Origin of the sequence: Enterobacter sp. BNK-22 (genome assembly GCF_048684805.1) — a bacterium.
In the GTDB taxonomy this organism is placed as follows: Bacteria; Pseudomonadota; Gammaproteobacteria; order Enterobacterales; family Enterobacteriaceae; genus Enterobacter; species Enterobacter quasiroggenkampii.
In genome coordinates this window covers 4,575,459-4,631,620 of sequence record NZ_JBLQTT010000001.1, presented here as the reverse complement: position 1 = coordinate 4,631,620, position 56,162 = coordinate 4,575,459, and the positions used below count along the sequence as shown (strand labels likewise).

The 56,162-nt window shown below is 57.7% G+C and carries 54 protein-coding genes, 5 tRNA genes and 2 pseudogenes (2 of these 61 cut by a window edge); 29 read left to right on the top strand and 32 right to left on the bottom strand.

Annotated elements, in window-relative coordinates:
* The 5 genes from ACMGGE_RS21915 to ACMGGE_RS21895 form a co-directional block, all read right to left on the bottom strand.
* A protein-coding gene (locus tag ACMGGE_RS21915) for a carbamate kinase family protein (protein ID WP_420294147.1) crosses the window boundary here: on the bottom strand, window positions 1-140 show its 5' portion. The gene continues 817 nt to the left of window position 1, outside the view; 140 of the gene's 957 nt are visible here — the first part of the coding sequence; its start codon is at window positions 138-140; its stop codon lies off the left edge, out of view.
* Complete coding sequence (locus tag ACMGGE_RS21910) at window positions 137-1,690, bottom strand: xanthine permease (protein WP_420294146.1); 1,554 nt, start codon at window positions 1,688-1,690, stop codon at window positions 137-139. The genes ACMGGE_RS21915 and ACMGGE_RS21910 overlap by 4 nt, the downstream gene beginning before the upstream one ends.
* Before the next feature lie 11 nt (window positions 1,691-1,701).
* Window positions 1,702-3,117, bottom strand: a complete 1,416-nt coding sequence (locus ACMGGE_RS21905; protein ID WP_048226633.1) for a DUF1116 domain-containing protein — start codon at window positions 3,115-3,117, stop codon at window positions 1,702-1,704.
* Window positions 3,117-4,658, bottom strand: coding sequence for an acyl-CoA synthetase FdrA (gene fdrA / locus ACMGGE_RS21900; protein WP_262822420.1), 1,542 nt, complete (start codon window positions 4,656-4,658; stop codon window positions 3,117-3,119). Before fdrA ends, ACMGGE_RS21905 begins: the two co-directional genes overlap by 1 nt.
* A gap of 109 nt (window positions 4,659-4,767) precedes the next feature.
* Window positions 4,768-5,373 carry an ankyrin repeat domain-containing protein gene (locus ACMGGE_RS21895; RefSeq protein WP_111967733.1) on the bottom strand — a complete coding sequence of 202 codons (606 nt, stop codon included), beginning with the start codon at window positions 5,371-5,373 and terminating at the stop codon, window positions 4,768-4,770.
* A 320-nt stretch (window positions 5,374-5,693) separates the two neighbouring features.
* Here ACMGGE_RS21895 and ACMGGE_RS21890 point away from each other — a divergent pair, with 320 nt between their 5' ends.
* The gene (locus ACMGGE_RS21890) at window positions 5,694-6,623 is read left to right on the top strand and encodes a LysR substrate-binding domain-containing protein (protein WP_045909292.1); all 930 of its coding nucleotides are present in this window, start codon (window positions 5,694-5,696) and stop codon (window positions 6,621-6,623) included.
* Here ACMGGE_RS21890 and ACMGGE_RS21885 read toward each other — a convergent pair.
* Window positions 6,620-6,778, bottom strand: a complete 159-nt coding sequence (locus ACMGGE_RS21885; RefSeq protein WP_045909293.1) for a YqaE/Pmp3 family membrane protein — start codon at window positions 6,776-6,778, stop codon at window positions 6,620-6,622. The genes ACMGGE_RS21890 and ACMGGE_RS21885 overlap by 4 nt on opposite strands.
* Before the next feature lie 181 nt (window positions 6,779-6,959).
* Here ACMGGE_RS21885 and ACMGGE_RS21880 point away from each other — a divergent pair.
* The 3 genes and pseudogenes from ACMGGE_RS21880 (at window position 6,960) to ACMGGE_RS21870 (ending at window position 8,048) form a co-directional block, all read left to right on the top strand.
* Window positions 6,960-7,258: pseudogene (locus tag ACMGGE_RS21880) on the top strand (ArsR/SmtB family transcription factor).
* 9 nt (window positions 7,259-7,267) lie between these two features.
* Window positions 7,268-7,789: a rhodanese family protein gene (locus ACMGGE_RS21875; RefSeq protein ID WP_234084990.1), complete on the top strand. Its 522-nt coding sequence runs from the start codon at window positions 7,268-7,270 to the stop codon at window positions 7,787-7,789.
* Window positions 7,790-7,868: 79 nt separating this feature from the next.
* Window positions 7,869-8,048 carry a hypothetical protein gene (locus tag ACMGGE_RS21870; protein ID WP_045909296.1) on the top strand — a complete coding sequence of 60 codons (180 nt, stop codon included), beginning with the start codon at window positions 7,869-7,871 and terminating at the stop codon, window positions 8,046-8,048.
* 38 nt (window positions 8,049-8,086) lie between these two features.
* Here ACMGGE_RS21870 and stpA read toward each other — a convergent pair whose 3' ends face one another.
* Window positions 8,087-8,491: a DNA-binding protein StpA gene (stpA, locus tag ACMGGE_RS21865; RefSeq protein ID WP_048029252.1), complete on the bottom strand. Its 405-nt coding sequence runs from the start codon at window positions 8,489-8,491 to the stop codon at window positions 8,087-8,089.
* A gap of 493 nt (window positions 8,492-8,984) precedes the next feature.
* Between stpA and alaE the strand changes: the two genes are divergently transcribed.
* Entirely contained in the window at window positions 8,985-9,434 is a 450-nt protein-coding gene (alaE, locus tag ACMGGE_RS21860; protein WP_023617655.1) for an L-alanine exporter AlaE, read from the top strand.
* Between the two features lie 32 nt (window positions 9,435-9,466).
* On the opposite strand, the gene ACMGGE_RS21855 is transcribed toward alaE, so the two are convergent.
* Window positions 9,467-9,811, bottom strand: coding sequence for a DUF2002 family protein (locus ACMGGE_RS21855; RefSeq protein ID WP_008502568.1), 345 nt, complete (start codon window positions 9,809-9,811; stop codon window positions 9,467-9,469).
* A 160-nt stretch (window positions 9,812-9,971) separates the two neighbouring features.
* Between ACMGGE_RS21855 and ACMGGE_RS21850 the strand changes: the two genes are divergently transcribed.
* From ACMGGE_RS21850 to leuA, 13 genes and pseudogenes are all read left to right on the top strand, one after another.
* Window positions 9,972-10,298 (top strand): DUF883 domain-containing protein, encoded by a 327-nt coding sequence (locus ACMGGE_RS21850; protein WP_008502569.1) that lies wholly within the window; start codon window positions 9,972-9,974, stop codon window positions 10,296-10,298.
* Between the two features lie 252 nt (window positions 10,299-10,550).
* Entirely contained in the window at window positions 10,551-10,790 is a 240-nt protein-coding gene (gene nrdH, locus ACMGGE_RS21845) for a glutaredoxin-like protein NrdH (protein WP_196346650.1), read from the top strand.
* Window positions 10,787-11,197: a class Ib ribonucleoside-diphosphate reductase assembly flavoprotein NrdI gene (gene nrdI, locus ACMGGE_RS21840; protein WP_024907682.1), complete on the top strand. Its 411-nt coding sequence runs from the start codon at window positions 10,787-10,789 to the stop codon at window positions 11,195-11,197. The genes nrdH and nrdI overlap by 4 nt, the downstream gene beginning before the upstream one ends.
* Window positions 11,170-13,314, top strand: coding sequence for a class 1b ribonucleoside-diphosphate reductase subunit alpha (gene nrdE / locus ACMGGE_RS21835; RefSeq protein ID WP_196365363.1), 2,145 nt, complete (start codon window positions 11,170-11,172; stop codon window positions 13,312-13,314). The genes nrdI and nrdE overlap by 28 nt, the downstream gene beginning before the upstream one ends.
* A 9-nt stretch (window positions 13,315-13,323) precedes the next feature.
* Window positions 13,324-14,282: pseudogene (gene nrdF, locus ACMGGE_RS21830) on the top strand (class 1b ribonucleoside-diphosphate reductase subunit beta).
* A gap of 330 nt (window positions 14,283-14,612) precedes the next feature.
* Entirely contained in the window at window positions 14,613-15,815 is a 1,203-nt protein-coding gene (proV, locus tag ACMGGE_RS21825) for a glycine betaine/L-proline ABC transporter ATP-binding protein ProV (RefSeq protein ID WP_008502574.1), read from the top strand.
* Window positions 15,808-16,872, top strand: a complete 1,065-nt coding sequence (gene proW / locus ACMGGE_RS21820) for a glycine betaine/L-proline ABC transporter permease ProW (RefSeq protein ID WP_008502575.1) — start codon at window positions 15,808-15,810, stop codon at window positions 16,870-16,872. Before proV ends, proW begins: the two co-directional genes overlap by 8 nt.
* 9 nt (window positions 16,873-16,881) lie before the next feature.
* Window positions 16,882-17,877: a glycine betaine/L-proline ABC transporter substrate-binding protein ProX gene (gene proX, locus ACMGGE_RS21815; protein ID WP_420294145.1), complete on the top strand. Its 996-nt coding sequence runs from the start codon at window positions 16,882-16,884 to the stop codon at window positions 17,875-17,877.
* Window positions 17,878-18,031: 154 nt separating this feature from the next.
* A complete protein-coding gene (locus ACMGGE_RS21810; RefSeq protein ID WP_111967739.1) occupies window positions 18,032-19,216 on the top strand; it encodes an MFS transporter in 1,185 nt (394 codons plus the stop codon).
* 313 nt (window positions 19,217-19,529) lie between these two features.
* On the top strand, window positions 19,530-20,060 hold the full coding sequence (mprA, locus tag ACMGGE_RS21805) for a transcriptional repressor MprA (RefSeq protein WP_023308933.1): 531 nt from the start codon (window positions 19,530-19,532) through the stop codon (window positions 20,058-20,060).
* 126 nt (window positions 20,061-20,186) lie between these two features.
* Entirely contained in the window at window positions 20,187-21,359 is a 1,173-nt protein-coding gene (gene emrA / locus ACMGGE_RS21800; RefSeq protein ID WP_045909303.1) for a multidrug efflux MFS transporter periplasmic adaptor subunit EmrA, read from the top strand.
* Window positions 21,360-21,375: 16 nt separating this feature from the next.
* The gene (gene emrB, locus ACMGGE_RS21795; protein WP_420294144.1) at window positions 21,376-22,923 is read left to right on the top strand and encodes a multidrug efflux MFS transporter permease subunit EmrB; all 1,548 of its coding nucleotides are present in this window, start codon (window positions 21,376-21,378) and stop codon (window positions 22,921-22,923) included.
* Between the two features lie 184 nt (window positions 22,924-23,107).
* Window positions 23,108-24,763 carry a 2-isopropylmalate synthase gene (leuA, locus tag ACMGGE_RS21790; RefSeq protein ID WP_420294143.1) on the top strand — a complete coding sequence of 552 codons (1,656 nt, stop codon included), beginning with the start codon at window positions 23,108-23,110 and terminating at the stop codon, window positions 24,761-24,763.
* Here leuA and ACMGGE_RS21785 read toward each other — a convergent pair.
* The 19 genes from ACMGGE_RS21785 to mltB all read right to left on the bottom strand — a co-directional run bounded on the left by ACMGGE_RS21785 (window position 24,750) and on the right by mltB (window position 39,232).
* A complete protein-coding gene (locus ACMGGE_RS21785; RefSeq protein ID WP_420294142.1) occupies window positions 24,750-25,514 on the bottom strand; it encodes an AraC family transcriptional regulator in 765 nt (254 codons plus the stop codon). The genes leuA and ACMGGE_RS21785 overlap by 14 nt on opposite strands.
* 64 nt (window positions 25,515-25,578) lie before the next feature.
* Entirely contained in the window at window positions 25,579-26,094 is a 516-nt protein-coding gene (luxS, locus tag ACMGGE_RS21780; RefSeq protein WP_014833019.1) for an S-ribosylhomocysteine lyase, read from the bottom strand.
* A 153-nt stretch (window positions 26,095-26,247) separates the two neighbouring features.
* Window positions 26,248-27,792 carry a glutamate--cysteine ligase gene (gene gshA / locus ACMGGE_RS21775; protein ID WP_045909305.1) on the bottom strand — a complete coding sequence of 515 codons (1,545 nt, stop codon included), beginning with the start codon at window positions 27,790-27,792 and terminating at the stop codon, window positions 26,248-26,250.
* An 83-nt stretch (window positions 27,793-27,875) separates the two neighbouring features.
* Window positions 27,876-28,304: a YqaA family protein gene (locus ACMGGE_RS21770; RefSeq protein WP_021241956.1), complete on the bottom strand. Its 429-nt coding sequence runs from the start codon at window positions 28,302-28,304 to the stop codon at window positions 27,876-27,878.
* Window positions 28,301-28,867 carry a fructose-1-phosphate/6-phosphogluconate phosphatase gene (gene yqaB, locus ACMGGE_RS21765; RefSeq protein ID WP_032648006.1) on the bottom strand — a complete coding sequence of 189 codons (567 nt, stop codon included), beginning with the start codon at window positions 28,865-28,867 and terminating at the stop codon, window positions 28,301-28,303. Before yqaB ends, ACMGGE_RS21770 begins: the two co-directional genes overlap by 4 nt.
* Window positions 28,868-28,992: 125 nt before the next feature.
* Window positions 28,993-29,069: transfer RNA gene (locus ACMGGE_RS21760), tRNA-Arg, on the bottom strand.
* A 64-nt stretch (window positions 29,070-29,133) separates the two neighbouring features.
* Window positions 29,134-29,210, bottom strand: a tRNA-Arg gene (locus ACMGGE_RS21755).
* Between the two features lie 29 nt (window positions 29,211-29,239).
* Window positions 29,240-29,316 (bottom strand) — tRNA-Arg (locus tag ACMGGE_RS21750).
* Window positions 29,317-29,380: 64 nt separating this feature from the next.
* Window positions 29,381-29,457 (bottom strand) — tRNA-Arg (locus ACMGGE_RS21745).
* A 4-nt stretch (window positions 29,458-29,461) separates the two neighbouring features.
* Window positions 29,462-29,554, bottom strand: a tRNA-Ser gene (locus ACMGGE_RS21740).
* Window positions 29,555-29,896: 342 nt separating this feature from the next.
* Window positions 29,897-30,082 (bottom strand): carbon storage regulator CsrA, encoded by a 186-nt coding sequence (gene csrA / locus ACMGGE_RS21735; RefSeq protein WP_000906486.1) that lies wholly within the window; start codon window positions 30,080-30,082, stop codon window positions 29,897-29,899.
* A 241-nt stretch (window positions 30,083-30,323) separates the two neighbouring features.
* The gene (gene alaS / locus ACMGGE_RS21730; RefSeq protein WP_008499543.1) at window positions 30,324-32,951 is read right to left on the bottom strand and encodes an alanine--tRNA ligase; all 2,628 of its coding nucleotides are present in this window, start codon (window positions 32,949-32,951) and stop codon (window positions 30,324-30,326) included.
* A 131-nt stretch (window positions 32,952-33,082) separates the two neighbouring features.
* Entirely contained in the window at window positions 33,083-33,583 is a 501-nt protein-coding gene (recX, locus tag ACMGGE_RS21725; RefSeq protein WP_196346646.1) for a recombination regulator RecX, read from the bottom strand.
* A gap of 69 nt (window positions 33,584-33,652) precedes the next feature.
* Complete coding sequence (recA, locus tag ACMGGE_RS21720; RefSeq protein WP_024907698.1) at window positions 33,653-34,711, bottom strand: recombinase RecA; 1,059 nt, start codon at window positions 34,709-34,711, stop codon at window positions 33,653-33,655.
* Window positions 34,712-34,800: 89 nt separating this feature from the next.
* Window positions 34,801-35,298, bottom strand: a complete 498-nt coding sequence (pncC, locus tag ACMGGE_RS21715; protein ID WP_045908520.1) for a nicotinamide-nucleotide amidase — start codon at window positions 35,296-35,298, stop codon at window positions 34,801-34,803.
* Window positions 35,299-35,427: 129 nt separating this feature from the next.
* Window positions 35,428-36,306 (bottom strand): metal ABC transporter substrate-binding protein, encoded by an 879-nt coding sequence (locus ACMGGE_RS21710; protein WP_420294141.1) that lies wholly within the window; start codon window positions 36,304-36,306, stop codon window positions 35,428-35,430.
* A gap of 14 nt (window positions 36,307-36,320) precedes the next feature.
* Window positions 36,321-37,181, bottom strand: coding sequence for a metal ABC transporter permease (locus tag ACMGGE_RS21705; protein ID WP_024907701.1), 861 nt, complete (start codon window positions 37,179-37,181; stop codon window positions 36,321-36,323).
* Window positions 37,178-37,831 (bottom strand): metal ABC transporter ATP-binding protein, encoded by a 654-nt coding sequence (locus tag ACMGGE_RS21700; RefSeq protein ID WP_420294140.1) that lies wholly within the window; start codon window positions 37,829-37,831, stop codon window positions 37,178-37,180. Before ACMGGE_RS21700 ends, ACMGGE_RS21705 begins: the two co-directional genes overlap by 4 nt.
* A gap of 300 nt (window positions 37,832-38,131) precedes the next feature.
* The gene (gene mltB, locus ACMGGE_RS21695) at window positions 38,132-39,232 is read right to left on the bottom strand and encodes a lytic murein transglycosylase B (protein ID WP_045908517.1); all 1,101 of its coding nucleotides are present in this window, start codon (window positions 39,230-39,232) and stop codon (window positions 38,132-38,134) included.
* Window positions 39,233-39,483: 251 nt separating this feature from the next.
* Between mltB and srlA the strand changes: the two genes are divergently transcribed.
* The 7 genes from srlA (at window position 39,484) to gutQ (ending at window position 44,419) form a co-directional block, all read left to right on the top strand.
* Window positions 39,484-40,047 carry a PTS glucitol/sorbitol transporter subunit IIC gene (gene srlA, locus ACMGGE_RS21690; protein ID WP_003862164.1) on the top strand — a complete coding sequence of 188 codons (564 nt, stop codon included), beginning with the start codon at window positions 39,484-39,486 and terminating at the stop codon, window positions 40,045-40,047.
* Window positions 40,044-41,003, top strand: coding sequence for a PTS glucitol/sorbitol transporter subunit IIB (gene srlE / locus ACMGGE_RS21685; protein ID WP_039025237.1), 960 nt, complete (start codon window positions 40,044-40,046; stop codon window positions 41,001-41,003). The genes srlA and srlE overlap by 4 nt, the downstream gene beginning before the upstream one ends.
* A gap of 12 nt (window positions 41,004-41,015) precedes the next feature.
* Window positions 41,016-41,378, top strand: a complete 363-nt coding sequence (srlB, locus tag ACMGGE_RS21680; protein ID WP_022649147.1) for a PTS glucitol/sorbitol transporter subunit IIA — start codon at window positions 41,016-41,018, stop codon at window positions 41,376-41,378.
* 14 nt (window positions 41,379-41,392) lie between these two features.
* Window positions 41,393-42,172 carry a sorbitol-6-phosphate dehydrogenase gene (gene srlD, locus ACMGGE_RS21675; RefSeq protein WP_023294411.1) on the top strand — a complete coding sequence of 260 codons (780 nt, stop codon included), beginning with the start codon at window positions 41,393-41,395 and terminating at the stop codon, window positions 42,170-42,172.
* 92 nt (window positions 42,173-42,264) lie between these two features.
* Window positions 42,265-42,624, top strand: coding sequence for a transcriptional regulator GutM (gutM, locus tag ACMGGE_RS21670; protein ID WP_045908515.1), 360 nt, complete (start codon window positions 42,265-42,267; stop codon window positions 42,622-42,624).
* A gap of 63 nt (window positions 42,625-42,687) precedes the next feature.
* Window positions 42,688-43,461, top strand: a complete 774-nt coding sequence (gene srlR / locus ACMGGE_RS21665) for a glucitol operon DNA-binding transcriptional repressor SrlR (protein WP_032640855.1) — start codon at window positions 42,688-42,690, stop codon at window positions 43,459-43,461.
* A complete protein-coding gene (gene gutQ / locus ACMGGE_RS21660; protein ID WP_008499559.1) occupies window positions 43,454-44,419 on the top strand; it encodes an arabinose-5-phosphate isomerase GutQ in 966 nt (321 codons plus the stop codon). The genes srlR and gutQ overlap by 8 nt, the downstream gene beginning before the upstream one ends.
* Here gutQ and norR read toward each other — a convergent pair.
* The gene (gene norR, locus ACMGGE_RS21655; RefSeq protein ID WP_325818981.1) at window positions 44,416-45,930 is read right to left on the bottom strand and encodes a nitric oxide reductase transcriptional regulator NorR; all 1,515 of its coding nucleotides are present in this window, start codon (window positions 45,928-45,930) and stop codon (window positions 44,416-44,418) included. The two genes, gutQ and norR, sit on opposite strands and share 4 nt — an antisense overlap.
* 189 nt (window positions 45,931-46,119) lie before the next feature.
* Between norR and norV the strand changes: the two genes are divergently transcribed.
* Window positions 46,120-47,562: an anaerobic nitric oxide reductase flavorubredoxin gene (gene norV, locus ACMGGE_RS21650; protein WP_420294139.1), complete on the top strand. Its 1,443-nt coding sequence runs from the start codon at window positions 46,120-46,122 to the stop codon at window positions 47,560-47,562.
* Complete coding sequence (gene norW / locus ACMGGE_RS21645; RefSeq protein ID WP_420294138.1) at window positions 47,559-48,692, top strand: NADH:flavorubredoxin reductase NorW; 1,134 nt, start codon at window positions 47,559-47,561, stop codon at window positions 48,690-48,692. Before norV ends, norW begins: the two co-directional genes overlap by 4 nt.
* An 81-nt stretch (window positions 48,693-48,773) precedes the next feature.
* On the opposite strand, the gene ACMGGE_RS21640 is transcribed toward norW, so the two are convergent.
* The 4 genes from ACMGGE_RS21640 to ACMGGE_RS21625 form a co-directional block, all read right to left on the bottom strand.
* Window positions 48,774-49,796 (bottom strand): HoxN/HupN/NixA family nickel/cobalt transporter, encoded by a 1,023-nt coding sequence (locus ACMGGE_RS21640; protein ID WP_111967747.1) that lies wholly within the window; start codon window positions 49,794-49,796, stop codon window positions 48,774-48,776.
* The gene (gene hypF, locus ACMGGE_RS21635; protein ID WP_420294137.1) at window positions 49,774-52,014 is read right to left on the bottom strand and encodes a carbamoyltransferase HypF; all 2,241 of its coding nucleotides are present in this window, start codon (window positions 52,012-52,014) and stop codon (window positions 49,774-49,776) included. The genes ACMGGE_RS21640 and hypF overlap by 23 nt, the downstream gene beginning before the upstream one ends.
* 5 nt (window positions 52,015-52,019) lie before the next feature.
* Window positions 52,020-52,565 carry an electron transport protein HydN gene (gene hydN, locus ACMGGE_RS21630; protein ID WP_032643033.1) on the bottom strand — a complete coding sequence of 182 codons (546 nt, stop codon included), beginning with the start codon at window positions 52,563-52,565 and terminating at the stop codon, window positions 52,020-52,022.
* 134 nt (window positions 52,566-52,699) lie between these two features.
* The gene (locus ACMGGE_RS21625; RefSeq protein ID WP_262790554.1) at window positions 52,700-53,713 is read right to left on the bottom strand and encodes a LacI family DNA-binding transcriptional regulator; all 1,014 of its coding nucleotides are present in this window, start codon (window positions 53,711-53,713) and stop codon (window positions 52,700-52,702) included.
* 214 nt (window positions 53,714-53,927) lie between these two features.
* Between ACMGGE_RS21625 and ascF the strand changes: the two genes are divergently transcribed.
* Both ascF and ACMGGE_RS21615 read left to right on the top strand, forming a co-directional pair.
* The gene (ascF, locus tag ACMGGE_RS21620) at window positions 53,928-55,379 is read left to right on the top strand and encodes a PTS cellobiose/arbutin/salicin transporter subunit IIBC (protein ID WP_024907719.1); all 1,452 of its coding nucleotides are present in this window, start codon (window positions 53,928-53,930) and stop codon (window positions 55,377-55,379) included.
* An 18-nt stretch (window positions 55,380-55,397) separates the two neighbouring features.
* Window positions 55,398-56,162 carry the 5' portion of a 6-phospho-beta-glucosidase gene (locus ACMGGE_RS21615; protein WP_045908509.1) on the top strand. 660 nt of this gene lie beyond the right edge of the window, so the window shows 765 of its 1,425 coding nt (coding positions 1-765); it begins with the start codon at window positions 55,398-55,400; its stop codon lies beyond the right edge, outside the window.

The following is a 56,162-nucleotide window of genomic DNA, read 5'->3' as shown; positions in this document are numbered from 1 at the left end:
ATGTCATAATCGGAGGCCAGCATTTCGAGCACGGACTCTGCCACCGCTTTAACCGCCTGCGCCTGATGTTCAACCGACTGGCTGGCGTTGTCTTTGATAATGCTGTTGCCGCCAATGGCGACGACCATAAGCTCTTTCATACGTGCTCCTTCGCAACAGTACCCGGCTCAGCGCTCGCCGCTTCACGACTATCCAGCACATGCTTCACCACAAACATGCCGCCCATCATCAGATACGCGGTGACGAACATCAGCGAACTGCCTTCGGCAAAGCCCACGACCGGAGCGTGGATGACCCCAAACAGCGCCAGCAGCGCCCCGCCCGCCGCAGCCACGGCACCGCGCAGCGGTTTGTTGATGATGGCGAAAATGGCGATACAGCCCCACAGCATGCTGGCGAGCGGTGCCCCGTTCCCCAGATGGACTAATCCTTCGTAGTAGATCCCTTTGCTGTGCAGCACGTCGGTGCCGATTTTGGCGGCATTCGTGCCCGCCGCGCCCATCACGCTGTTCATCATGGTTAGCGCCCAGTTGGCGATCCACGGGAACAGGCAGATGAAGATCACGGGCACTTCCATCTTCGGCGTTTCCCTTACCACCTGATTGGCGGTGACCACGCCGATAAACACCAGAATCGGCACGATGGCAGTCATCGGAATGATGGCGAGCATAAACGCTCCCAGCCCGAACAGCGGCACGATGAACATGGTCACGCCGGAAGCCAGCGTGTAGCCGATGCTCGCGCCCATCGCTTTCCAGCCGGGATGGCCGACGTAGACCGTCACCGGGAACGGGTTGCCCATCAGGCAGCCGAGCATGGAGGCCAGACCGTTCGCCAGCATGACTTTACGCGTCGGGTATTCATCCCCCGCCGCGTGGGCGCTTTCGATGTTCTCCAGGTCAAAGATGTAGTTCGCCAGACCCAGCGGTACGGCAGAGGCAAGATACGGTAGCGCGTGCGGCAGCCCCTGCAGGAAACCTTCCACGTGCACCTGCGGCGGGTTAAAGCCGAAGGATGACATGGAGGCTTTGATCGCCTCCGGGCTCTGCAGGCCGGAGATCCACGCCAGGGCCGTGCCGGCAATCAGCAGCAGCAATCCGGTTGGGATGCGGGCAAAGATCGGCTTTTTACCGAACCAGTTGATGAAAATCAGCAGCAGCACGATAAACGACACGGTCGGCGCCTCGAACGCCTGCAGCATCGGGTTCATCGCCAGCAGCAGCAGACCCAAACCGGACAGGCACGACAGCAGCACGGTACGCGGGATCATCTTGCGGATGGTTTCCCCTAAAAACGAGCCACCCGCCAGGATCATCGCCTCCACGAAGCACCACACCAGGCCAATCTGGATAGCGAACTCCGCATCACCGGTCTGCTGATAGACCGGCATCAGCACCAGGAAGGTTACGGTAAAAATAGACGGCGCGCTGGGGCCGGACGGCAGCGCGGTGACGTCCGTGCGCCCGGTCTGGCGCGCCATCTGCATGCCAAACCAGGCGTAGCAAATACTCGCGGTCAGCACCGCCAGCCCGAAGGCTGGCGCAATGCGTCCATAAACAATCTCCTTCGGGATGCCGACGACAAAAATGAGCAACCCCATCATGGTCAGCAAATTGGTCAGGTTGTTGGTCATCAACCCGAAATACGCCGCCCAGTCACCTCTTTTCCACTCCAGTTTCATGTTTTTCATGGATGCATGCCTTATAAAAAGTAGCGATCGCGGAAGGTCAACAGCGCCTTTTCAAAACAGCTAAACGGCGGGTGAACGATGCCCGCCCCAATCATGCCGATGCCCGCATCTTTATGCGCAATAGCGGTGTTAATTACCGGCAGAATGCCGCTGCCGGCGACTCTGGTGATGTCGATGGCGGTCGGGATCCCCATAAACGAGAGCAACGGAATAGTGACGTTCGGGTTTTCGCCGAGGGTGATTTCGCGCATCTGACGGGAGAAGTCGATAGCTTCCTCCACCGTGCCGCCCACCAGCGCAACGATCGCCGGGGCCGTCGCCATCGCAAAGCCGCCGATGCCGTAGGTTTCGGTGATGGCGCTGTCGCCGATATCCAGCCCGGAGTCTTCCGGCTTATAGCCCGCGAACATCGGGCCGATCACCTGCTGCGCCGGGCCGGTGAACCACTGCCCCGGCAGGCCGGAAATGCGCAGGCCGAACTCGTAGCCGTTGCGCGCCATGGTGGTAACCACGGTGCTGTACTCAATGCCGTGGGCGGCGTCCAGGGCGGCTTTACACATCGCCATCCACGTCGGGCCGGAAAAGTAGTCGCTGCTGGCAACAAACTCGAATACCTCGCGCTGCTGCTCAACCGGATAGCCCGCCTGGATCAGCCCCGGCGTCAGCGCCTGGATCAGCAGCGTGGTGCCCGCATTGTTGCGGTTGTGGCACTCATCGCCCATGTGCAGCGCCTGGGCCAGCATCAGGCGCAGGTCGATTTCGCCGATAATCTTCATCGCGTCGCGCAGCATCGGGCCGAGCACGTCCCGCATCCAGTTCAGGCGGTCGATGACGCTCTGGTCGTTGGCCCCCATGCGCAGGATCTTCGCCATCTGCTCGCTGAGGTTGGTGAAGGCGCGGTTGCCGTAGGTTTTGTTCTCAACAATGTGCATAAACATCGACGCAGAGGTGACGCCCGCCATGGAGCCCACGCAGTCATGCTCGTGGCACGGCGAGAAGGTGATCTCGCCGGAGGCAGCAAGCCGTGCCGCGTCGTCCAGATCTTTCGCCAGCCCTTCAAACACCAGCGCACCGGTGACCGCGCCTTTCATCGCGCCACACATGTTTTCCCAGGAGACAGGCGGACCAGCGTGCAGAATGGTGGTGCGGGTCATCCCCGGCACGACGTTAATCGCCTGGTCATAGCCCACCAGCACCGGATGGGACTGAATAATGCGCTCAAGGGCGATTTGGTTGGCGGCGGCGATCTTCTCCGCCAGCGGTTTTTCCGCCAGCTGGTCGAGCGCTTCAACAACCTGCATATTGCCCTGCCCCGGCGGCGTCCAGTCGAGTTGGGTCACGGGAACGTGCTGCTTTTTAAGATCGTCGCTGAACATCGCGATACCCACGTTAATGACGTTCAGCGGCTGGTTAAATAAGGTGGTCATTATGCGTTCTCCCCTTTGCAGACAAATTCGCGTGCCAGTAATCCGGTATTGGTGCTGCTGCTGGCCCAGATGACGCCTGCGTCGGTCAGCATCTGGCACTGCTGTGCCAGCGACTGCGGATCCTGATCGGTGCCGAGCACGTACCCGAGGATCTCAAGCGGACGGTTATCGGCCTTCGCGATGGCCTGCGCCTCTTTGATCGCGTCGATCATCACCCCCACCGGATCCTCGTGCGCGCCGAAGCCCAGCACAAAGTCCATCACGATGACGCCCACTTCCGGATCGCGCGCCTCCTGCAGCAGGCGGCTGATGCGGTTGGTCGGGTCGATCATCGGATGCGGCTTGCCGTTGGTGAAATCGTCGTCGCCAAAGTCGAGGAAGGTGTGGGCTTTACTGACGCTGACGTCCGGCAGGCGTTTAGCGGGATCCGGCTGGATATTGCTGTACACGTCGTCGAACTTCTCCAGCGCGGCAAACATCGCTTCGTCGCACAGGGTGCCGCCGCAGAACAGGCCGCGAATGTACTTCTGCTGCGGGGTCAGGCGGGCGCGCACCTCTTCAATCAATGGCCAGTTGAGCGGGTGCAGATCAAGGGACTCTTTTTTGATGCCGGTGAGCAGAACGGCCTTCAGCGCCGCCTCTTTGGTGCCGCGCGCGAACTGCAGTCCGTCCTCATCGGCGGGCGGTTCATTGCGCCCGAGGAAGCAAACAATCACCGGCTTGCGGCAGGCTCTGGCGCGGGCCAGTACCTTTTCTGCCACGGCAGGAGCCGCTGGTTTGGAGATCAGCGCGATAACCTGGGTGCCCTCGTCGGCTTCCAGCATGTCGATAGCGTCGAGCATCATCAGGCCGCCAATTTTCTCGCTGAGATCGCGCCCGCCGGTGCCAATCAGCTGCGACACGCCGCCGCCGAATTCATGGATGCGCACGCTCAGCTCCTGGCTGCCGGTGCCGGATGCGCCGACAATGCCAATCGAGCCGCGGCGCACCGCGTTGGCGAAGCACAGTCCCGCGCCGTTGATGATGGCGGTGCCGCAGTCCGGCCCCATCATCAGCAGTCCTTTCTGGTGCGCCAGCTGCTTCAGCGCCAGCTCGTCGTCGAGCGAGACGTTATCGGAGAAGAGCATTACGTTGAGATCGTTTTCCAGCGCCTGACGCGCCTCGCGGGCGGCGAAGGTGCCATTGACGGAGATCACCGCAAGGTTGCTCTCCGGGCGATGGGTTTTAGCGCTGGCAATCGTCGCGTAGCGCGCTTCATGAGAGCCCGCGCTCTCTTTACGCGTGAACAGCGCTTCAATAGCGGCCAGCGTTTCATCATTCGCCGCGTCACCTTTAATGACGATCATCAGGTCGCCGTTTTTCGCCTCATTTAATTCCGGCGTTAACAGCCCGAGGTTTTTTAATACGCCCTTATTCATTTCCGTTGCCATGGCGACAAAGGCCTGTTCAACGCCCGGCAATTTATTGGCTTTCGTGGAAACGGACATTAATGACACGGAGTCAAAATAGGTGTTCTTTTTAATCACGATTTTCGTTGGCATTATTTGCACCTGTTCGCGGATAAAAGGGGGCCGCCGTCGTGCACAATACACGTCGGTAAAAAATGCTTTATTTAATTAGCGGCCAGCCGGAACGGGCTGACCGATCGTTTTACGCGCCCGCCGCCAGCAGCAGGTCGGCAATCTCAGTGAAGCCTTTCTCCCGCGCCAGTTCGAGCGGGGTTTTGCCGTATTTGTCGGTCATATGCGGGTTCGCGCCGTGATCCAGCAGCAGCTTCACGATCGCCTGCTGCTTTGCGCCGCCGTCGTTTAACACGATGGCTTCCAGCAGCGGCGTCCAGCCGACAAAGTTGGTGTGGTTAACGTTGATATCGGTTTTTTCCAGCAGCTCGCGCACGATCTCCACGTGCCCTTTTTCACTGGCAGGCGTAATGCCCACGCCGCCAAAACGCGTCAGGCGGTCGAGATCCGGATTCGCGGGTAATACCAGCCGCAGGAGGGTTAAATCATTGGTCAGGCAGCTAATGAGGAAAGGGTTAAAGCAGGTCTGATCCTGTTTATCAATATCTGCCCCGGCGGCAATTAAAAATTCTACGCAGGAATAGTGTTTTTTCAGGCTGGCAATCGTAACGGCGGTTCTTTTCTGGCGGTTAGTGGCGTTAATATCCACGCCTTTCTCCAGACAGGCTTTTAGCGCATCGCTATTGCCCTCTTCTGCCGCCAGCAGAAATTCGGTAACCAGTTCAGTTGCAGACATATTCAGACTCCCGATGTTTTTCTTTCTGTTGACCTGAGAATAGCAACAGCCTGGTCATAAAAGAATCCGCTTAAAAATGATTCATCGACAGTCAATTCATTGTTGAGTTAAATTCAACAGTTCGGTCAAAACGTGCGTCTGTGCAACCTTTTTCTTATGTTTAACCGCTTTTTAGCGCGTCAAAACGCATTATGCTTATGTCTGATAAAGCCTTATGCACCAGGGCTTTCGGCAACGCGTCAGAACTGTGATCGGCTTCAAATGCGTTGTAACAGCGTTGTTAAAATATGTTCAAAACTGATGTTTGACGGAGCCGTGATATGAATTCCATCTTTACCGAAGAGAACCTGCTGGCCTTCACCACCGCCGCCCGCTTTGGCAGCTTCAGCAAAGCCGCCGCCGAACTGGGCGTCACCACCTCCGCCATCAGCTACACCATTAAGCGCATGGAGACCGGGCTGGACGTGGTGCTGTTCGTGCGTAACACGCGCAGCATTGAGCTGACCGAGTCCGGCTTTTACTTTTACCGCAAAGCCACCGACCTGCTTAACGACTTTCACGCCATCAAGCGCGGGATTGATACCATCTCACAGGGCATCGAGGCGCGGGTGCGCATCTGTATCAACCAGCTGTTGTATACGCCGCGCCATACCGCGCGGCTGCTGCAGGTGCTGAAAAAGCAGTTTCCCACCTGCCAGATCACCGTCACCACCGAGGTCTATAACGGCGTGTGGGATTCCATCATCAACAACCAGGCCAATATCGCCATTGGCGCACCGGACACGCTGCTCGACGGCGGCGGAATTGACTACACCGAGATCGGCGCCATTCGCTGGGTGTTTGCCATCGCGCCGGCGCACCCGCTGGCGTTTGTTCCGGAACCGATAGCGGAAAGCCAGCTGCGCCTGTACCCCAACATCATGGTGGAAGATACCGCGCACACCATTAACAAGAAAGTGGGCTGGCTGCTACACGGACAGGAGGCGATTCTGGTGCCGGACTTTAATACCAAATGCCAGTGTCAGATTCTGGGCGAAGGGATAGGTTTTTTACCGGAGTATATGGCGCGGGAAGCGGTGGAAGACGGGCTGCTGGTGACGCGGCGTATCAATAACCCGCGTCAGGATTCTCGCATGCTGCTCGCCACGCAGCATGCCGCGACCGGCCAGGTCACGCGCTGGATCAAACAGCAGTTTGGCCCCCAGGGCGTGCTGACCGGGATCTACAGCGACTTACTCTGGCGTGCTTAGCTCTTACTCTGAACCCAGAAAGCGTGGATAAGACCCGGGATGTAGCCCAGCAGCGTCAGAATAATGTTGATAATAAACGCCCAGCCGAAACCTTTGCCCAACAGCACGCCCAGCGGCGGCAACAGGATGGTAAAAACAATACGCCAAAAACCCATATCAAAACTCCGTGCAAGCTAATCCATTGAAAATAATAAAGAGAACTATCTCTAAGCATAGCCAGTTTACCTGTCTGCGCCAGTTCTCTCCCCCGCGTTTACCCTCTTTTACGCTTTTGACGCTGGCGTAATGCGCACAATTACTTTAGCATTAACTTAATTAAGCAAATACTAAACTATCATGACCGAACTCGAACAGCTTCAGGCCAGCGCAGAGCAGGCGGCAAACCTTTTAAAAGCGATGAGCAATCCGCGTCGCCTGCTGATCCTCTGCACGCTGTGCGGCGCCCCCGGCACCAGCGCGGGGAACTGGCCCGCGCGACGGGGCTGAGCCCTTCCGCCACGTCGCAGCATCTGGCGCGCATGCGTGAGGAAGGTCTGATTGACAGTACCCGCGAGGCGCAGCGCATTCGCTATTTCATTAAAAACGATGCGGTGCATCAGCTCATCAGCACCCTGAAAACCCTTTATTGCCCGTAAGGAGCCGCCATGTCACTTCCCCTTATTTCGCCGCGCGAGGCCAGCGCCCGCATCGCTGAAGGTGCAAAGCTGATTGATATTCGTGATGCCGACGAGTACGCCCGCGAGCATATTCCCGCCGCGCAGTCCATGCCGCTGGATACCTTACCCGGTGGACTTAAAACGCACGCGGGCGAAACGGTGATTTTTCACTGCCAGTCTGGCGCCCGCACCTCAGGCAATGCCGATCGCCTTGCGCAGGCCGCCGCCCCCGCTCAGGCACTGGTGGTCGAAGGGGGCATTCAGGGCTGGAAGCAGGCGGGTCTGCAGACTGTCGAAGACAAAACCCAGCCGCTGCCGCTGATGCGTCAGGTGCAAATTGCCGCCGGGCTGCTCATTCTCTGCGGCGTGGTGCTGGGCTATAGCGTCTCCGACGGCTTTTTCCTGCTCAGCGGCTTCGTAGGAGCCGGGCTGCTGTTCGCCGGTGTGACCGGTTTTTGCGGCATGGCGAGGCTGCTCAAGGTGATGCCCTGGAACCGTCGTACCTCATAAGCAGTAATCGCTGAAATACGCTGTACCCGCCGTCATACGTGGGCTAAGGTGAAGATCGCTAAAACGATGAGGAGGTAATATGTTTTCTGTCGGTGATTATGTACAACCGCGTAAAGGCGGCCCGAAGCTGAAAGTGCTTGAAGTGAACGGTGAAAGCGTTGTGGCGGTACAGGCCAGCAATGAGCAAGGCGAGAAATATACCCTGAAAGCGGCCGATCTGGCGCCGTATACTGAAGACGGTGATTTCGGCGTCTGCTGAAAAAATGCCGGGCGGCGTGTTCCGCCCGGTTTACCTGTTTAGATTAGAAAATCTTCCAGTGATTTGCCGTTTGCCAGCGCGCTGGCAATAGGCTTCGGCGTGCGGCCCTGGCCGGTCCACGTTTTCTCTTCACCGTTCTGGTCAATAAAGCGATATTTGGCATCACGCGGCTTGCGCTTTTTCACTGGCTTACCCGCCTGCCCCAGTTCAGAGCCCAGCAGATCGGTCGGTGAAATACCATCGGCTTTCATTCGTTCCAGCAGGGCATTAATTTTCTCCTGCTGTTCAGCCCGCTGCTGCTCTAATTCCGCCAGCTCACTACGTTTCTCTTCAGCAACGACCCTGACCTTTTCCAGCATTTCCTCAAGAACGTCCAGGGATAATTCGCGTGCCATGGCGCGCAGAGTTCGGATATTATTAAGATTCTGTAACGTCAAAGACATATTATTTGAAAACCTTCTCTTTAGGGTAAATAGATAAATCACCGACAGAATAATTCATTTCCGCTGAAATATCTACCCGCGGGCGTCCCGGCCAATGGCGTAAATATGTTTTACTGCCACCCTTAATATTATCTTATAACGCCAGTGGGATACGCATGGATTCAATCACCCCATCAATATAAATGGTCATCCTTAATCAAAATTTCAGCATCCTGCGCTGTCCAAAAGCGGGTTGACGCCCTCGTCAGTGCGAAGAGATACAACCCTATGATTTACATTAACAAATCATCACACGAGACACATTATAACGAAGCGAACAAAAAACCATCAATTTTAGAGAATTTTGTGGACAAAACGCGTTTAAATAAAAATTAATCACTAGTTGTTAGTTCAAACATAGAGATATACGCTATACACGTCAAACAAACCAACCTAAAGCACTAATCGCTTAGGGAAAATCGTTTCTTTTGTGTTCTTCTCAAGGAGTTCAGACATGTTCTCACCGCAATCACGCCTTCGCCATGCAGTGGCGGATACTTTCGCGATGGTTGTCTACTGTTCCGTTGTGAACATGCTGATCGAAATATTCCTCTCCGGAATGACCTTCGAGCAGTCACTTTCTTCTCGTCTGGTGGCGATCCCGGTCAATATTATTATTGCATGGCCTTACGGCTTATACCGCGATGCCGTCATGCGTTTCGCACGTCGTATCAGCCCCGCAGGCTGGGTGAAAAACCTGGCGGACGTTCTGGCCTATGTGACGTTCCAGTCGCCGGTTTATGTGGCTATTCTGCTGACGGTTGGCGCGGACTGGCACCAGATCGCTGCGGCGGTCAGTTCGAATATTGTAATTTCAATGCTGATGGGGGCGGTGTATGGCTATTTCCTCGACTACTGTCGCCGCCTGTTTAAGGTCAGCCAGTACAGCCAGGCAAAAGCGTGATGTGAAGCGACTGGCGCACGCCAGTCGCAAATTTACTGTACGTCGCCAAACAGTCCCTTCAAAAACCGTTCCAGCGCCATACGCGAGCTGAAACCATGCGGAATACCATAATGCTCATGCGTCTCTCCGCCTAAATAGAGCGGAAATTGCTGATAGTGATCGCAGGTTTTAATATCCGAGGCAGGCTCAGCAAATGACAGGCTTCTGTCTTTAAGCGTGGGGTGAATAATGAGAGCGGTACGTCCCATTCTTGCTTCACGATTAACGTAAACATAATTCTCGCCACGGCGATATCCATACGCTTTTGGCGTCACCTCATCCATGGTGAATCCCTCTTTTTCAAGAACGCGCGCCACCTCATCAGGTCGTAAATACATATCTTTTCCTCGTTATCTTTTCCTGCCCGGCAACCTTACAGTATTCAGCATTAGCAGGGCTTTCAGAATAGTCCATAAACTGCCGGATAACGCGTGATGCGCTTCAGATATTAAATTTCTGAACTAAACTGAACGGGAACGCAAAATTACGGAGGATCGTATGTTTAACAGACCGAACCGAAACGATATTAATGACGATGCGCAGGATATTCGTAATGATGTCAGCCAATTAGCGGACACGCTGGAAGAGGTGCTGAAATCCTGGGGAAGTGACGCGAAGGACGAAGCGGATGCCGCAAAACGTAAGGCTCAGTCTCTGCTCCGTGAAACCCGCGCGCGCTTAAACGGCCGCACGCGTACGACACAGGCTGCCTGCGATGCGGTCAGCTGCGCAACGACCTTCGTGCGCGAGAAGCCGCTCTGTACGCTCGGCACGGTAGCGGCAGTCGGTATCTTTGTGGGCGCTCTGCTTAGCCTGCGCAAATAACCCGCTCACGCACCGTTATCTGCCCCGGTGGTCAGTGGCTGCCGGGGCTTTTCTTTGCCTTCTCGGCTTTAAAACCCGTATAGCCTGCCCTGCCCCGCTGAGCTCATCATCGTGACAACATCAATCTGAATTTCCCATATCTTGTATGGTTGAAACTTAAGACAACTACATCTAGTATTCCTTTTAGCAAGACACACACAACCTGACGCGATGATTCGCGCCGTTCTCTCATTTTAAATGGAAATACGAATCATGAGCATTATTATTTACACTCGTAACGATTGTGTTCAGTGCCACGCGACCAAACGGGCGATGGAAAGCCGCGGCGTGGCGTTTGAGATGGTGAATATTGACCAGCAGCCCGAGGCCGCCGATACCCTTCGCGCGCAGGGTTTCCGTCAGCTTCCGGTGGTGGTGGCCGGGGAGACCAGCTGGTCTGGCTTCCGCCCGGACATGATCAACCGCATCGCCGCGCAGGCCACACGGGCATGAGCAGACTGGTGTTCTTCTCCAGCAGCTCGGAAAACACGCTCCGTTTTATTGAGCGCGTCGGGCTGCCTGCGGTGCGCATTCCGCTTAACGAGCGGGAGCGGATCCGGGTAGAGGAACCTTACATTCTGGTGGTGCCCAGCTATGGCGGAGGCGGCACGGCGGGCGCAGTGCCTCGCCAGGTGATCCGCTTTCTGAACGATCCTCATAACCGGGAGCTGATCCGCGGCGTCATTGCGGCGGGGAATCGCAATTTCGGCGACGCCTTTGGCCGCGCCGGAGATGTCATCTCTCAAAAATGCGGCGTGCCGTATCTCTATCGCTTTGAGCTGATGGGGACGCAGCAGGACGTCGAAAACGTGCGTAAAGGAGTGAACGAATTTTGGCAACGACAACCGCAGAACGGGTAATACAGGCGACGCCGGATTACCACGCATTAAACGCGATGCTTAACCTCTACGACCGGGAGGGACGCATTCAGTTTGATAAAGACCGTGAGGCGGTGGACGCCTTTTTTGCCGCCCACGTGCGGCCCAACAGCGTGACCTTTACGAGCCAGGATGAACGTCTCGACTACCTGGTTAACGAGGGTTACTACGACGCGCGCGTCCTCACCCGCTACGAACGCGCCTTCGTCGTGAAGCTGTTTGAACGCGCCCACGCCAGCGGCTTTCGTTTCCAGACGTTCCTTGGCGCGTGGAAGTTCTACACCAGCTACACCCTGAAAAGCTTTGACGGTAAGCGCTACTTAGAAAGCTTTGAAGATCGCGTGGTGATGGTCGCGCTGACCCTGGCGCAGGGCGATGAAGCGCTGGCGCAACAGCTCACCGACGAGATCCTCTCCGGCCGCTTCCAGCCCGCCACGCCCACCTTTCTCAACTGCGGCAAAGCCCAGCGCGGTGAGCTGGTCTCCTGCTTCCTGCTACGTATCGAAGATAATATGGAGTCGATTGGTCGCGCGGTGAACTCGGCGCTGCAGCTTTCCAAACGCGGCGGCGGCGTGGCATTTTTGCTCTCTAACCTGCGCGAAGCGGGCGCGCCGATCAAGCGCATCGAAAACCAGTCCTCCGGCGTGATCCCGGTGATGAAGATGCTGGAGGATGCGTTCTCCTATGCTAACCAGCTTGGCGCGCGCCAGGGCGCGGGAGCGGTCTACCTGCACGCGCACCATCCGGACATTCTGCGTTTTCTCGATACCAAGCGCGAAAACGCCGACGAAAAAATCCGTATCAAAACCCTGTCGCTTGGCGTGGTGATCCCGGATATCACCTTTAAACTGGCCAAAGAGAATGCCGAGATGGCGCTCTTCTCGCCGTATGACGTTGAACGAATCTATGGCAAAGCCTTTGGCGACGTGGCCATCAGCGAACTTTATGACGTGCTGGTAGCCGACGAGCGCATTCGCAAAAAATATATCAACGCCCGCGATTTCTTCCAGACGCTTGCCGAAATTCAGTTTGAGTCCGGCTATCCGTACATCATGTACGAAGATACGGTAAACCGCGCGAACCCGATTGCCGGGCGCATCAACATGAGCAACCTGTGCTCGGAGATTTTGCAGGTCAACAGCGCGTCCGGCTATGACGAGAATCTGGACTATGCGGAGATCGGCAAAGACATCTCCTGCAACCTCGGGTCGCTGAATATCGCCCACACCATGGATTCACCCGACTTTGGCCGCACGATAGAAACCGCCATTCGCGGGCTGACGGCGGTGTCGGACATGAGCCACATCCGCAGTGTGCCGTCCATCGAGGCGGGCAACGCTGCGTCGCACGCTATCGGGCTGGGGCAGATGAACCTCCACGGCTATCTGGCGCGGGAGGGCATCGCCTACGGCAGTCCGGAAGGGCTGGACTTCACCAACCTCTATTTTTACACCGTCACCTGGCACGCACTGCATACCTCGATGATGCTGGCGCGCGAGCGCAACCAGCGTTTCGCGGGCTTTGAGCAATCCCGCTACGCCAGCGGAGCGTATTTTAGCCCGTATCTTGAAGGCGACTGGCAGCCGAAAACCGAAAAAGTACGCGAACTGTTTGCTCGCGCCGGAATTGTGTTGCCGACGCGCGCGATGTGGCAGCAGTTGCGTGATGACGTGATGCGCTACGGCATCTACAACCAGAACCTGCAGGCCGTACCGCCAACCGGTTCGATCTCCTACATCAATCACGCCACGTCGAGCATTCACCCGATCGTGTCGAAAATTGAAATTCGTAAAGAAGGCAAAACCGGACGCGTTTACTACCCTGCCCCGTTTATGACCAATGAGAACCTGGCTTTGTACCAGGACGCGTATGAGATCGGCCCGGAAAAAATCATCGATACCTACGCCGAGGCGACGAAACACGTGGATCAGGGACTCTCGCTTACGCTGTTCTTCCCGGATACCGCCACCACGCGGGACATCAACAAAGCGCAGATCTACGCCTGGAAGAAAGGTATCAAGACGCTCTACTACATTCGCCTGCGCCAGCTTGCGCTGGAAGGCACCGAAATTGAAGGCTGCGTGTCCTGCGCGCTGTAAGGAGAAAGGATGAAACTGTCACGCGTGAGTGCCGTTAACTGGAACAAAATCCAGGACGATAAAGACCTGGAGGTATGGAACCGCCTGACCAGCAACTTCTGGCTGCCGGAAAAGGTCCCGCTCTCCAACGATATTCCGGCCTGGCAAACCCTGAGCCACGCCGAGCAGCAGCTGACGATCCGCGTCTTTACCGGCCTGACGCTGCTCGACACCATTCAAAATACCGTCGGCGCACCGGCTCTGATGAGTGACGCGCTGACGCCACACGAAGAGGCGGTGATGTCGAATATCAGCTTTATGGAGGCGGTGCACGCCCGCTCCTACAGTTCGATTTTCTCCACGCTGTGCCAGACCAAAGACGTGGACGCGGCCTACGCATGGAGTGAAGCGAGCGAGTCACTACAGAGAAAGGCGGAGCTGGTACTGACGTATTATCGGGCCGACAAGCCGCTGAAGAAGAAGATCGCCAGCGTGTTTCTGGAATCCTTCCTCTTCTATTCTGGCTTCTGGCTGCCCATGTACTGGTCGAGCCGGGGCAAGCTCACCAACACCGCCGATTTGATTCGCCTCATCATTCGTGATGAAGCGGTGCACGGGTATTACATTGGCTATAAGTATCAGAAAGGCCTGGAAAAGGTCAGCGACGCGGAGCGAGAGGAGCTCAAAGGGTTTGCGCTTGATTTGCTGATGGATCTGTACGACAACGAGCTGAGCTATACCGAGAACTCTACGCTGGTACCGGCTGGGAGGAAGACGTGAAGGCCTTCCTCTGCTACAACGCCAACAAGGCGCTGATGAACCTGGGTTACGAGGCGCTTTTCCCACCGGAGATGGCGGAGGTGAACCCGGCGATTCTGTCCGCGCTGTCGCCCAACGCCGACGAAAACCACGATTTCTTCTCCGGGTCGGGTTCATCGTACGTGATGGGCAAAGCGGTGGAAACTGAGGATGAAGACTGGGATTTTTAACGAACGTTAACGTTCGTTAATTTAATATAAACCCAACAATTTCCTCTCTAATATTTACAAAGCAACTACACTGTCATTTCTGCGTCATATTCGCCTGAATCACCCGATTCAGGCGAAATTCTCCTGCGCCACAGTAAAAAATTGAGAAAAATTCAGATCATGCTCAGCCCTTTACTCATGGGAAATACAGCCGTTTCGCTTCCCTGAAAATTCACGTCATAAGCAAACCCAGGGTTGTCTCAGATTCTCAGTATGTTAGGGTTATGCCCGTTAACAATTTACCATGGTAATCATATCGACATAAACAAATAACAGGACACTCTCTATTGCATGGCAATTAAATTAGAAGTGAAAAATCTTTATAAAGTATTTGGCGAGCATCCGCAGCGCGCATTCAAATATATTGAGAAAGGCCTTTCGAAAGAGCAAATTCTGGAAAAAACCGGGCTATCACTTGGCGTTAAAGACGCCAGTCTGGCCATTGAAGAAGGCGAGATTTTTGTCATCATGGGATTATCCGGTTCGGGTAAATCCACTATGGTTCGCCTTCTCAATCGCCTGATTGAACCCACCCGCGGACAGGTACTGATTGACGGCGTGGATATCGCCAGAATATCAGACGCCGAGCTTCGCGAGGTGCGCAGAAAGAAGATTGCGATGGTATTCCAGTCATTCGCGCTGATGCCGCACATGACGGTACTGGATAATACCGCCTTTGGCATGGAATTAGCCGGCACGCCTGCGCAGGAACGTCAGGAAAAAGCCCTTGATGCCCTGCGCCAGGTAGGGCTGGAAAATTATGCGCATGCGTACCCGGATGAACTTTCCGGCGGTATGCGTCAGCGCGTGGGATTAGCCCGCGCATTAGCCATTAATCCAGACATTTTATTAATGGACGAAGCTTTCTCCGCCCTCGATCCGTTAATTCGCACCGAGATGCAGGATGAGCTGGTAAAATTACAGGCGAAACATCAGCGAACCATTGTCTTTATTTCCCACGATTTGGATGAAGCCATGCGTATTGGCGACCGTATTGCCATTATGCAAAACGGTGAAGTGGTGCAGGTCGGCACGCCGGATGAAATACTGAATAATCCGGCGAATGATTATGTCCGCACCTTCTTCCGCGGCGTGGATATTAGCCAGGTCTTTAGCGCCAAAGATATTGCCCGTCGAACGCCAAACGGCATTATTCGTAAAACCCCAGGCTTCGGCCCGCGCTCGGCGCTTAAGCTGCTGCAGGACGAAGACCGTGAATACGGTTATCTGGTTGAACGCGGCAATAAATTTGTCGGCGTTGTCTCCATCGACTCTCTGAAAACCGCGCTCAGCGAAAACCAGGGGATCGATGCGGCGTTGATTGACGCTCCGCTTGCCGTGGACGCCGAAACGCCGCTCAGCGAGTTGCTCTCTCACGTAGGGCAGGCGCCGTGCGCCGTGCCGGTCGTGGGTGAGGAACAACAGTACGTCGGCATCATCTCAAAACGGATGCTGCTGCAGGCTTTAGATCGCGAGGGGGCAAACAATGGCTGACCAAACTAACCCGTGGGGTACCACTGAAGCGGCGGATAACGCTGCACAATCCGCCGACGCGTGGGGTTCCACGCCAGCACCCGCCGACGGCGGCGGCGCGGCAGACTGGCTGAACAGCGCCCCCGCGCCTGCGCCAGAACACTTCAACATCATGGACCCGTTCCATAAAACGCTGATCCCGCTGGACAGTTGGGTCACGGAGGGGATCGACTGGGTGGTGACGCACTTCCGCCCGGTGTTCCAGGGGATCCGCATCCCGGTGGATTACATCCTGAACGGCTTCCAGCAGCTGATGCTGGGCATGCCGGCACCGGTGGCGATTATCCTGTTCTCCCTGATCGCCTGGCAGTTTGGCAGCGCCGGCATGGGTGTCGCCACGCTGATTTCGCTGATTGCCATCGGCGCGATTGGGGCCTGGTCGCAGGCGATGATCACCCTGGCGCTGGTGCTGACCGCCCTGCTCTTTTGCATTGTCATCGGCCTGCCGATGGGGATCTGGCTGGCGCGCAGCCCGCGGGCAGCGAAGATTATCCGTCCGCTGCTGGATGCAATGCAGACCACCCCGGCGTTCGTCTATCTGGTGCCGATTGTGATGCTGTTCGGCATCGGCAACGTGCCGGGCGTGGTGGTCACCATTATCTTCGCCCTGCCGCCGATTATTCGTCTGACCATTCTCGGGATCAACCAGGTGCCTGCGGACCTGATCGAAGCGTCACGCTCGTTCGGTGCCAGCCCACGCCAGATGCTGTTTAAGGTTCAGCTCCCGCTGGCCATGCCAACCATCATGGCGGGCGTTAACCAGACGCTGATGCTGGCCCTGTCGATGGTGGTGATTGCCTCGATGATCGCCGTTGGCGGTCTCGGTCAGATGGTGCTGCGCGGCATTGGCCGTCTCGACATGGGGCTGGCCACCGTCGGCGGCGTCGGGATCGTGATCCTCGCCATTATTCTTGACCGCCTGACCCAGGCCGTCGGTCGTGATTCACGCAGTCGCGGCAACCGTCGCTGGTATTCCACCGGCCCTGTCGGGTTACTCACCCGCCCCTTTAGAAAATAAGGAACAACGATGCGACATAACGTCCTTTTTGCCACAGCGTTTGCCACCCTTGTCTCCACCAGCACGTTCGCGGCTAATCTGCCGGGCAAAGGCATTACCGTGCAGCCGGTGCAGAGCACCATTTCGGAAGAGAGCTTCCAGACCCTGATCGTCAGCCGCGCGCTGGAAAAACTCGGCTACACGGTTAACACGCCGAGCGAAGTGGATTACAACGTGGGCTATACCTCGATTGCCTCCGGTGACGCCACCTTCACCGCCGTGAACTGGCAGCCGCTGCACGACGACATGTATGCCGCCGCCGGTGGCGACAAGAAATTCTACCGTGAAGGTACCTTTGTTACCGGCGCGGCGCAGGGATATCTGATCGACAAAAAAACAGCCGACCAGTACCACATCACCAATATCGAACAGCTGAAAGATCCGAAGATCGCCAAACTGTTCGACACCAACGGTGACGGCAAGGCCGACATGATGGGCTGCTCGCCGGGCTGGGGCTGCGAAGCGGTGATTAACCACCAGAACAAGGCGTTCGATCTGGCGAAAACGGTCGACGTGAGCCACGGCAACTATTCTGCGATGATGGCCGACACCATTGCCCGCTTCAAAGAGGGTAAACCGGTGATTTACTACACCTGGACGCCATACTGGGTGAGCGACGTGCTGAAGCCGGGGAAAGACGTGGTGTGGCTGCAGGTGCCGTTCTCCTCCCTGCCGGGCGAGCAGAAAGATATCGACACCAAACTGCCGAACGGCATGAACTACGGCTTCCCGGTGAACACCATGCATATCGTGGCGAACAAAGCCTGGGCCGAGAAAAACCCGGCCGCGGCGAAGCTGTTCTCGGTGATGAAGCTGCCGCTGGCGGACATCAACGCCCAGAACGCGATGATGCACGCGGGTAAATCGTCTGAGGCAGATGTCAAAGGCCACGTCGACGGCTGGATCAAAGCCCACCAGCAGCAGTTTGACGGCTGGGTGAAAGAGGCGCTTGAGGCGCAGAAGTAAAAAACAAAACCCTACCCCTCACCCCTGTACATCCCAAAGGGAAGAGGGTGAGGGCTAACCGCACAAACACACACAACAATCCCCCAACATTCATAATCATTCGCTATTATGGTTTCTGGAAAAATAATCACTTAACTAACGATTCCTGAAACTAATGACAAAAACAGCTCAAGGGCTTAGCCCCGCACTCATTCTTTTAATGTCCGTGGCCACGGGTCTGGCCGTCGCCAGCAACTATTACGCGCAACCTCTTCTCGACACCATCGCCCGCGCGTTTGACCTTTCCGCCAGTTCAGCAGGCTTTATTGTCACCGCAGCCCAGCTCGGTTATGCCGCCGGGCTGCTGTTCCTGGTGCCGCTCGGCGATATGTTTGAACGCCGAATGCTGATCGTCTCCATGACCCTGCTGGCCGCCGGTGGGATGCTGATCACCGCCAGCAGCCAGTCGCTGACGATGATGATTATCGGTACCGCGCTGACGGGGTTGTTCTCCGTAGTAGCGCAAATTCTGGTCCCGCTCGCAGCGACCCTCGCCTCCCCGGAAAAACGCGGCAAGGTGGTGGGCACCATCATGAGCGGCCTGCTGCTGGGGATTTTGCTGGCGCGTACCGTTGCCGGGCTGCTGGCAAGCCTCGGCGGCTGGCGCACCGTATACTGGGTGGCGAGCGTGCTGATGGTCGTCATGGCGCTGGCACTGTGGCGCGGGCTGCCAAAAGTGAAGCAGGAAAATCACCTGAACTACCCGCAGCTGCTGGCCTCCGTTTTCAGCCTGTTCACCCAGGATAAACTTCTGCGCACCCGCGCCCTGCTGGGCTGCTTCACCTTCGCCAACTTCAGCATTCTGTGGACGTCGATGGCGTTTCTGCTGGCCGCGCCGCCGTTCAATTATTCCGAAGGGGTGATTGGCCTGTTCGGTCTGGCCGGTGCCGCAGGCGCACTGGGCGCACGTCCCGCAGGCGGGCTGGCCGACAAGGGCAAATCCCATCTGACCACCTCCGCGGGGCTGGTATTACTCCTGCTCTCCTGGGCGGCAATCTGGTATGGGCACGTCTCGGTGCTGGCGCTGATCGTCGGTATCCTGGTGCTCGATCTCACCGTGCAGGGCGTTCACATCACCAATCAGACCGTCATCTATCGCGTGAAGCCAGAGGCGCGTAACCGCCTGACGGCCGGGTACATGACCAGCTACTTCATTGGCGGCGCGGCGGGCTCGCTCATTTCCGCCTCGGCGTGGCAGCATGCCGGCTGGTCAGGGGTATGTGCGATCGGCGCCATCGTCGCCACGCTTAACCTGCTAGTATGGTGGCGCGGCTACCATCGTCAGGATGCAATTCATTAAGTTTTACATTGCGTTGGCCTCTTAGGGTGTTAAGAGGCCCTTCACTCTGTTAATGTAAACGTAATCATTTATCCCAGAAATTTTAATGTGGGTGACATATTTACAATTGGCATGAATAGTTCAGACCCCCGTCCTCACATCCTCTCTTCAGCGGGTTCACACCCTACGCTTTCTGTGCTCACCGGGTCACGGACTTACCCGGCGCTTTCTGATGGTGACATTAATTTGGCGGATATAACCGCACAAATAATTCATTTACATTATTTGTCACTATCGTTACTATATCGGCTGTAATTAATGAGGTTATGCCCAAATGGATAGTTCGTTTACGCCCATTGAACAAATGCTTAAATTCCGCGCCAGTCGCCATGAGGACTTCCCGTACCAGGAAATCCTGCTGACTCGCCTGTGCATGCACATGCAGGGTAAGCTACTGGAAAACCGTAATAAAATGCTGAAAGCTCAAGGGATTAACGAGACATTGTTTATGGCGTTGATCACGCTGGAGTCTCAGGAAAACCACAGCATTCAGCCTTCCGAGCTGAGCTGCGCGCTGGGCTCCTCCCGTACCAATGCGACCCGAATTGCCGATGAGCTCGAAAAGCGTGGCTGGATTGAGCGCCGTGAAAGCGACAACGATCGCCGCTGCCTGCATCTGCAACTGACCGATAAAGGTCACCAGTTCCTGCGCGAGGTGCTGCCACCTCAGCACAATTGCCTGCACAAACTCTGGTCCGCACTCAGCACCGCCGAGCGTGACCAGCTTGAGCACATCACTCGCAAGCTGCTCACCCGTCTGGACCAGATGGATGAAGACGGCGCCGTTCTTGAGGCGCTGCGCTAACGCGACGACACGCTCACCATTCCAGATTCATAAGAAAACCGACAGGCCAGCACGTCACACTGCTGGCCTTTCTGACAACAGGTCGGCTCAGCCGATGTGAAAATAAGAAGATCGTGGAGAACAACAATGAGCGCAAATGCGGAGAGCACTACCCCGCAGCAACCGGCCAACAAGAAAGGCAAACGTAAGAGCGCCCTTCTTCTGTTGACCTTGCTCTTTATCATTATTGCCGTGGCATATGGGATCTATTGGTTTTTAGTACTGCGTCATGCTGAAGAGACTGACGACGCGTACGTGGCAGGGAACCAGGTACAAATTATGGCGCAGGTGTCGGGCAGCGTGACGAAAGTCTGGGCTGACAATACCGACTTTGTGCAAAAAGGCGATGTGTTGGTGACTCTCGATCCAACCGACGCCCAGCAGGCGTTTGAAAAAGCACAGACCGCGCTGGCCTCCAGCGTCCGTCAGACCCGCCAGCTGATGATCAACAGCAAGCAGCTGCAGGCCAACATCGACGTGCAGAAAACCGCACTCGCACAGGCGCAGAGCGATCTGAACCGCCGCGTGCCGCTCGGCACCGCCAACCTGATTGGCCGTGAAGAGCTGCAGCACGCCCGCGACGCCGTCGCCAGCGCTCAGGCACAGCTGGATGTGGCCATTCAACAGTACAACGCCAACCAGGCGATGGTGCTGGGCACCAGCCTGGAAAACCAGCCCGCCGTTCAGCAGGCGGCGACCGAAGTGCGCAACGCGTGGCTTGCCCTGCAGCGTACTAAAATCGTCAGCCCAATGACCGGCTATGTCTCCCGTCGTTCCGTTCAGCCAGGGGCGCAGATTAGCCCGACCACGCCGCTGATGGCGGTTGTGCCGGCAGACAACCTGTGGGTCGACGCCAACTTTAAAGAGACGCAGCTTGCGCATATGCGTATCGGCCAGACCGCGACGGTTGTCAGCGACATCTATGGCGATGACGTGAAGTACACCGGGAAAGTGGTGGGTCTGGATATGGGGACCGGCAGCGCCTTCTCCCTGCTGCCTGCGCAGAACGCCACCGGTAACTGGATCAAAGTCGTACAGCGTCTGCCCGTGCGTATCGAACTGGATGCCAAACAGCTGGCGGATCACCCGCTGCGTATCGGCCTGTCAACGCTGGTGACGGTTGACACCGCTAACCGCGATGGTCAGATCCTGGCAAGCCAGGTGCGTAGCAGCCCGGCTTATGAAAGTAACGCCCGTGAAATTAGCCTCGATCCGGTCAACAAGCTGATCGATGACATCGTGAAGGCAAACGCCGGTTAATCCGAAGGTGAGCGTTATGCAACAGCAAAAGCCGCAAAAACCGCTGGAAGGCGCGCAGCTGGTCATTATGACCATTGCGCTGTCGCTGGCGACATTCATGCAGGTGCTGGACTCCACCATCGCAAACGTGGCGATCCCAACCATCGCCGGTAACCTTGGCTCGTCGCTGAGCCAGGGGACCTGGGTCATTACCTCGTTTGGGGTGGCAAACGCCATCTCCATTCCGATCACCGGCTGGCTGGCAAAGCGCGTCGGTGAGGTGAAGCTGTTCCTCTGGTCCACCGTGGCGTTTGTACTGGCCTCGTGGGCGTGCGGCATGTCCAGCAGCCTGACGATGCTGATTTTCTTCCGCGTCATTCAGGGGATTGTCGCGGGGCCGCTGATCCCGCTTTCCCAGAGTTTGCTGCTGAGCAACTACCCTCCCGCAAAACGTTCCGTCGCGCTGGCGCTCTGGTCGATGACCGTTATCGTCGCGCCTATCTGCGGACCGATTCTGGGCGGGTACATCAGCGATAACTACCACTGGGGCTGGATCTTCTTCATCAACGTACCGATTGGCGCCGTCGTGGTATTGATGACGCTGCAGTCGCTGCGGGGACGAGAGACGCGCACCGAACAACGGCGTATCGACAGCATCGGGCTGGCGCTGCTGATCCTGGGTATCGGCAGTCTGCAGATCATGCTCGACCGCGGTAAAGAGCTCGACTGGTTCAACTCGCAGGAAATTATCATCCTGACCATTGTCGCGGTGGTGTCGATCAGCTTCCTGATCGTCTGGGAGCTGACGGACGACAACCCGATAGTCGATCTCTCGCTGTTTAAGTCGCGAAACTTCACCATCGGCTGCCTGTGTATCAGCCTCGCCTATATGCTCTACTTCGGCGCGATTGTTTTGCTGCCGCAGCTGTTGCAGGAGGTGTATGGCTATACCGCCACCTGGGCGGGTCTGGCGTCGGCACCCGTTGGGGTGATCCCGGTCCTGCTGTCACCGATAATTGGCCGCTTCGCCCATAAGCTCGACATGCGTCGGCTGGTGACGTTCAGCTTCATCATGTATGCGGTGTGCTTCTACTGGCGTGCGTATACCTTTGAGCCGGGAATGGACTTTGGCGCCTCGGCGTGGCCGCAGTTCATTCAGGGCTTCGCGGTGGCGTGCTTCTTTATGCCGCTGACCACCATCACGCTCTCTGGCTTACCGCCCGAGCGTCTGGCGGCCGCGTCGAGCCTGTCGAACTTCACCCGTACGCTGGCGGGCTCCATCGGTACGTCGATCACCACCACCCTGTGGACGAACCGCGAATCGATGCACCACGCGCAGCTGACCGAAGCGGTGAACCCGTACAACCCGAATGCTCAGCAGATGTATAGCCAGCTTCAGGGGATCGGAATGACGGAGCAGCAGGCGTCCGGCTGGATTGCCCAGCAGATCACCAACCAGGGGCTGATTATCTCGGCCAACGAGATTTTCTGGATATCGGCAGGGATCTTTATCGTCCTGCTGGGGCTGGTGTGGTTTGCCAGACCGCCGTTTGGTGCCGGTGGCGGCGGTGGCGGCGCGCACTAGTTCTGTGCGACGGTTGCCCGGTGGCGCTACGCTTACCGGGCCTACGAACGTAGGCCGGATAAGGCGTAGCCGCCATCCGGCAAAAAACCGCACTGTGTCCAGAACGCGACAGCCATTGTCAGTTCCGATAAAGCAGCGCGCCTGAAATCGATTCACGATAGTGAAAAGACAACAGGAGCGCATCATGCTGAACACACCCGCCGACAAGTACCAACCCTATCCCACCCTTTCCCTGCCCGACCGTCGCTGGCCGGAGCAACGCATCACCCACGCGCCGCGCTGGCTCTCGACCGACCTCCGCGATGGCAACCAGGCCCTTGCCGAGCCGATGGACAGCGCCCGCAAGCTGCAGTTCTGGGCACTGCTGCTGGGCTGCGGATTCAAAGAGATCGAGGTTGCCTTTCCTTCCGCCTCACAGACGGATTTCAACTTCGTTCGCCAGCTGATTGAAGAGAACCGCATCCCGGATGACGTGACGATTCAGGTGCTCACTCAGGCACGGGAAGATCTCATCCATCGCACTTTTGAATCCCTGCGCGGCGCGAAGCAGGCTACCGTGCATCTGTATAACGCCACCGCTCCGCTGTTCCGCCGCCTGGTCTTCGGTATGGAGAAAGCGCAAATCGTTGAGCTGGCGACGCGCTCGACGCGGCTTATTCGCCAGCTGTGTGAGGAAAATCCCGACACCCGCTGGCAATATGAATACTCCCCGGAAACCTTCTGCTTTACCGAGCCGGAGTTTGCGCTGGAGATTTGTGAAGCCGTGGCGGAAATCTGGCAGCCGTGCGACGAACGCCCGATGGTGATCAACTTACCTGCCACCGTCGAAGTGAGCACGCCGAACGTCTATGCCGACCAGATCGAGTATTTCTGTCGCCACTTCAGCCGCCGCCGCGATGTCTGCATCAGCGTGCATCCGCATAACGACCGCGGTACCGGCGTTGCCTGCGCGGAGCTGGCCGTAATGGCGGGAGCTGACCGCGTGGAGGGCTGTCTGTTCGGTAACGGGGAACGTACGGGTAACGTCTGCCTGGTAACGCTGGCGATGAACCTCTACAGCCAGGGGGTTAGCCCGAATCTGGACTTTAGCGATATGAACCGGGTGGTGGAAGTGGTGGAAACCTGCAATCAGCTGCCGGTCCACCCGCGCCATCCGTGGGCAGGACGGCTGGCCTATACCGCCTTCTCCGGTTCGCACCAGGACGCGATTAAAAAAGGCTTTGATGCCCGCAGGCCAGGCGATCGCTGGGAGATGCCTTACCTGCCCGTCGATCCCCAGGATATTGGCTGCACCTACGAAGCGGTGATCCGCGTAAACAGCCAGTCAGGAAAAAGCGGCAGCGCGTGGCTGATTGAGCAAAACCATGGGCTGAAACTGCCTCGCGCCCTGCAGCAGGATTTCAGCCAGCACGTGCAGCAGGAAACCGATCGTCACGGAAAAGAGATGACGCAAAATGCACTGTGGCAGCTGTTCCGCACCCGCTACGGCCTGGTGGCCACGCCGCACTATGCGCTGCAATCCTACCGCAGCGACAGCCAGCAGGACGGCCAGCTGCGTTTGACGGCCAGCGTCGTCACACAGGGAGGAACGCGCCAACTGGAAGGTCAGGGCAACGGTCTGCTCTCCGCCGCCGCTCACGGCCTGAGCCGCTGGGTCAACGCCCCGTTCGTGATTAAGGATTATCACGAGCATACGTTAGGTGAACGCAGCGACAGCCGCTCGGTGGCCTACATCCGCTGTCTATTCCAGGACGGCAGCAGCCGCTGGGGCGTGGGCATTGATAGCGACGTGGCGCGCGCGTCGCTTCAGGCGCTCTTTAACGCCGTCAGTCGTTCTTAAAGTAATCGCTGGGGGAGATGCCCATCACCCGACGGAACATGGCCGTAAAGGCGCTGTGGCTGCCGTACCCCAGATCCAGCGCCACGCGTAATACCGGCTGGCCCTGCGCCAGCCGCACTAAGGCTTCCAGCAGGCGCACCCTTCTCAACCACTCTCCGTAGCTTAATCCCGTCTGCTGCTGAAAATGGCGGTTCAGCGTGCGCTCGCTCATGTTCATCATGCTCGCAGCCTGCGCGCTGCTCCAGCTTTCACCCGGCTGTTGCCGGATTTGCAGACACAGGCGACGTAGCGCCTCACTTTCCGGCTCCGGCAGGTGAAACGGCAGCACCGGCATAGTGCGAATTTCATCGAGAATGAGCTCATAGACGCGCTCATTCCGGCTTCCGGGTGAGTACGATTCAGGTAAAGCAAGGCAGACGAGGATCAGCTCGCGCAGCAGCGGCGTTATCTGCACGATCTGGCAGGTGGCCGGGAGATCGGCCCGCGCCAGCGGATCGATAAACAGCGTTCGCGCCGCCACGTTGCCGGTAATGCGTAAGGAATGCTGCGTGCCCGCAGGCAGCCAGACGCCGCGACCGGGAGGAACAACCCAACAGCCTGATGCGGTATCCACCCGTACCACGCCGCTCAGGGTGTGCAGCAGCTGCACGCAGTCGTGCTTGTGCCAGGGTTCGCTGTCACCATGAACGTAATCATGGGCAAACGGAACGAGGGGACGGTGGGTAAAGGAGAAGGTTAAGGTTGTGGTCAAAGGAGGCACCAACACAATGTAGGCCCGGTAAGCGAAGCGCCACCGGGCATCCACAGGCACAATACTAGATGTGCAGTTCCTGCAGTTTTTCTTTCGGCAGGGCCAGCTCTTCGTTGCTGTTCACGCGCACATCACGCTCGATGATATGACGCGCGATTTCCTGCGCTTCTTCCAGAGAGTGCATCTGGTAGGTACCGCACTGGTAAACGTTCAGCTCAGGGATCTGGTTCTGCTCTTTCACCTTCAGCACGTCCTGCATGGCCGCTTTCCAGGCATCTGCCACACGTTTCTCTTCAGGCTGACCAATCAGGCTCATGTAGAAACCGGTACGGCAGCCCATCGGAGAGATATCGATGATCTCAACGCCGTTGCCGTTCAGGTGGTCACGCATGAAGCCAGCGAACAGGTGTTCCAGCGTATGAATGCCTTTCTCCGGCATCACTTCTTTGTTTGGCACGCAGAAACGCAGATCGAAGACGGTGATCGTGTCGCCGTGCGGGGTGTGCATGGTCTTCGCCACGCGGACTGCAGGTGCTTCCATACGGGTATGGTCGACAGTAAAGCTATCTAATAACGGCATACGTCACCTCCGATAGTGATTTTTTTTAAAATAAACTGAACTCTTCTACAGAATGCGCGTCTGAGTATATGAAAGACGCGCATTTGTTATCATCATCCCTGAATTCAGAGATGTATATTTTGGCCACAGCGATGTGGCCTTTTTCTTTTCTGCTTAAGCCTGCTTCGCCAGAAACGCCTCAAACGACTCGGTATCCGCCGCTTCAACCTCTTTCTGACGCACAACGGACGCTTCGCGTTCCGCGACAAAATCTGCTTCGCTCAGGATTTCTAACGGCTCCTGTATCAGCATCTCACGGTACTCCGCCGAGAGTGAACGCCCCGTACCACCAATGCCCTGATCAATCATAGAACGCAGAATGCGTGCTGAGAACGTCAGTTCCGGGTTATCAAAGCATTCCACCAGCTGGTCACAAATCTGTTGATACGCATCCCCGCCGTCGATGCTGTCCATCGTCCGGGCAACACGCTTCAGATCGCGGAACAGATCTTTGCCGACTTTCGTCAGCGGGAACTGTGCCGTTTCGCAGCCGATACCCAGCGTCAGACCCGGCTTACGCCCTTCCAGAATCACGCGATTCCAGTTTGTACGGGTGCAGAGCAGTTCGTCTGAACTCATTTCCGGCGCATCCGCCAGCACGCACCAGACCATAAACAGATCCAGGAAGCGAATCTGCTGTTCATCAACGCCAATCGGTGAGAACGGGTTGATATCCAGCGAGCGCACTTCAATGTATTCGATCCCGCCGCGCTGCAGCGCGTCCGACGGGGTTTCGCCGCTGCGCGTCACGCGCTTAGGACGAATAGGCGCATACAGCTCGTTTTCAATCTGCAGCACATTGCTGTTGATCTGCAGACGCTTGCCGTCTTTTTCGAGGCCGATTTTCTCGTACTCTTCCGACGGGGTTTTGATCGCCCGCTTCAATCCTGCCACATATTCGTGCAATTCGTTAAACGTAATACCGAGATTGCTTTGCGATTTATTGGTATAGCCGAGATCGCTCAGGCGCAGAGAGGTGGCGTACGGGAGATAGTACATTCCGCAGTCGGTCTTCTCGAACGGTAGCGTCGTCGGTTTTCCCTGCAGGAAGGATGAGCAAATAGCAGGCGATGCGCCGAACAGATACGGGATCACCCAGCCGAAACGGTAATAGTTTCGGATCAGGCGGAAGTAGCCTGCTGAGATGGCGTCTTTATCCGTTTCACCGCATTTCGCTTCCCAGAAAGCCATCGGCAACGAGAAGTTGTAGTGCACGCCAGAGATGGTCTGCATCAACGCGCCGTAGCGGTTTTTCAGCCCCTCACGGTAAAGCGTTTTCAGCCGGCCGATATTTGACGTGCCGTACTGCGCCAGCTCAATCTCCTGGCCCTGCTCGATATAGCACGGCATGCTGAGCGGCCACATACGCTCATCGCCGAGATTGCGCGCGGTGTAGCGATGGATATCGCGCATAATCGTCAGCATATGATCAATATCACCCTCTACTGGGGTGATGAACTCCAGCAGCGCTTCAGCGAAATCGGTTGTGATCCATTTATGTGTCAGCGCCGAGCCTAACGCCTTCGGGTGACCCGTCGTCGCTAAACTGCCGTCCGCGTTAACGCGCAGCGTTTCACGCTCAAGACCACGCTGAATACCCTTCAATGCCTGAGGGTGGTTTTCCAGCCAGGCCAGCGCCTGAGATACGTCCGGGATCAAATTGACCTCCCGCCTGTCAAAGTAATGTTACTCAGCATAATTGTAATGGTTGACGATTGAAGGTCGCGTATTCATTCCACCAATTAGTGCCACCACGTCATACCCTGTAGTGTTGCCCACGCCACGAGAACATAGCGCAACGCCTTGCCAAGGCACAAAAAAAAGAGCACCGGTCCCCAGGAGATGCGCATCCATCCCGCCAGCAGACACAGTAAATCGCCTATTACAGGCATCCAGCTTAATAACAGCGTGGCAGCGCCATAGCGTTTTAGCCAGCCGACTGCCTTTTCCTGCCAGCGCGATTTTTCGCGCAGCGGAAAGAAACGCCCAAGAATAACGTTAGTCAGCCCTCCAAGGCTATTACCCATTGTTGCTATTACTACAAGCAGCCAGGGCTGACTCACGCCGGACAACAGCATCGCCACCAGCACCACTTCCGAATTGCCCGGTAACAGCGTGGCGCTGAGAAAACTGCTGGCGAATAATGAGGCAAGTGACAGCGCGTCACTCACAGTAAGCGCACATCCACCGCATCCATTCCGGCATCACGCGCGGCCTGGATGCCGAAATCGGCGTCTTCAAACACGACGCACTTTGCCGCCGGGACGCCCATTAATTCTGCGCAAAGCAGGAAGGTGTCCGGTGCAGGCTTGTGATGTTTAACATGATCGGCGGCAACCACGGCAGAGAAATAGTGGCGCAGGCCAAGATGATTGAGTAATGCCTCTGCAATCGCGCTTTCGCTGCCCGTCCCCACCGACATCGGGCGACGCCCGTGCCACTCTTTTACCACATCAATCAGTGGCAAAGGACGTACGGTATCTAAAAGCATGGCTTTTACCGCATCGGTTTTTTCGCGTGCGAGCAGGTGCGGGTCGAGATCGGCCTGATTCAGTTCAATCACGGCCTGCGCAATACGCCAGGTGGGGGAGCCGTTGAGGGCGATCATCGCCTGAAGGTCGAAACGCATGCCGTAGCGGCCCAGGACGTCGGTCCAGGCTTGACGATGCGTGGGTTCGGTGTCCAGGAGAGTACCATCCATATCGAAGATTAAACCGTCATACTGTGCGTACATCGTGCTCTCGCTAACCGATTAACAAAGCATTACTTTATCGTAAATGGTGGTTTTTGTCGCTGATTGCGAAATGATAACAACGAGAGTGATTAAGAACTAAACATCGAAGGGAAAGGCAGAAGAGATGGTGCATCCGGGAGGATTCGAACCTCCGACCGCTCGGTTCGTAGCCGAGTACTCTATCCAGCTGAGCTACGGATGCATCGGGATTTACTACTGTACTGCTCGATATTCATATCACTTCTAAAGCAATATGAAGTAATAGATGGTGCATCCGGGAGGATTCGAACCTCCGACCGCTCGGTTCGTAGCCGAGTACTCTATCCAGCTGAGCTACGGATGCATCAGGGTACTGCTTTCAGAAATAGTAAATGGTGCATCCGGGAGGATTCGAACCTCCGACCGCTCGGTTCGTAGCCGAGTACTCTATCCAGCTGAGCTACGGATGCATCGGGATTTACTACTGTACTGCTCGATATTCATATCACTTCTAAAGCAATATGAAGTAATAGATGGTGCATCCGGGAGGATTCGAACCTCCGACCGCTCGGTTCGTAGCCGAGTACTCTATCCAGCTGAGCTACGGATGCAAAATGGCGGTGAGGCGGGGATTCGAACCCCGGATGCAGCTTTTGACCGCATACTCCCTTAGCAGGGGAGCGCCTTCAGCCTCTCGGCCACCTCACCACACAACGCCTCTTTCGAGTGCTTCGAGCAACTCGTTAAGAGCTTCTCGTCGCTGCGTGGCGCATATATTACTTTCTGGGACTTATAAGTCAAACAATTTTCCAAAAGCTTTTATCGTTTGCACAAATCACACGCAATTCGCATGTAAAAGCCGCAAAGAGGGTGTTTTATAAGCGGATTTTGCAGGCATCTTCACAGAAAACTGATGCAGAAAGGACAGTGTTGGGACGAGATAAGGGTAGCGGAGTGGTTAAAAAGAGAGCGATTGAAATTAAACGGTAACTTTGAGCAGGAAAAATAGCGGGAGGGTTGCGTCTCGCCCGACAGCGAGACGCGACAATATCAGTAACTGGACTGCTGGGATTTTTCAGCCTGGATACGCTGGTAGATCTCTTCACGGTGGACAGATACTTCTTTAGGAGCGTTAACACCAATACGTACCTGGTTACCCTTTACCCCTAAAACTGTCACGGTGACCTCATCCCCAATCATGAGGGTCTCACCAACTCGACGAGTCAGAATCAGCATTCTTTGCTCCTTGAAAGATTAAAAGAGTCGGGTCTCTTGTATCCCGGCATTATCCATCATATAACGCCAAAAAGTAAGCGATGACAAACACGTAAAGTGTAAGCAGTCACGGCATCACATTCTGTTAAACGTAAGTTTAGCCGATATACACAAACTCAACCTGACTTTATCGTTATCGATAGCACAGTGAACAAGACGCCATAACGTTACCGCTATGGCGTCTGCTTGTGCTTTGTAGTTATTACAGTTTCGCGCTTACCCAGCTTTCAACGCTGGCTAATGCCGCAGGAAGTGCCGCCGCATCCGTACCACCGGCTTGCGCCATGTCCGGACGACCGCCACCCTTGCCGCCCACCTGCTGAGCGACCATACCAATCAGTTCCCCTGCTTTTACGCGGTCAGTCACATCCTTAGAGACGCCCGCAATCAGAGAAACCTTACCTTCTGCCACTGTCGCCAGCACGATAACGGTAGAACCAAGCTGGTTCTTGAGATCGTCGACCATAGTACGCAGCATCTTAGGCTCAACGCCCGCCAGATCGCTGACCAGCAGTTTGACGCCCTTAATGTCTACAGCCTTGCTGGAGAGGTTTGCACTCTCCTGCGCCGCAGCCTGCTCTTTCAGCTGCTGCAGCTCTTTTTCCAGCTGACGCGTGCGATCCAGCGCAACGCGCACTTTCTCGCCCAGGTTCTGGCTATCGCCTTTCAGCAGCTGCGCGATGTCGTGCAGCTGATCGCTCTGCGCATGCAGGCTGGCAATCGCACCTTCACCGGTCACCGCTTCAATACGACGCACACCTGCCGCCGTTCCCGACTCGGAAACAATGCGGAACAGGCCGATATCACCGGTGCGCGAGGCGTGCGTACCGCCGCACAGCTCGGTAGAGAAGTCGCCCATGCTCAGCACGCGAACGCGCTCGTCGTATTTCTCGCCAAACAGCGCCATCGCACCTTTTTTCTTCGCGTCTTCGAGATCCATGATATGGGTCTCGATTGGCAGGTTACGACGGATCTGCGCGTTCACCAGATCTTCCACCGCACGGATTTCAGACGGCTTCATCGCTTCAAAATGCGAGAAGTCGAAGCGCAGCACTTTGTCGTTAACCAGAGAACCTTTCTGTGCAACATGGGTACCGAGTACGTCGCGCAAGGCAGCGTGCATCAGGTGGGTTGCCGAGTGGTTCAGACGAATGCGCGCGCGGCGAGCTTCATCAACGTTAGCCTGGACGCCTTCGCCCACTTTCAGAGAACCGGAAACCAGTTTGCCCTGGTGGCCAATTGCCTGACCGTATTTTTGGGTGTCGGTCACGCTGAAGCTAAAGCCATTGCCTTTCAGCTCGCCTTTATCGCCAACCTGACCGCCGGATTCGGCGTAGAACGGCGTTTTGTCCAGAATGACTACGGCCTCCTGGCCCGCGCTGATGCTGTCTACGGCTTTACCGTCAACAAACAGAGCGGTCACTTTGCCGGTCAGTTCCAGCGCCTCATAGCCTTTGAATTCAGACGCGCTGTCAACGCGGATCATCGCGTTGTAGTCTGCACCGAAGCCGCTGGACTCGCGCGCACGACGGCGCTGCTCTTCCATCGCGGCTTCGAAGCCCGCTTCGTCAACTTTGATGTTACGCTCGCGGCAAACGTCCGCCGTCAGGTCAACCGGGAAGCCGTAGGTGTCGTACAGGCGGAAAGCGGTTTCGCCATCCAGCGTGTCGCCCTTAAGTTTCGCCAGCTCTTCGTCCAGCAGCGCCAGACCGCGCTCCAGCGTACGTGCAAACTGCTCTTCTTCGGTTTTCAGAACCTGCTCTACCTGCGCCTGCTGGCGTTTCAGCTCGTCACCGGCTGACCCCATCACGCCAATCAGTGGCCCAACGAGTTTATAGAAGAAGGTGTCCTTAGCGCCCAGCATGTTGCCGTGACGGATGGCACGACGAATGATACGACGCAGCACGTAGCCACGGTTTTCATTCGACGGGATAACGCCGTCGGCAATCAGGAACGCGCAGGAACGAATGTGGTCCGCGATAACGCGCAGCGATTTGTTGTTCAGATCGGTCGCGCCGGTCACTTCCGCAACGGCTTTGATCAGGGTGCTGAACAGGTCAATCTCATAGTTGGAGTTAACGTGCTGCAGTACCGCGGCAATACGCTCCAGACCCATACCGGTATCAACGGACGGCTTCGGCAGCGGCTCCATCGTACCGTCGGCCTGACGGTTAAACTGCATGAAGACGATGTTCCAGATCTCAATGTAGCGATCGCCGTCTTCTTCCGGGCTGCCTGGAGGGCCGCCCCAGATGTGGTCGCCGTGATCGTAGAAGATCTCGGTGCACGGACCGCAAGGACCGGTGTCACCCATCTGCCAGAAGTTATCGGACGCGTAAGGCGCGCCTTTGTTATCGCCGATGCGAATAATACGCTCGCGCGGGATCCCGACTTCTTTTTCCCAGATTTCGTAGGCTTCGTCATCGGTTTCATAGACGGTAACCCACAGACGCTCTTTCGGCAGGTTGAACCAGTTTTCACCGGTCAGCAGTTCCCACGCATATTGAATAGCATCGTGTTTAAAGTAGTCGCCGAAGCTGAAGTTACCCAGCATTTCGAAGAAGGTGTGGTGACGCGCGGTGTAACCGACGTTTTCCAGGTCGTTGTGTTTACCGCCCGCACGCACGCAACGCTGTGAGGTTGTGGCGCGGGAATAATTACGCTTGTCGAGACCAAGGAACACATCCTTGAACTGGTTCATCCCGGCGTTGGTAAACAGCAGAGTCGGATCGTTGTTCGGTACCAGGGAGCTGCTGGCAACAACCTGGTGTCCCTTACTATGGAAAAAATCGAGAAACGCCTGACGGATCTCAGCGGTGCTCTTGCTCATAATTATCCTGAAATCAAGCTAACGAAATGTCGTAGCCAGCCTGTATCGGTAAACCGTTGGACAGACCAGCTACTGGAAAAAGTGGGAATAAGATAAGTTTTCTTTGGTGGGAAGTAAAATCCCGCATGCGTTCAATCGGCAAAATTACGCCAGATATCCTGAATATCTTCCATCAGGAAGCCGCGGTAGAGCAAAAAGCGCTGGATTTTGACTTTATCTGAAAATTCACGCGGCAGCGGTTCGCCGTACTTACGAATGGCCTGCTCTTTTGCCAGCTCGCACCAGTCAATGTCGCATTCGCGCATCGCTTTTTCGATGGACTCCCGGGCCACCCCTTTCTGGTTTAGCTCCTGCCGGATGCGCGCGGGCCCGTATCCCTTGCGGCCACGGCTGGCGAGAAACCGCGAGGCAAAACGCTCGTCATCAAGATAGCGATGCTCATAGCACCATGCGATGACGCGGTCATAATCTTCCGCGGTGGCATCAATCTCTTCCGGGCCATTTTTACTCATCACCGGTGCCGACAGTTTTCGCCGTAGCTCCTGTTCACTGTGGTCACGAACGGCCAGGATGCGCACCGCGCGATCCAGTAGGCGTGCATACGCGGGTCGACGTGTTGTCGGTTCACTCATAAAAAAACCTGCTGATTCAGAAATGCAAAAAGGGCCGCATCAGCAGCCCTTCATTGTTAAACGAAAGAATTAAAAGTCTTCGTTAGTTTCTTCAGCATCCGCGCTATCAACCGCGAAATCTGGCGTGGAGTCCTGGTTGTTCAGCAGCAGCTCACGCACTTTCTTTTCGATCTCTTTCGCCGCAGCCGGGTTCTCTTTCAGCCAGGAGATGGCATTCGCTTTACCCTGACCAATCTTGTCACCGTTGTAGCTGTACCAGGCGCCCGCTTTTTCAATCAGCTTCTCTTTCACGCCCAGGTCAACCAGCTCACCGAAGAAGTTAATACCTTCGCCGTAGAGGATCTGGAACTCAGCCTGCTTGAACGGCGCAGCGATTTTGTTCTTCACCACCTTCACGCGGGTTTCGCTACCGACGACGTTTTCCCCCTCTTTCACCGCGCCAATACGGCGGATATCCAGACGGACAGAGGCGTAGAATTTCAGGGCGTTACCCCCGGTCGTGGTTTCCGGGTTACCGAACATCACGCCGATTTTCATACGGATCTGGTTGATGAAGATCAGCAGCGTGTTGGACTGCTTCAGGTTACCCGCCAGCTTACGCATCGCCTGGCTCATCATACGTGCCGCGAGGCCCATGTGAGAGTCGCCGATTTCGCCTTCGATTTCCGCTTTTGGCGTCAGTGCAGCAACGGAGTCGACCACGATAACGTCAACGGCACCAGAACGCGCCAGCGCGTCACAAATTTCCAGCGCCTGCTCACCGGTGTCCGGCTGAGAACACAGCAGGTTGTCGATATCGACGCCCAGCTTACGGGCATACACAGGGTCCAGCGCGTGCTCGGCATCGATAAACGCACAGGTTTTACCTTCGCGCTGTGCTGCGGCAATGACCTGCAGCGTCAGGGTGGTTTTACCGGAGGACTCTGGCCCGTAGATCTCTACGATACGGCCCATAGGCAGACCGCCAGCGCCCAGCGCGATATCCAGAGAAAGCGAACCGGTGGAGATGGTTTCCACATCCATGGAACGGTCTTCACCCAGGCGCATGATGGAGCCTTTACCGAATTGCTTTTCGATCTGGCCCAGTGCTGCCGCCAACGCTTTCTGTTTGTTTTCGTCGATAGCCATTATTACTCCTGTCATGCCGGGAGAAGCGACTGTGCTTCACCGTGGATTTCTGTTCTGTTGGTGCAATTATACTGTATGGTCATACAGTATCAAGTGTTTTGTAGAAATTGTTGCCAGAGCGTTTTTAACGCATAAACGGTTGCCTGACGACGCACGCTTTCGCGATCGCCGCTAAAGCACTCCCGGCGGGTGATCCCTTCACCTTTCGCGGTGGCAAAACCAAACCAGACGGTACCGACAGGCTTCACGTCGCTGCCGCCGTCCGGCCCCGCGATGCCGCTAATGGAAATGGCGAAATCAGCGCGCGCCGCTTTGAGCGCGCCAATCGCCATCTCGATGACCACCGGTTCGCTGACCGCGCCGTGCTGTTCCAGCGTGGATTCGCGCACGCCAATCATCTGTGCTTTAGCTTCGTTACTGTAGGTCACAAATCCGCGTTCAAACCAGGCGGAACTGCCGGCAATATCGGTAATCGCTTTCGCCACCCAGCCGCCGGTGCAGGACTCAGCGGTGGTAAGGGTCGCCCCACGTTGCTTAAGCGCAAGGCCAACTATCTCGCTAAGCTGCATCAATTCATGGTCAGTCATTCTCGCTCCAGGCATCAGAAAAACGTGCTGCACAAGATAGCACTTTCTCGTCAGATGTGGGGACGCGCTTCGGGTTTTACGAGGGAGCTTCAGAAAAAAGCCGGTGCGGGCGCACCGGCCGTGGAAAAGTTATTTCATGCTGTCGGCGAGGGTGTTCACATTGTGGCGAAACGCCTTAACGTAGGTGTCTGCCACCCCGCCTTTGGCCGACAGCGCTTCGGGGTAAAGCTCGCCCCCCGGCTGCGCGCCCGTCGCCGACGCAATCTGCTTCACCAGACGCGGATCGAGCTGATTTTCCATAAACCAGGTTTTTACGCCGTCGGCTTTGATCTGATTGATAATCTCAGCAACCTGCGCCGCGCTGGCCTCGCTCTCGGAGGACAGTCCCTGCGGCGCCATAAACCTCACGCCGTAGGCACGGCTGAAATAGCCGAACGCGTCGTGGCTGGTCAACACGTTACGCTTCGCCTGCGGGATCTGGCTAAAGCGCGTTTTGGCCCAGCTATCCAGCTGGTTAAGCTGCGTGATATAGGGTTTACCGGAGGCTTCCAGCGCGGCTCTGTCCTGCGGATCGGCTTTCACCAGCCCGTTCAGAATATTTTGTGCATATAACGCCCCGTTCGCCGCGCTGTTCCACGCGTGTGGATCGGTCACGGTCTTTCCATCTTCCTCAAGCGTGTGGGTTTTGACCCCGGTAGAGGCGACGACCAGCTGTCCTTTGAACCCGGAGGCCTTCACCAGACGGTCAAGCCAGCCCTCCAGCCCCAGGCCGTTCACCACCACCACATCGGCCTTGCTCAGCGCCGCGCTGTCTTTCGGCGACGGCTCGAAGGTATGCGGATCGCCGTCCGGCCCCACCAGCGTCGTCACCTTCACATGGTCACCGCCCACCTCCTGGGTGATATCCCCCAGTATCGAAAAGCTGGTGACCACATTCAGCGTTTTCGCCATCACGCCGTGCGACATCATCCCCAGCGCGAGCGCCACTGCTAATCCTGTACGTTTCATCGTTTCCCCTTGCGTTAAAAATACGCCCGCAGACTGCCAGCGAGCCTGCTTCGCGTGCCCAATAAAATGGAAATAAAGAACAGCGCGCTGGCGGTGAGCACGATGGATGGCCCGGCCGGAAGACTCATCGCCCAGGAGAGGCTCAGCCCCAGCCATGCGCAGAAAATACCGCTGATGCCCGCCATCAGGAGTAACGCCGGTAGCGTGCGTACCCAGCAGCGAGCTGCCACAGCCGGCAGCATCATCAGACCAACGGCCATCAGCGTGCCGAGAACCTGAAAACCGGCCACCAGGTTAAGGACCAGCAGCGCCAGAAACAGTCCGTGCAGCAGGCCGGGCAGCCAGCGGGCGTTCACCTGTAGCCAGGCGGTGTCAAACGCTTCGGTCACCAGCCCGCGATAGAACATCGCCAGCACAATAAGGGTGAACATGCACACGCCCGTGACAAACAGCGCGGCGTCGTTGTCCACGGCGAGGATGGAGCCAAACAGCAAATGCAGCAGATCGACATTCGACCCACGAAGCGACACCAGCGTAACCCCCAACGCCAGTGAGCCAAGATAAAACCCGGCAAAGCTGGCATCTTCCTTAAGCGGCGTGCGTCGGCTGACCAGACCGGCCAGCAGCGCCACGGTAATACCCGCGATAAAACCGCCGATACTCATCGCCAGCAGCGACATGCCGCTGAGCAAGTATCCCACGGCGACGCCCGGTAAAATGGCGTGCGAAAGGGCGTCGCCCATCAGGCTCATCCGGCGCAGCTGAAGAAACACGCCAAGCGCGGTGGTGCTGACCGAGAGCGCCAGGCAAACCACCAGCGCGCGACGCATAAAGCCGTACTCGATAAACGGCTGAAAAAAGAGATGCCAGATCATGCCACCCTCACCCGCTCGGTTTTCCATTGAGGAACGTCAGTATCCAGCCGTAACGTCTGCGGGAAGTGGCGCGACACGCGCTCGCTGTCGTGCAGTACCGCGAGCAGCGTTTGCCCCTGCATATACATCTCCAGCATCACTTCCATCAGCACGTTGCAGGTGGCCTCATCGACCCCGGTAAAGGGCTCATCCAGCATCACCAGCGGCGCCTGCTGCACCAGGACGCGGGCAAACAGCATGCGCTGGAACTGGCCGCCGGAGAGCTCATCGATGGTGGATAACGCCATGGATTCCAGCCCGACGCGCTCAAGCGCGCTGGCAATGCGCAGCCGCGTTTCGCGGCGAAAACCGGAAAACAGCGAAATGCCCGGCCAGCAGCCCATGCTTACCACGTCCCGTACGGTTAGCGGAAACTGCGCCTCCAGCGCGTGGCGCTGTGCCAGCCAGCCGATTACCGGACGCTTTCCCTGCCAGCGAAAACTGCCGCTTACGGGCGGGATAAACCCGGCGAGCGTTTTCAGTAAGGTAGATTTCCCGCAGCCGTTAGCGCCGACAATCGCGGTCATACTTCCACGCGCAATCGTGCCCGAGAGGGGCCGCGTCACGGGCTGGCGTTCATAACCCGCGACCAGTTCATTCATCACAATCATGGCAACGCCACCGCCCAGCGCACGGCCAACCCGATAAAGATAATAAGCACCAGCGCCAGCAAAAGCCGAACCGGAGCAGACAGAGAAAAAAGGGACGTTGACATCTCGACACCAGTTTAAATGTTATAACATAACAATAATGAAAGGTGGTTAAGATGTAAATGGCAGGTTTGAAAAGGGAGTGTGGCGAAATGTTTCTGCAAAACGCCCTCTCCCGTGGGAGAGGGCGTCAGGTCGCACCGTGTGCGCAGCCATGCCGGGTGGCGGCGTTGCCTTACCCGGCCTACCCGTCGGGGTAACTTACTGACTAAACGGTGACGCCGCCGGCACGCGGGCCTGCGATACCGCCAGCCCCAGCTGCCATACGGCCATCGCATAGTGGGTGCTGTGGTTATAGCGGGTGATGGTGTAGAAGTTCGGCAGTCCGTACCAGTACTGATAGCCCGTTCCAACATCCAGACGCAGCAGGCTCGCCTGCTGTGCATTTCCCAGCGGCTGCGTTGGCGTTAAGCCTGCCGCGGTCAGCTGCGAAATGCTGTAGTTAGTTTTGAAGCCATTTTCCAGCCCCGGCGCCTGACCGTTCGCCTGCACCGCCACCTGGCCGCCCGGCACCCAGCCGTGCGCTTTGAAGTAGTTCGCCACGCTGCCGATGGCATCCACCGGATCCCACAGGTTGATATGGCCATCGCCGTTAAAGTCGACGGCATACTGTTTATAGGACGACGGCATAAACTGGCCGTAGCCCATCGCGCCGGCAAACGACCCTTTCAGATCGAGCGGATCGTCCTGTTCGTTACGCGCCATCAGCAGGAAGGTTTCCAGCTCGGAAGAGAAATACTCCGCGCGGCGCGGATAGTTAAAGGAGAGCGTCGCCAGCGCGTCCAGGATGCGGGTTTTGCCCATCACGCGGCCCCAGCGGGTTTCCACACCGATAATCCCGACGATGATTTCAGGCGGTACGCCGTACACCTGCCACGCGCGGTTGAGCGCCTCTTCATACTGATTCCAGAACGCCACGCCGTTTTGCACGTTGTCCGGGGTAATGAACTGTTTGCGATAGCGCAGCCACGCCCCGTTTGGCCCGCTCGGCACCTGGGCCGTCGGCGCCTGTCTGTCCATCAGGCGCAGCACGTAGTCCAGACGCTTGGCTTGAGACAAAATTTCGTGCAGCTGCTGTCTGTCAAAGCCGTGTTTGCTCACCATTTTATCGATGAACTGCTCGGCCGCCGGGTTATTCGCGAAGTCGCCGCCCATCTGCATCATATTGTGCTGCGGCTCCAGCAGGAATCCTCCGGAAGGCGCGCCCGCCGTTTGCTGAACGGCTTCGGTCTTAGGTTTGCTACTACAGGCAGACAGCAGAATAAGCGCAGGCAACAGCGCTGCATAACGACGCTTGAACATGAGACATCCATTTAACGGGTTCGATAAGAACCCAGTATGGTAAAGCATCCGCAACACCTCAAGGAAGCGGTACGCACCTCCCCAACGCAAATCCGTGCTTTTTTCCCCCGAAAATCATTCACCACGTCAATTAACTTTCAAAATAATACATTTTTCTTTCATTGTGAGATCTAACTAACACTTTAAAACCTTTCAAAGTGATTATTATTAGCCGCAGATAGACAAAAACAAACGCCCTACAGGAGAGAAGAATGATAGAAACCATCACCCACGGCGCCGAGTGGTTCATCGGGCTGTTTCAGAAAGGCGGAGAAGTGTTCACCGGCATGGTGACCGGGATCCTGCCCCTGCTGATCAGCCTGCTGGTTATCATGAACGCGCTGATTAACTTTATCGGGCAACAGCGTATTGAACGCTTCGCCCAGCGCTGCGCCGGAAACCCGCTGTCCCGCTACCTGATACTGCCCTTTATCGGCACCTTCGTGTTCTGCAACCCGATGACCTTAAGCCTCGGCCGCTTTATGCCAGAGAAGTACAAGCCGAGCTATTACGCCGCCGCCTCCTACAGCTGCCATTCGATGAACGGCCTGTTCCCGCACATCAACCCCGGCGAGCTGTTCGTTTATCTCGGGATCGCCAGCGGCCTTACCACGCTTGGCCTGCCGCTCGGCCCGCTGGCGGTGAGCTACCTGCTGGTCGGTCTGGTCACCAACTTCTTCCGCGGCTGGGTGACCGACCTCACCACCGCTATTTTCGAGAAAAAAATGGGCATCCAGCTTGAACAGAAGGTCCATCTTTCAGGAGCCACAGCATGAACCGGATCCGCATTGAGAAAGGCACGGGCGGCTGGGGCGGCCCGCTGGAGTTCGACGCCACCGAAGGCAAAAAGATTGTTTACATCACCGCGGGTACCCGCCCGGCAATCGTCGACAGGCTGCGCGAGCTGACGGGCTGGGAAGCGGTCGACGGCTTCAAAGAAGGGGAACCGCCGGAGGCGGAAATCGGCGTGGCGGTGATCGACTGCGGCGGCACGCTGCGCTGCGGCATCTATCCGAAGCGCCGCATTCCGACGGTAAATATTCACTCCACCGGGAAATCCGGCCCGCTGGCGCAGTACATCCTCGAAGACATTTATGTCTCGGGCGTCAAGGAAGACAACATCACCCTGGTGAAGGGGACGTCTGCACCGCAAAAAGCGGCTCCGCGCGAGTACGACACCAGCAAGAAAATTACCGAGCAGAGCGATGGCCTGCTGGCGAAAGTCGGGATGGGCATGGGTTCCGCCGTGGCGGTGCTGTTCCAGTCCGGGCGCGACACCATCGACACGGTGCTGAAGACCATTCTGCCGTTTATGGCGTTCGTCTCGGCGCTGATCGGCATCATCATGGCCTCCGGCCTGGGCGACTGGATTGCCCACGGCCTCGCCCCGCTCGCCAGCCACCCGCTTGGGCTGGTGACGCTGGCGCTGATCTGCTCCTTCCCGCTGCTGTCGCCGTTCCTCGGCCCGGGCGCGGTGATTGCTCAGGTCATCGGCGTGCTGATTGGCGTGCAGATTGGTCTGGGGAACATTCCCCCGCACCTCGCCCTGCCCGCCCTGTTTGCCATTAACGCCCAGGCAGCGTGCGACTTTATCCCTGTGGGGCTGTCGCTGGCGGAAGCACGCCAGGACACCGTGCGCGTGGGCGTGCCGTCCGTGCTGGTCAGCCGCTTCCTGACGGGCGCGCCGACGGTGCTGATTGCCTGGTTTGTTTCCGGCTTTATTTATCAATAAGAGGTGCCTGCCATGACCGTGATTTACCAGACCACCATTACCCGCATCGGCCAGAGCGCCGCCGACGCGCTGAGCGACCAGATGCTGATCACCTTTCGCGAAGGGGCGCCTGCTGATATCGAAGAGTTTTGCTTCATCCACTGCCACGGCGAGCTGAACGGTGAGCTGAAGGCCGGGAGCCAGCTGGAGCTGGGCGAGGCGCGCTATGCCGTGACCGCCGTCGGCGACGTCGCTGAACAAAACCTGCGCGAGCTGGGCCACATCACCCTGCGTTTCGACGGCCAGCCGCAGGCGGAGTATCCCGGCACGGTTCACGTTGAGGGTCCGGTTCCGCAGGCTGTCACCCCAGGCTGCACGTTAAAATTTGTTGCGTAATTAAGGAGATAGACATGAGTCAGGTTGCCGTTGTCATTGGTGGGGGACAAACCTTAGGCGAGTTCCTCTGCCGTGGGCTTGCCGCAGAGGGTTACCGCGTGGCGGTAGTGGACATCCAGAGTGAAAAAGCCGCCCGTGTGGCGGACACCATCAACACCGAGTTTGGTGAAGGAATGGCGTACGGGTTTGGCGCCGACGCCACCAGCGAGCAGAGCGTGATGGCGCTGGCCCGCGGCGTGGACGAGATTTTTGGCCGTACCGACCTGCTGGTCTACAGCGCGGGAATTGCGAAAGCGGCCTTTATCAGCGATTTCGAGCTGGGGGATTTTGACCGCTCGCTGCAGGTCAATCTGGTGGGCTATTTCCTCTGTGCCCGAGAGTTTTCCCGTCTGATGATCCGCGACGGCATTCAGGGGCGCATCATTCAGATCAACTCAAAATCAGGGAAAGTGGGCAGCAAGCATAACTCCGGCTACAGCGCGGCGAAGTTTGGCGGCGTGGGGCTGACGCAGTCTCTGGCGCTGGATCTGGCCGAATACGGTATTACCGTTCACTCGCTGATGCTCGGCAACCTGCTGAAATCGCCGATGTTCCAGTCCCTGCTGCCGCAGTACGCCACCAAGCTCGGCATCAAAGCGGAAGAAGTGGAGCAGTACTACATCGATAAAGTGCCGCTCAAGCGCGGGTGCGATTACCAGGACGTGCTGAACATGCTGCTGTTTTACGCCAGCCCGAAAGCCTCGTACTGCACTGGACAGTCGATTAACGTCACTGGCGGGCAGGTGATGTTCTGAGTTCATTCCCCGGTGGCGCTGCGCTTACCGGGGCTACCATCCCCGCAGGCCGGGTAAGGCGCAGCCGCCACCCGGCCATTAAAGGAGCAGATATGGTTACCGCACTCATCACCGTCGCCGCCCTCGCCTGGCTCTGCCAGATGGCGTTCGGCGGCTGGCAAATCCACCAGTTTAACCGCGCGTTTGACGCCCTGTGCCAGAAAGGCCGCGTGGGCGTCGGACGTTCCGGCGGACGTTTTAAACCACGCGTCGTCGTGGCTATTGCGCTGGATGAAAACAATAACGTCTGCGATTCCCTCATCATGCGCGGCATGACCGTCTTTGCCCGTCCGGTGAAAATCCAGGCAATTAACGGCATTTCGCTGCAGGAATTGCAGCCTGATGTGATCTTTCCCCATGATCCACTCTGTCAGAATGCACTATCATTAGCGCTTAATCTGAAACATGGATAATTTCGTTGTGAAAGATATAGACTTGCGAAATTATCATTTCGCAACCTAAGGAACGAAGCGCCTATGAAACCTCGTCAGCGCCAGGCGGCCATTCTTGAGCATCTGCAAAAGCAGGGAAAATGCTCGGTAGAGGATCTGGCCCACTACTTTGACACCACCGGCACAACGATACGCAAGGACCTCGTATTGCTCGAAAACTCTGGCGCCGTCATTCGAACCTACGGCGGCGTGGTGCTCAATAAAGACGAAGCGGACCCGCCTATCGACCACAAAACGCTGATCAATACCCACCAGAAAGCGCTGATTGCCGAAGCCGCCGTAAAATTTATCCACGATGGCGACTCCATCATTCTGGATGCCGGCAGTACCGTCCTGCAGATGATCCCGCTGCTCAGCCGCTTTAACAACATCACGGTGATGACCAACAGCCTGCACATCGTCAACGCCCTGTCGGAGTTCGACAGCGAGCAGACCATCCTGATGCCCGGCGGCACCTTCCGCAAAAAATCGGCGTCGTTTCACGGACAGTTGGCGGAGAACGCCTTCGATCACTTCAGCTTTGATAAACTGTTTATGGGCACCGACGGCATCGATCTGAACGCGGGCGTCACGACGTTCAACGAAGTGTTCAGCGTCAGTAAAGCCATGTGCAATGCCGCGCGGGAGGTGATTTTGATGGCAGACTCGTCGAAGTTTGGCCGCAAAAGCCCCAACATTGTCTGTAGCCTGGAAAGTGTTGATAAGCTGATTACCGACGCGGGTATCGATCCGGCGTTCAAAAAAGCGCTGGAAGAGAAAGGCATCGACGTGATCGTAACCGGAGAGAGAGATGAGTGATTTTCTGTTAGAAACGGGCCGCCAGACGCTGATGCTGGAGCTGCAGGAAGCCAGCCGCCTGCCGGAACGTCTGGGCGAGGATTTTGTCCGCGCCGCCAACACCATTATCCACTGCGAAGGCAAAGTGATCGTGGCGGGCATCGGTAAATCCGGCCACATTGGCAAAAAGATTGCCGCGACGCTGGCCAGCACCGGCACCCCGGCCTTCTTCGTGCATCCTGCCGAAGCGCTGCACGGCGATCTGGGAATGATTGAGAGCCGCGACGTGATGCTGTTTATCTCCTACTCCGGTTCGGCGAAAGAGCTGGATCTCATTATTCCGCGCCTGCAGGAAAAATCGGTCGCCCTGCTGGCGATGACCGGGAAATCCCGCTCGCCGCTGGCGCTGGCCGCCAAAGCGACGCTGGATATTTCCGTTGAGCGTGAAGCCTGTCCGATGCACCTCGCCCCCACCTCCAGCACCGTGAATACCCTGATGATGGGCGACGCGCTGGCGATGGCGGTAATGCAGGCGCGCGGGTTTAACGAAGAAGATTTCGCCCGCTCGCATCCGGCGGGGGCGCTCGGGGCACGCCTGCTCAACAAGGTTCACCACCTGATGCGCACTGACGATGCGATTCCGCAGGTCAAACTCGATACCAGCGTCATGGACGCGATGCTGGAGCTCAGCCGCACCGGTCTGGGGCTGGTTGCGGTGTGCGATGACGACGGGTACGTCAAAGGCGTATTCACTGACGGCGACCTGCGCCGCTGGCTGGTGGGCGGTGGCAAGCTGGAAACCAAAGTGTCGGACGCCATGACCCAGGGCGGGCTGACGCTGAACGCCGAGAGCCGCGCCATTGAAGCCAAAGAGGTGCTGATGAAGCGCAAAATCACCGCCGCACCGGTGGTGGATGACACTGGCAGGCTGTGCGGCGCCATCAACCTGCAGGATTTCTATCAGGCCGGGATTATCTAACCCTTCAGCCCGAGACGCTTCGCCAGCCGGTGCAGGTTGGCGACGTCCATCTCCAGCGCCCGGGCGCACGCCGCCCAGTTGCGGTTGTTCTGATCCAGCGCGCGGATAATCATCTGACGCTGAAATGCCTCTGTCGCGTCACGCAGGTTTTCGCTCGTTATCTCCGGAGCTGCATGGGCAATCGTGGGTGCGGTTTCATCATGCTGCGCAAAATGCCGGGCATGTATAACCACTTCATCACCCGAACGCGTTGCTCGCGCCAGCACCACCGCACGGTGAATCGCGTGTTCCAGCTCGCGCACGTTGCCCGGCCAGCCGTAGCTCAGCAGATGCGCCCTCGCACCCGGGCTTAACACCACGCGGGAAAGCCCCATCCTGAGACGGCACTGTTCGCAGAAATAGCCCGCCAGCAGCAGCACGTCGTCCCCGCGCTCGCGCAGCGGCGGCACGGTGAGCGGGAACACGCTCAGGCGGTGGAACAGGTCGGCGCGGAACTGCCCGGCCAGCACCGCCTCACGCAGGTCGCGGTTGGTCGCCGCCAGCACGCGCACATCCACTCTTAAGCTGCGGTCATCGCCCACACGCTGGATATCGCCGTACTGTAATACGCGCAGAAGTTTGGCCTGTAGCGACAGGGAAAGCTCGCCTATTTCATCCAGAAACAGCGTACCGTTATCGGCCATTTCGAACTTGCCGCTGCGGTTGCTGATGGCGCCGGTAAACGCCCCTTTGACGTGACCAAACAATTCGCTTTCCGCCACGCTTTCCGGCAGCGCAGCGCAGTTGAGGTACACCAGCGGATTGACCGCGCGCGGCGACGCTTCATGAATCGCCTTCGCCACCAGCTCCTTGCCGGTGCCGGTCTCCCCGAAGATCAGCACGTTCAAATCGGACGCGGCAACAATCTCAATCTCTTTTTTGAGCTGCGCCATGCCCGGCGAGAGGCCAATCATCTCCGTGTGCGTGACCTGCTCAAACGCCGCCGGGCTGCCGGGAAGGATATTCTGGCTCTCCAGCTGTTCAATCAGCAGCGCGTTGTTAAGCGCCCCGGAGGCCAGCGCCGCAATGAAGCGCAACTCTTCATCGCTGAAAGTATCGAACTGGTCCGGCGACATGCCGTCGAGGGTTAACGCGCCAATCAGGTTTTGCCCGGCAAACAGCGGCAAGCCAATACAGGCGTGCACCTTCAGGCTCTCCTGTCCGGGAATCAGCCCGTCATACGGGTCGGGCAGATCGCTGTCCGCCGGGAAACGCACCACGTCACCCGCGCGGGCAATGGTCTCCAGACGTGGATGGCCTTCAAGGGTAAAGCGCCGCCCGAGCACGTCCTTCGCCAGGCCGTCGATCGCCAGGGGAATAAACTGCCGCCCTTCGTAGCGCAGCAGCGCCGAAGCGTCGCACGCCAGCACGTGGCGCAGCGTGGAGATCAGCCGCTGAAAGCGGTCCTGATGGCCGATACCGGTTTGCAGCTCAATGGCGATCTTCGCCAGCACGTCTACGGAAAAGCTCATTTCTGCCTCGCTGTCATTTTGACAATGCATATTGTCATAGTGACACTGCTTTTGATAGTCAAAATGACTACCCATTACGGATCATTAAAATATAAATATATAAAAATCAATAAATTAAAAGTTGGCACGCAGCTTGATATAAGCAAACCATCCTATTTTGAAAAACGCGATATTACGCTGAGGTTTGCTATGTCTATTCTGGTTAAAAATAACATTCATTGGGTGGGTCAACGTGACTGGGAAGTGCGCGATTTCCACGGGACGGAATATAAAACGCTGCGCGGCAGCAGCTACAACAGCTATCTCATCCGCGAAGGAAAAAACGTGCTGATCGATACCGTCGATCACAAGTTCAGCCGCGAGTTCGTGCAGAACCTGCGCGGTGAAATCGACCTGAACGCCATCGACTACATCATCATCAACCATGCGGAGGAGGATCATGCCGGTGCCCTGACCGAGCTGATGTCGTATATTCCGGACACTCCGATCTACTGCACCACCAACGCCATCGACTCGATCAACGGTCACCACCACCATCCGGAGTGGAACTTCCACACCGTGAAAACGGGCGACGCGCTGGATATCGGCAATGGCAAGCAGCTGATCTTCGTGGAAACCCCAATGCTGCACTGGCCGGACAGCATGATGACCTACATGACCGGGGACGCGGTGCTGTTCAGCAACGACGCCTTCGGCCAGCACTACTGCGACGAACGCCTGTTTAATGACGAAGTGGATCAGACCGAGCTTTTCGAGCAGTGCCAACGGTACTACGCCAACATCCTGACCCCGTTCAGCCGTCTGGTCACGCCAAAAATCACCGAGATCCTCGGCTTTAACCTGCCGGTGGAGATGATTGCCACCTCTCACGGTGTGGTGTGGCGTGAAAACCCCACCCAGATCGTCGAGCTGTACCTGAAATGGGCGGCGGATTATCAGGAAGACCGCATCACGATCTTCTACGACACCATGTCCAACAATACCCGCATGATGGCGGACGCCATTGCCCAGGGCATCAACGAAGTGGACCCGAACGTGGCGGTGAAAATCTTCAACGTGGCGCGCAGCGATAAGAACGAGGTATTAACCAACGTTTTCCGCTCTAAGGGCGTGCTGGTGGGCACCTCCACCATGAATAACGTGATGATGCCGAAGATTGCCGGTCTGGTCGAAGAGATGACCGGCCTGCGTTTTCGCAACAAGCGCGCCAGCGCCTTTGGCTCCCACGGCTGGAGCGGCGGCGCGGTAGACCGTCTCTCTACCCGTTTACAGGATGCAGGGTTTGAGATGTCGATGAGCCTGAAAGCGAAATGGCGGCCGGATATCGACGCCCTGGAAATCTGTCGCCAGCACGGCCGTGACATCGCCCGTCAGTGGGCGCTCGCACCGCTGCCGGAAACCACCCCCGCCGCGGCGGTTGCGCCGGAAGCCGAAGCAAAAGCTGCCGCTGCCGACCTCGGTCCTTGCATGCAGTGCAGCGTATGCCAGTGGATTTACGACCCGGAACGGGGCGAGCCGCTGCAGGATGTCGCCCCAGGCACGCCGTGGAGTGAGGTGCCGGACAACTTCCTCTGCCCGGAATGTTCCCTCGGGAAAGACGTCTTTGATGAACTGGCAGCGGAGGCAAAATGAACCACGGCATCGTCATTATCGGCTCGGGTTTTGCCGCCCGCCAGCTGGTAAAAAATATCCGCAAACAGGACGCTAACGTGCCGTTGACGGTGATCGCCGCCGACAGCATGGACGAGTACAACAAGCCTGATTTAAGCCACGTCATTAGCCAGAACCAGCGCGCCGACGATCTCACCCGCCAGACGGCGGGGGCGTTCGCAGAACAGTTTAACCTGCGTCTGTTTCCGTACACCTGGGTCACCGATATCGACGCCGACGCCCGTCTGGTGAAAGCGAAAGATAAAACCTGGCAGTACGACAAGCTGGTGCTGGCCACGGGTGCCTCTGCGTTTGTGCCGCCGGTTGAGGGCCGCGAGCTGATGGTCACGCTCAACAGCCAGCAGGCGTATCAGGCCAGCGAAACGGAGCTTCGCGACGCCACGCGGGTGATGATTGTCGGCGGCGGGCTGATCGGCACCGAACTGGCGATGGATTTCTGCCGTGCGGGTAAATCCGTCACTCTGGTCGACCACGCGGCGAGCATTCTGTCAGCGCTGATGCCCGCTGAAGTGAGCAGCCGCTTACAGCATCGCCTTACCGACATGGGCGTCCATCTGCTGCTGAAATCGCAGCTGCAGAGCCTGAGCAAAACCGACAGCGGCATACGTGCAACGCTCGACCGCAACCGCAGCGTGGAAGTGGATGTGGTGATTGCGGCGACAGGGTTGCGCCCGGAAACGGCGCTGGCGCACCGCGCAGGCGCCGAAATTAACCGCGGCGTGAAGGTAGACTGCTACCTGCAAACCACTCAGCCGGACATTTATGCCCTGGGCGACTGCGCGGAAATTAACGGCCAGGTGCTGCCCTTTTTACAGCCGATTCAATTAAGCGCGCTGTCTCTGGCGAAAAACCTGCTCGGCGGCAGTACGCCGGTGAAATTACCCGCCATGCTGGTCAAAGTGAAAACGCCGGAATTACCGCTGCATCTCGCAGGCGAAACGCAGCGTCAGGATCTGGACTGGCAGATTGCCCTTTCGCCGCAGGGCATGGTGGCGCGCGGCATCGATGCTGACGGTCAGATGCGCGCCTTTGTCGTCAGTGAAGACAGGATGAAAGAGGCCTTCGCCCTGCTGAAATCGCTCCCTGCTTAACCCTCGTAATGCCGGGTGGCGCTCCGCTTACCCGGCCTACATGCAGACCCGTGCAAGTGTAGCGCCGCCGGGCTGGGTCGTTCAGGAACGTACCACCAGCGCGTCGTAGCCGCGCCAGCGGTAATTCGCCATGGAAATCAGCCAGCAGGCGACAAACAGACCCACGACGACAAACCCGGCGTTGCCCAGATTGTCGTTCACCGTGCCAATCAGATCCCAGAGGCCGCCGGTGAGGGCAAATTTATCCATCAGCAGACCCAACGCTTCCAGCCCGCCGATAAACAGCGCCACCACCACGGAGGTGCCGGTGATGGTCATGTTGTAGTAGAGCTTGCGCTGCGGCTTGTTAAACGCCCAGCCGTAGGCGCCGACCATCAGCAGGTTGTCGAGGGTATCCACCAGCGCCATGCCGCTGGCGAAGAGTGCCGGAAAGATCATGATTGACCACACCGACATCCCGCTGGACGCGCTGGCGGCAGAGATCCCCAGCACGCCGATCTCGGTGGCCGTATCAAAGCCGAGACCAAACAGGAAGCCAACCAGGTACATCTGCCAGCTTTTATTGACGAGGCGGAAGGTCTTGCCAAACAGCCAGTTCATTACCCCGCCCTGAGCAGGTAGCGTGATGTCGTCCTGCACGGGCCTGCCGTGTTTCAGCGCCTGAAAACTGCGCCAGACGCCGCGCAGGATCACCATATTCACCAGCGCCATCGCCAGCAGGAAGGTCGCGGAAACGGCGGTACCAATCAGGCTGCCGGTTTCGTGGAACCACGCCATGTTCTTCTGAAACGCCGTGGCGGTAGCGGCGATGGCAATGGAGGCCAGCACCACGATGGTGGAGTGGCCCAGCGAGAACCACGCCCCCACGCCGGACGGGCGTTTGCCCTGCTGCATCATCTTACGCGTCACGGTATCTATGGCTGCAATGTGGTCAGCGTCCACCGCATGACGCAGTCCGTAGCACCACGCCAGCAGGCTTGCCGCCATCAGCGCCGTGCTGCCGCTAAAGGTGTGCCATGCCCATCCCCAGGCCAGCAGGTTTGCCATTACCAGAGCCAGCAGCAGAAGCGCGGCGCGAGGTTCATTGCGTAACAGTCGTAACATTTTTAGTCCTTTGTAAACATGACCGGGCAGCGGCGACCACCGCCTGCCCGAAGGAGATCGCTCCGTCACCTGCGGGCAGGCGCGAAGGAAAAAGAAGCGTAAAGTCAGAAAGATAATGACGCAGACGCGCGCGCAGCAGACGGTTGTGTAATACCCCGCCGCTGAGACAGATTGTCGACAGCGACTGGCGCCGGGCATGAAACGCGGCGAGCTCCGCCAGCCCTTTTGCCAGCGCATCGTGAAACGCCCAGGCGCGCACGCAGGGTTCCGCCTGCCAGCTCAGCCACTGCTGCCAGAAAAGCGCGAGGTTATCCACTTCCAGCGTCACCGGATGGTCGACACCCGCGCACTGCGATGCCAGGGCTTCCAGCCGGCAGGCCGCTTCCCCTTCGTAACGCTGCGTGTCGATGCCGAGCGCACAGGCAACCGCGTCAAACAGGCGACCACAGGAAGAAGCTCGCGGCGCGTTGATGCCACGCTGGATCGCCGTCGCCAGCAACGGCCAGTTCTGGCGCTGAACCGCATGGGTTTCCGGGTACTGCTGCCAGTCGGGTACAAACGCCAGACAGTGGGCGAGCAGATTACGCCACGGCTGCATGGCCGCCAGATCGCCGCCCGGCAGCGCAACGGCAGGCAGACCACCCAAATGCGCATAGTCGAGATAGCTGACCCGCAGGCACTCTCCGCCCCACAGCGCGCCGTTTTCCCCCATACCGATCCCGTCCAGCGTCAGGGCGATAACGTCTCCGCCATCGCGCGGCCAGCCGTTTTCGGCCAGGCACGCCGCGGCGTGAGCGTGATGGTGGTGTACCTCTTCAAGGGGCAACGCCTGCGCCTGCGCCCACTGACGAGCGCGGTACCCCGGATGGGCATCGCACACCACGCGCTCCGGCTGGAAGGCGTAAATGTCCTGCATCACCGACAGCGCGGAACGCCACTGCGCTTCCACCCCCTCGTCACGGAGATCGCCAAAATGCTGGCTCAGCACCGCCTGATTCCCACGCACCAGGCAGAAGGTGTTTTTCATCTCCGCCCCGGTGCACAGCATGGCGGGGATATTGTCGAACCCGGCAGGCAGCGTGATGGCATCGGGTACAAAACCGCGCGCGCGGCGCAGCATCGCACCGTCCCGATCCATCACCGAATCGTCCATCCGCTGCAGAATATCGCGGTTATGCAGCAGGAAACCGTCCGCGATGCCGCTGAGCTCATCCAGCGCCTGCCGGTTGGTGATGGCAGGCGGTCTGCCGCTGAGGTTGCCGGAGGTCATCACCAGCGGGCGCTGGCAGTCCATCATCAGAAGGTGCTGCAGCGGGTTCGCAGGGAGCATGATGCCGACGGTATCCAGACCGGGTGCAATACCTTCCGGGAACGCGGGCAGCCAGGCTTTTGGCGTGAGCACAATGGGTGCGGCGGGTGTGCGTAGCAGCGTCTGAACCGTCTCCGGCAGGTCATCCGCATGCGGGATCATCACTGCCAGCGGCTTCGCGGGCCGCTGCTTGCGTGACCGAAGCGTCGCGACCGCCTGCGGGTTACGCGCGTCGCAGACGAGGTGAAAGCCCCCCAGCCCTTTGACGGCAACAATACCGCCGCTTTTCAGCATCGCCACCGCCGCGCGCAGCGCAGCGTCGCGCTCAGCTGTCACGTCGCCCGCACGCCACATAAGCGCGGGCCCGCAGTCCGGGCAGGCGACCGGCTGGGCGTGAAAACGGCGGTCGGCAGGATTGCGGTACTCGGCTTCACACGGCCCGCAGAGCGGGAACGGCGCCATTGCCGTGGCCGGGCGGTCGTAGGGCATGGCGCGGATAATGGTAAACCGCGGCCCGCAGTGGGTGCAGTTGATAAACGGATAGCGATAACGGCGTTCGCGTGTGTCGCCCATCTCAGCCAGACACGCCGGGCAGGTCGCCGCATCGGGGACAATCTGGGTGTCCATCGTCCCGGCCGCGCTGTGGCGGATGGTAAAGTCCTCCGGCACGCGCGCCCAGGTAAACGGCTGCGCTTCCACGCGGTCAATGCGTGCCAGCGGCGGGCAGTCCTGATGCAGCCTCGCGGTAAAGGCCCCCCCATTACCCGCGAGGCGCACCAGCACGCCCTCTCCGTCATTGCAGACGTCACCGGTCAACTGAAGCGCCTGCGCCAGTTGCCAGACGAAGGGACGAAACCCGACGCCCTGCACTTTGCCGCGCACCCGCAGCTCAACGCCGTTGCTGCTCATACGGCTCAGAACAGCAGTGATGACGAGGTGTCGAACGCCGCGCGACGGCGCTTTTCGGCGCTCATCTGCTCAAGCTTGTCGCGATCCACGCAGACCAGCGCGTGTGTCGGGCAGGCTTCCATACAGGCCGGGCCGGCCTCACGGTGGTAGCACAGGTCACATTTGTTGGCTTCGGCTTTGTCCGCGCGCACGCTCAGCCCCATACCGCTGTTGCGCACTACCGGACGGACCACCACCTCCATCGCGCCATACGGACAGGCGACCACGCAGGTTTTGCAGCCAATACAGCGCTCCTGCATCACGTGCACAAAGCCTTTCTCGCGTTTAATCGCCCCGTTCGGGCAGACGTTCGCGCACGGTGCGTCTTCGCACTGGCGACAAATGGCGGCGGTGGAAATATTCACGCCTTTGATGACGTGGATGCGCGGCAGGAAGGTGTCAGGGGTAAGCGACGCGCAGTCCTGCTCCGCCTGATGGGAAACCACGCACGCCACTTCACAGGTACGGCAACCAATACACTTACTGGCATCGGCCATAATAAAACGGTTCATCTGCTTCTCCAGCATTACAGTTATGCGCGGAGATATTCATAAACCGTGCCAATAATTAACTTATTGATTTTATTTGATTTTAAAAATTAAAGCGGTGCCGTCATCGTCACTTATGACGATGACGGCTGTCGACATCAGCGGTGCGGGCCGTCAATAACCGAGTCGCGCAGGACAAGCTCGCCGGAGAAGGTTTGCTGATATTTAAACTCACCGCCGTCGAGCATGAAGATCAGGCGGCTGATGGTCTCTTTGATCATCTCCGTTACCGGGATGCGGACGCTGGAGAGCGACGGCACAATGTAAGGCGCGATGGCCACATCGTCGAAACCGATCACCGACACTGCGTCCGGCGTGGCCACGCCGCTGTCGTGCAGTTGCTTCATGGCACCGATGGCCATATCGTCATTGCTCGCCACCAGCGCCGTAAAGCGCTCACCCCGAGCAAGCAGTTCGGACACCGCCGCCGCGCCGCTGGCGGGGTTCCACTTCCCCTGCGCAATCAGCCCCTCGCGCAGCGGAATACCGTGCTGCGCCAGCGCGTCCTTATAGCCGGAGAGACGCTCAACCCCGGTGGGAGAATCCAGCGAGCCGGTGATAAAGGCGATCTCACGATGCCCTTTCGCAATCAGTTGTGACACCGCGTCCTGGCTGGAGGCTTTATGATCGGACCACACGCTGTGGCTGCTGTTTTTCCGCAGGCGGCGGTTGAGCACCATAATGGGCTGCTCGCACTTCTCGACGATCTCATCCATCTCTTCCACGCTCAGAAAACGCGGATAGATGATCACCGCGTCGCAGCGCATATCGAGCAGATACTGGATCGCCTCGCGCTCTTCATCGGCGCTGTGCTTGCCGTCCGCGAGGATCAGCTGCCGCCCTTTCTCCTCCGTCATGCGCGCCGCGTGAAACAGCAGCTCGCTAAAGTAGACGCCGTGATACAAGGTGTTCGTCACCACCAGGCCCAGCGTCTGGGTACGTTTGGTCGCCAGGTTGCGCGCCAGCAAATTTGGGCGATAGCCGCTCTCTTCAATGGCCTGAAACACCCGATCTTTGGTCTCCTGGCTGACATAGCCATTGCCCGACAGCACCCGGGATACCGTCGCTTTCGAAACGCCTGCCCGCTTCGCCACTTCAAGCATCGTGGTCATGTTGTTATTCCGTCTGAATCTGATGGAGCGCAGTGTACTGCACTGCAGAAAAATTGTCGCAGCGGCGACATCACGCTTTGGGTTCCTGCTGGTGATCGGCGTCACGAAATAAAAAAATGGTCAAAAAGCGATCTTGTTTCATTCATAAAAACTCATGATGATTATGTGGAACCGGTTTCCTACATTTCACACAACGATAACAGGATCACATCCGATGGCCAAAAATTACGCTGCGCTGGCGAACGACGTTATCAGCGCGCTGGGCGGCAAAGAGAACATCGTCGCCGTCACCCACTGCATGACGCGACTGCGTTTCGTTCTGAAAGATGAAACCCTCACCGACGCCGCGCGCCTGAAAAGCATCAGCGGCGTGCTCGGCGTGGTGCGCAACGACAACCAGTGCCAGGTGATTATTGGCAATACCGTCTCCCAGGCGTACCGCGAGGTGGTAAGCCTGCTGCCCGCTGACCTGCAGCCCGCGGTGCCGGAAGGCCCGCAAAAGCTGACGCTGCGCCGCATTGGCGCCGGGATCCTCGACGCGCTGATCGGCACCATGTCCCCGCTGATCCCGGCGATCATCGGCGGCTCGATGGTCAAGCTTCTGGCGATGATCCTTGAGATGACCGGCGTGCTGCCCAAAGGCGCGCCGACGCTCACCATTTTGACCGTCATCGGCGACGGCGCGTTCTTCTTCCTGCCGCTGATGGTGGCGGCCTCGGCGGCGGTGAAATTCAAAACCAACATGTCGCTGGCGATAGCCATTGCGGGCGTGCTGGTGCACCCGAGCTTTATCGAGCTGATGGCGAAAGCCGCGCAGGGCGAGCACGTTGAGTTCGCGTTTATCCCGGTGACGGCGGTGAAATACACCTACACCGTCATCCCCGCGCTGGTGATGACCTGGTGCCTGTCGTACATCGAGCGCTGGGTGGATCGCATTACCCCGGCGGTGACGAAAAACTTCCTCAAGCCGATGCTGATCGTGCTGATTGCCGCCCCGCTCGCCATCGTGCTGATTGGACCGCTGGGCATCTGGATCGGTAGTGCAATTTCCGCGCTGGTCTACACCATTCACGGCTATCTGGGCTGGCTCTCCGTGGCCATCATGGGCGCGCTGTGGCCGCTGCTGGTCATGACCGGCATGCACCGCGTGTTTACGCCAACCATCATTCAGACCATTGCCGAAACGGGCAAGGAAGGGATGGTGATGCCGTCGGAAATTGGCGCCAACCTGTCGCTCGGCGGTTCGTCGCTGGCGGTGGCGTGGAAAACCAAAAACCCGGAGCTGCGCCAGACGGCGCTGGCGGCGGCGGCCTCCGCCATCATGGCGGGGATCTCTGAACCGGCCCTGTACGGCGTCGCAATACGTCTGAAACGCCCGCTGATTGCAAGCCTGATCAGCGGCTTTATCTGCGGCGCGGTTGCCGGTATCGCGGGTCTTGCCAGCCACTCGATGGCGGCACCGGGGCTGTTTACCAGCGTACAGTTCTTCGACCCGGCGAACCCGATGACCATCGTCTGGGTGTTTGGCGTAATGGGTCTGGCAGTGGTGCTGTCGTTTGTTCTGACCCTGATACTGGGCTTTGAGGATATTCCGGTCGAAGACGACGCCGAAAAAGCGCGCGCCCTGCAGACCGCACCGGTACAGAACAACGCAGCAAAAGCATAAATTGAAAGCGAGGTAAGAATGTCTGTTTTTCCACAAGGATTTTTATGGGGCGGCGCGCTTGCCGCCAACCAGAGTGAAGGCGCTTACCGTGAGGGCGGCAAAGGGCTGACAACGGTCGATATGATCCCCCACGGCGCGAACCGCCTGGCGGTGAAGCTCGGTAAGGAAAAGCGTTTTTCGCTGCGTGACGACGAATTCTACCCGAGCCACGAGGCGATTGATTTTTACCATCGCTATAAAGAGGACATCGCCCTGATGGCGGAGATGGGCTTTACGGTGTTCCGCACCTCGATCGCCTGGAGCCGCCTCTATCCGAACGGCGACGAACCGCTGCCGAACAAAGAGGGTATTGCCTTTTACCGCGCGGTGTTCGAGGAGTGCAAAAAATACAACATCGAGCCGCTGGTGACCCTCTGCCACTTCGACGTGCCGATGCACCTGGTGACGGAGTACGGCTCCTGGCGCAACCGCAAAATGGTGGATTTCTTTGCCCGCTATGCCCGCACCTGCTTCGAGGAGTTTAACGGGCTGGTGAAATACTGGCTGACCTTCAACGAAATCAACATCATGCTGCACAGCCCGTTCTCCGGCGCGGGGCTGGTGTTTGAGGAAGGCGAAAACGAAGACCAGGTGAAATACCAGGCCGCGCACCACGAACTGGTGGCGAGCGCGCTGGCGACCAAAATCGCTCACGAGGTGAACCCGGAAAACCAGGTCGGCTGCATGCTGGCGGGCGGTAACTTCTACCCCTACTCCTGCAAGCCGGAAGACGTGTGGATGGCG

Excerpts from the sequence above, each read along its gene's own strand:
- emrA (WP_045909303.1), top strand. The coding sequence starts at position 20,187 with ATGAGCGCAAATGCGGAGAGCACTACCCCGCAGCAACCGGCCAACAAG.
- ACMGGE_RS21910 (WP_420294146.1), bottom strand. The coding sequence starts at position 1,690 with ATGAAAAACATGAAACTGGAGTGGAAAAGAGGTGACTGGGCGGCGTAT.
- hydN (WP_032643033.1), bottom strand. The coding sequence starts at position 52,565 with ATGAACCGTTTTATTATGGCCGATGCCAGTAAGTGTATTGGTTGCCGT.
- alaS (WP_008499543.1), bottom strand. The coding sequence starts at position 32,951 with ATGAGCAAGAGCACCGCTGAGATCCGTCAGGCGTTTCTCGATTTTTTC.
- stpA (WP_048029252.1), bottom strand. The coding sequence starts at position 8,491 with ATGTCTTTGACGTTACAGAATCTTAATAATATCCGAACTCTGCGCGCC.
- emrB (WP_420294144.1), top strand. The coding sequence starts at position 21,376 with ATGCAACAGCAAAAGCCGCAAAAACCGCTGGAAGGCGCGCAGCTGGTC.
- srlB (WP_022649147.1), top strand. The coding sequence starts at position 41,016 with ATGACCGTGATTTACCAGACCACCATTACCCGCATCGGCCAGAGCGCC.
- srlE (WP_039025237.1), top strand. The coding sequence starts at position 40,044 with ATGAACCGGATCCGCATTGAGAAAGGCACGGGCGGCTGGGGCGGCCCG.
- ACMGGE_RS21870 (WP_045909296.1), top strand. The coding sequence starts at position 7,869 with ATGTTTTCTGTCGGTGATTATGTACAACCGCGTAAAGGCGGCCCGAAG.
- ACMGGE_RS21885 (WP_045909293.1), bottom strand. The coding sequence starts at position 6,778 with ATGGGTTTTTGGCGTATTGTTTTTACCATCCTGTTGCCGCCGCTGGGC.
- gutM (WP_045908515.1), top strand. The coding sequence starts at position 42,265 with ATGGTTACCGCACTCATCACCGTCGCCGCCCTCGCCTGGCTCTGCCAG.
- leuA (WP_420294143.1), top strand. The coding sequence starts at position 23,108 with ATGCTGAACACACCCGCCGACAAGTACCAACCCTATCCCACCCTTTCC.
- hypF (WP_420294137.1), bottom strand. The coding sequence starts at position 52,014 with ATGAGCAGCAACGGCGTTGAGCTGCGGGTGCGCGGCAAAGTGCAGGGC.
- ACMGGE_RS21640 (WP_111967747.1), bottom strand. The coding sequence starts at position 49,796 with ATGTTACGACTGTTACGCAATGAACCTCGCGCCGCGCTTCTGCTGCTG.
- ACMGGE_RS21875 (WP_234084990.1), top strand. The coding sequence starts at position 7,268 with ATGTCACTTCCCCTTATTTCGCCGCGCGAGGCCAGCGCCCGCATCGCT.
- yqaB (WP_032648006.1), bottom strand. The coding sequence starts at position 28,867 with ATGTACGCACAGTATGACGGTTTAATCTTCGATATGGATGGTACTCTC.
- gutQ (WP_008499559.1), top strand. The coding sequence starts at position 43,454 with ATGAGTGATTTTCTGTTAGAAACGGGCCGCCAGACGCTGATGCTGGAG.
- mltB (WP_045908517.1), bottom strand. The coding sequence starts at position 39,232 with ATGTTCAAGCGTCGTTATGCAGCGCTGTTGCCTGCGCTTATTCTGCTG.
- ACMGGE_RS21700 (WP_420294140.1), bottom strand. The coding sequence starts at position 37,831 with ATGATTGTGATGAATGAACTGGTCGCGGGTTATGAACGCCAGCCCGTG.
- ACMGGE_RS21905 (WP_048226633.1), bottom strand. The coding sequence starts at position 3,117 with ATGACCACCTTATTTAACCAGCCGCTGAACGTCATTAACGTGGGTATC.
- norV (WP_420294139.1), top strand. The coding sequence starts at position 46,120 with ATGTCTATTCTGGTTAAAAATAACATTCATTGGGTGGGTCAACGTGAC.
- pncC (WP_045908520.1), bottom strand. The coding sequence starts at position 35,298 with ATGACTGACCATGAATTGATGCAGCTTAGCGAGATAGTTGGCCTTGCG.
- luxS (WP_014833019.1), bottom strand. The coding sequence starts at position 26,094 with ATGCCGTTATTAGATAGCTTTACTGTCGACCATACCCGTATGGAAGCA.
- ascF (WP_024907719.1), top strand. The coding sequence starts at position 53,928 with ATGGCCAAAAATTACGCTGCGCTGGCGAACGACGTTATCAGCGCGCTG.
- nrdI (WP_024907682.1), top strand. The coding sequence starts at position 10,787 with ATGAGCAGACTGGTGTTCTTCTCCAGCAGCTCGGAAAACACGCTCCGT.
- recX (WP_196346646.1), bottom strand. The coding sequence starts at position 33,583 with ATGAGTGAACCGACAACACGTCGACCCGCGTATGCACGCCTACTGGAT.
- ACMGGE_RS21625 (WP_262790554.1), bottom strand. The coding sequence starts at position 53,713 with ATGACCACGATGCTTGAAGTGGCGAAGCGGGCAGGCGTTTCGAAAGCG.
- mprA (WP_023308933.1), top strand. The coding sequence starts at position 19,530 with ATGGATAGTTCGTTTACGCCCATTGAACAAATGCTTAAATTCCGCGCC.
- proW (WP_008502575.1), top strand. The coding sequence starts at position 15,808 with ATGGCTGACCAAACTAACCCGTGGGGTACCACTGAAGCGGCGGATAAC.
- fdrA (WP_262822420.1), bottom strand. The coding sequence starts at position 4,658 with ATGCCAACGAAAATCGTGATTAAAAAGAACACCTATTTTGACTCCGTG.
- ACMGGE_RS21850 (WP_008502569.1), top strand. The coding sequence starts at position 9,972 with ATGTTTAACAGACCGAACCGAAACGATATTAATGACGATGCGCAGGAT.
- norR (WP_325818981.1), bottom strand. The coding sequence starts at position 45,930 with ATGAGCTTTTCCGTAGACGTGCTGGCGAAGATCGCCATTGAGCTGCAA.
- alaE (WP_023617655.1), top strand. The coding sequence starts at position 8,985 with ATGTTCTCACCGCAATCACGCCTTCGCCATGCAGTGGCGGATACTTTC.
- proX (WP_420294145.1), top strand. The coding sequence starts at position 16,882 with ATGCGACATAACGTCCTTTTTGCCACAGCGTTTGCCACCCTTGTCTCC.
- srlD (WP_023294411.1), top strand. The coding sequence starts at position 41,393 with ATGAGTCAGGTTGCCGTTGTCATTGGTGGGGGACAAACCTTAGGCGAG.
- ACMGGE_RS21710 (WP_420294141.1), bottom strand. The coding sequence starts at position 36,306 with ATGAAACGTACAGGATTAGCAGTGGCGCTCGCGCTGGGGATGATGTCG.
- recA (WP_024907698.1), bottom strand. The coding sequence starts at position 34,711 with ATGGCTATCGACGAAAACAAACAGAAAGCGTTGGCGGCAGCACTGGGC.
- proV (WP_008502574.1), top strand. The coding sequence starts at position 14,613 with ATGGCAATTAAATTAGAAGTGAAAAATCTTTATAAAGTATTTGGCGAG.
- srlR (WP_032640855.1), top strand. The coding sequence starts at position 42,688 with ATGAAACCTCGTCAGCGCCAGGCGGCCATTCTTGAGCATCTGCAAAAG.
- ACMGGE_RS21855 (WP_008502568.1), bottom strand. The coding sequence starts at position 9,811 with ATGTATTTACGACCTGATGAGGTGGCGCGCGTTCTTGAAAAAGAGGGA.
- ACMGGE_RS21705 (WP_024907701.1), bottom strand. The coding sequence starts at position 37,181 with ATGATCTGGCATCTCTTTTTTCAGCCGTTTATCGAGTACGGCTTTATG.
- ACMGGE_RS21890 (WP_045909292.1), top strand. The coding sequence starts at position 5,694 with ATGAATTCCATCTTTACCGAAGAGAACCTGCTGGCCTTCACCACCGCC.
- srlA (WP_003862164.1), top strand. The coding sequence starts at position 39,484 with ATGATAGAAACCATCACCCACGGCGCCGAGTGGTTCATCGGGCTGTTT.
- ACMGGE_RS21810 (WP_111967739.1), top strand. The coding sequence starts at position 18,032 with ATGACAAAAACAGCTCAAGGGCTTAGCCCCGCACTCATTCTTTTAATG.
- norW (WP_420294138.1), top strand. The coding sequence starts at position 47,559 with ATGAACCACGGCATCGTCATTATCGGCTCGGGTTTTGCCGCCCGCCAG.
- csrA (WP_000906486.1), bottom strand. The coding sequence starts at position 30,082 with ATGCTGATTCTGACTCGTCGAGTTGGTGAGACCCTCATGATTGGGGAT.
- nrdH (WP_196346650.1), top strand. The coding sequence starts at position 10,551 with ATGAGCATTATTATTTACACTCGTAACGATTGTGTTCAGTGCCACGCG.
- ACMGGE_RS21895 (WP_111967733.1), bottom strand. The coding sequence starts at position 5,373 with ATGTCTGCAACTGAACTGGTTACCGAATTTCTGCTGGCGGCAGAAGAG.